Source organism: Streptomyces atroolivaceus (genome assembly GCF_000717025.1).
Lineage (GTDB): Bacteria > Actinomycetota > Actinomycetes > Streptomycetales > Streptomycetaceae > Streptomyces > Streptomyces atroolivaceus.
The window spans coordinates 56,716-114,386 of sequence record NZ_JNXG01000019.1 but is presented as its reverse complement, the minus strand read 5'-3'; the positions used below and the strand labels follow the sequence as shown (position 1 = coordinate 114,386).

Genomic DNA, 57,671 nt, shown 5'->3' with positions numbered 1-57,671 from the left:
CGAGACCGTACCGATGATGCCGAGCACGAGGGCGGAGATGCCGAGCCCGTTACGGGCGGGGCGGGTGCCCGGCGTCTGCGCGGGGACGTACGGCTGCTGGGGCTGGTGCGGCTGCGTGTACTGGGACATGGCTGTGCCCTTCGATGAGGAACGGGGACTGTGAGCGGAGCGATGTGTTGCACCGGTGTGCGGCGGGTCAATAAGACCATCCGCTGTGAACCGAGTCAACACGATAATGGGTGTGAACCGCTTGTGCTGGCCTGTCGGTATGCTCACCCACACACAGCAGGTGACACCGACGTGCGCGGAACGGGAGACAGCCCAGTGCCGGATGACTCGACAGAGGTGACCGCGGCCGGAATCGCCAGGCTCGCGGGCGTGGGCCGCGCAGCCGTCAGCAACTGGCGCCGCCGGCACGCCGACTTCCCGAAACCTGTCGGAGGCACCGAAGCCAGCCCGTCCTTCGCGCTCCCCGAGGTCGAGCAGTGGCTGCGCCACCAGGGCAAACTCGCCGAGGTACCGCTGCGTGAACGGGTCTGGCAGCAGGTGGCGGGCCACCCCGACGGCGCCGTGACGGCACTGGTCCACGCGGGGTGCGCCCTCCTGCTCGTCCGGGACAGGCCCACCGCCTGGCTGGAGATCACCGCCGTCTCGGATGCCCGCATGGCAGGGGTGCTGCCCGGAGCCCTGGACCACGTACTCGCGGACCGCTTCGGACCGGAGCGGTCGGTTCACACCCCCACGGCGTCAGCCCTGCTGCCGTCCGTCCCGCTGCTGCGCGCCGCGGCCGAGCTCGCCGCGGAGACCGGTGCCCGGCAGGCCTTCGACTTCCTCTTCGGCCGCCAGCTGGACGCCAACCCGCGCCAGTACACGCTCACGCCCCCCGGGCTCGCCGAGCTGATGGCCGACCTCGCGCAACCGGCCGGGGACGCCACCCGGCGGAGTGGCAGGCAGGGCTCGCTGACGGTCCTCGACCCCGCCGCCGGAACCGGCGCCCTGCTGTGCGCCGTCGCCCGGCCCACGGCGCTCCACGCGCAGGAGACCGACCCCGACCTCGCGGCGCTCACCGCGCTCCGGCTCGCCCTGCAGTCCACCGGAAGCGGAGCCGCCGGGCCCCCGCTGGCGGTGCGGACCGGTGACACCCTGCGGGACGACGCGTTCCCCCGGCTCACCGTGGACGCCGTGCTCTGCCACCCGCCGTTCAACGAGCGCAACTGGGGGCACGCCGAACTGGCCTACGATCCACGCTGGGAGTACGGCTTCCCCGCCCGCACCGAGTCCGAGCTCGCCTGGGTCCAGCACGCCCTCGCCCACCTCCGCGAGGGCGGCACCGCCGTGCTGCTCATGCCCCCGGCCGCCGCCTCCCGCCGGTCGGGACGCCGGATCCGTGCCGATCTGCTCCGACGCGGCGCCCTCCGCGCCGTCATCGCGCTCCCGGCGGGCGCCGCGCCCCCGTACGGCATCCCGCTCCACATCTGGGTCCTCCGCAAGCCGGGTGCCGAGCAGTCCCCGGCGCCCGAACTGCTCGTCGTCGACGCGGCGGAGCCCGAGACCGCCGGCGCCCCCTCCGGCCGCGACCGGCTGGACTGGCCGGCGGTGCGCGGCGCGGTGCTCGACGCGTGGACCACCTTCGACGTGCCGGGCCGCCGGGAGCCCCTCGAAGAGCGCCCGGGGACGAGCCGAGCCGTCCCCGTCATCGAACTCCTCGACGACGACGTGGACCTGGCCCCCGCCCGCCACCTGCCGCCCCGGGCGGCCGGCGGCGGGGCGGCCGAGCTGGTCCGCGTACGGGGGCGGCTGGAGGAGACCCTGAAACTGACGGCCCGGCTCACACCGCGGCCGGCCGTCCCCTGCGAACCGGCCAGGCGGCCCTTCACCACGGTCGGCGAACTGGCCCGCGCGGGCGCCCTGCACCTGCGGACCGGGACCGGCGCCGGCAGCGGCACGGCGCCGGTCCTCACCGAGCACGACGTCCTCGCCGGCACGGCCCCCAGCGGTACGCCCCCCGTGCCGTCCGGGCCCCCCGGGGGCGAACCGCTCCTGCTGGAACCGGGGGACGTCATCGTGCCGGTACTCGGCGGCGGCTCGGTCGCCAGGGTCGTCGACGACGCCACCGCCGGCGCCGCGCTCGGCCGTAACCTCCAGCTGCTGCGCCCCGATCCGGCCGCCCTGGACCCCTGGTTCCTCGCCGGATTCCTGCGCGGCACCGCCAACAGCCGGCAGGCGAGCAGTTACGCCTCCACCGCCACGCGCCTCGACGCCCGCCGACTCCAGGTGCCGCGCCTGCCACTGGCCGAACAGCAGAGGTACGGTGCACAGTTCAGCGCCCTCGCCGCGTTCGAGGACGCGCTGCGCACGGCGGGGCGGCTCGGCGGGCAGCTGGTGCAGGGGATGTACGACGGACTCACGGACGGTTCGGTCGCCCCGGAGTGACGTGAAGCACAACGGTTGTGCACAACCCGGGACCCGTTGTCCTTGTCGGTGTATACGCTCACTGCCACACGTCCGATCATCACGCCCTCCGGGAGCAGCACATGCACGGCTACGGCTATCCGCCGGAGCAGCAGCCGAAGCGCAGTCCCACCTCGGCCACGCTGGTCACACTGCGCGTGGTGTTCGTGGCGCTCGCCCTGCTGAGCTGTGGAGTCCTCGCCTGGGCGGCCATGCTCCGGCTGGCCGTCGTCACCCGGAAGCAGCGCGACTGGTGGCTGTTCGGCCTGGTACTGGCCCTGAACGTCGGACTCGTCGCGTACCTCGGGTCGTTGCCGGAAGAGGAGGAGGTGATGACCGACGGGCAGGCGGTCATCACCCTGACCTGGATCCTGGTCGTCTTCGTCGGCACGGTCACCTACTACCTGTGGGCGGAGATACGGCACTTCGACCCGTACCGCGGTCCACAGGGAGGCCGCCACCCGGGGGCGCACCCCGGCCCGTACGGCGCCCGGCACCCGGGCGCGTCCTCGTTCCCGTCCGGCGGCTACGCGTCGCGGCAGACCGCGCCCGCGCGGCCCACCCCGTCGTCCTACGGATACCCGCCCGCCCCGCAGCGGAGCCCGGTCCCCGCACCCACTCCCGCACCGACCGCTCCCACCCCGCCGCCGGAAGTGCCGAGGGCCACGGCCCCGCAGCGCATCGACCAGGTGCGCGCCGAGCTCGACGAGCTGAGCGACTACCTCCGCAAGGAGGGTGACGCCCGGTGAACGGGCGTGTCATCGCAGGGCGTTACGAGCTGGCGACCATTCTCGGCCAGGGCGGTATGGGGCAGGTCTGGACGGCGTACGACCAGCGCCTCGACCGCAGGGTCGCGGTCAAGCTCCTGCGCCCCGACCGGGTGGCGGGCCCTACCGGCAGTCAGGCCGCCGACGACCTGCGCCGCCGGTTCGTCCGCGAGTGCCGGGTCACCGCGCAGGTCGACCACCCCGGTCTCGTCACCGTCCACGACGCGGGGAGTGACGGCGACGACCTCTATCTCGTCATGCAGTACGTCGAGGGCGCCGACCTCGCGGACCACCTCGCCGAGCACGACCCCTATCCGTGGCCCTGGGCCGTGGCGATCGCCGCACAGCTGTGCGCGGTGCTCTCCGCGGTGCACGCCGTGCCGATCGTCCACCGCGACCTCAAGCCGCGCAACGCGATGGTGAAGCCCGACGGCACCCTCACGGTGCTCGACCTGGGCATCGCCTCCGTCATGGACACGGACACCACCCGCCTGACGCACACGGGATCACCGATCGGCTCCCCGGCCTACATGGCCCCCGAACAGGCGATGGGCGGCGCGGTGGGCCCGTACACCGACCTCTACGCCCTCGGTGTGGTCCTGCACGAACTCCTCAGCGGCGACGTGCCGTTCGCCGGGTCCACCGCCCTGGGGGTCCTGCACCGCCATCTCTACGAGCCGCCCCTCCCGGTCCGTCATCTCAGGCCGGAGGTCCCCGAGGCACTCGAAGCACTCGTCCTGCGGCTGCTCTCCAAGGACCCTCAGCACCGCCCCGGCTCCGCCCAGGAGGTCTACGAGTCCCTGCGGCCCCTGCTGCCCGTCGGAGGAGCGCCGGCGGGACCCCTCGACCCGACCCGGCCCTTCCTCCGGCCGCACGCACCCTGGCCCGACCGGGCGGCCGTCCCGGCACCGGTGCCCGTCCCCGCCCAGCAGGCACCCGCAGCGCCTCAGGAGCCGCCCGCCCGGCCGAACGTGGCGCGGGCGGTCGACGACGTGAAGCGGCTGCTCGGTGAGGGCCGCATCACCCAGGCCGTCGACATCCTCGGGGGCATCCTGCCGGCCGCCGCCGCGGAGCACGGCGAGCACTCACCGGTCGTACGGATCCTGCGCAAGCAGTACGCGGCGACGCTGATGGACGACGGCCAGTACCGCCGCGCTCTGCCGGAGCTCCGCAGGCTCGCCGACGACCGCGCGGCGGAGGCCGGGCCCGCCGACTCCCAGACCCTGCAGTTCCGTTACGACGCCGCGCAGTGCCTGGAGCAGCTCGGCGAGGCGGCCGCCGCCCTCGTCGAGTACCGCGCCGTCCTCCCCTACTACGAGAACGGCTACGCGACCTCCGCCGGACCCGGCCGGGCCTTCGACATCCGCCACCGGATCGGCCATCTCCTGCTCGGTGTGGGCGACCACGCGGCGGGCCGCGCCCAGCTGCAGGCCCTTCTCTACGACACGGAGCGCGCCTACGGCCCTCACCACCACCTCCCCACGGAGCTCCGCCGGCAACTGACCCACCACCAGGACGTACGCGGTTCCGCGTAGGCCGGACCACGGCCGAAAAGACGAGCCGCGGGGGATTTCGTCCGCGACCCCACACAGACCGGTCCGGAAATCGTTGGTCGAAGCAGTGGCCCGAATCACGTCCACTGCCTAACATCGATCACCGCAAGGCTTTGTGCACTGATGCACAAACTCTCCCCGGGAGGCTCCTTTGCACCGCCGACGTCGCACCGCGCTCGCCCTTTCCGCCGCAACGCTCGTCGCTGCGCCGCTCCTGACCGCCTGCGGCAGCGAGGCCCACCCCGGTGCCGCGGCCGTGGTCGGCGGCGACCGGATCGACGTGGCCACGGTCCAGGCGCAGGCGGCCGACGTGCGCACCGCGCAGCAGGATTCGGAGCAGCCCGAGAAGCTGGTGACGGAGTCGGGCCAGCTGATCCGGGCCAAGCTGTCCGGACTGATCCTCGGAAAGGTCCTGGACCGGGCCGCCGAGGACGCGGGGGTGAGCGTCAGCCGCAAGGAGATCCAGCAGGTCCGCGGCGTCGTCGCCGAGCAGTCCGGCGGGGACGAGGGAGCGCGGACGCGGATGCTGGAGCAGAGCTGGGTGGCGCCCGGCCAGATCGAGCAGACCCTCCGCCAGGAGGTACAGATCCGGAAACTGGCCTCGGCGCTCGGCGTCGACCTGCAGAGCCCCGAGGGGATGCAGGCCGTCCAGGAGGCCCTCACCAAGGCGTCGAAGGCGCTGCACATCGACGTCAACCCGCGCTACGGCAGCTGGGACAACCAGAAGGTCCAGCTGAGCACCTACAAGGCGCCGTGGATCACGCAGGTCACCCCCGCGCAGGGGCAGGAGCCCGAGGCAGGGGCCTGACCCCGCCCGGCCGGGGGTAAATTCGACAGCGTGAACGCTGAAGATCCCGGCCGCATCGTCCTGCTCACCGCCAGCCACCGGGTCGCCCCCGGTCTGCTGTCCTGGCCCGCCTGGCAGACGCTTCACGCCGCCGACCGGGTGCTGTGCGCCGGGCGGGACCACCCGCAGCTGCCGTATCTGCGGGAGGCGGGTGTCGCCGTGGAGCACACCGCGCCCTCGGCCGAGGAACTCGTGGACGACTGCGCGGGCGGCAGGACCGTGGTGGTGCTCGTGGGAGGCGAGGGCGACCAGCGGCTCACCGACGGCCTGGCCCGGCTCGGCGGTTCGGGCCGGGTGCGGATGCCGGACCTGGAGCTGCTGCCCGGTTCGTACGACCTGCCCGGGGCGCGGCTCCTGGATCTGGTCCAGGTCATGGACCGGATCCGGCTCGAATGCCCGTGGACCTCGCAGAAGACGCACGAGGGCCTCGCGAAGTACGCCATCGAGGAGGCGTACGAACTGGTCGAGGCGATCGAGGACGGCGACCGCGAGGAACTGCGCGAGGAGCTCGGCGACGTACTGCTCCAGGTCGTCTTCCACGCGCGCATCGCGCAGGAGGACCAGGAGGAGCCGTTCGGTATCGACGACGTCGCCGCCACGATCGTCGACAAGCTGGTCCACCGGCACCCGCATGTCTTCGGCGACGAGACCGCCGAGACCCCGGAGGACGTCCACGCGCACTGGCTGCGGACGAAGGCGATCGAGAAGCAGCGCGCCTCGGTCACCGACGGGGTGCCGCTCGGCCAGCCCGGTCTGGCGCTGGCGGCCAAGCTCGGCAGCAGGGTCCGTGCCGAGGGCCTCGACGTCGCGCTCCCCGACGGCGACGGGGTCGGGGACCGGCTGCTCGCCCTCGCCGTACGGGCCGAGCAGGACGGCACCGACCCGGAGGCCGCCCTGCGGGCCGCCGCCCGCGCCTACCGGGACGCGATCCGGGCGGCGGAGGGCCTCGGCACCCCTCCCGATAGCGTCGAGGAGTGAACGACAGCCCCGAGAGCGCCCCCGCGCCCGACGCAGCGCCCGAACTCTTCACCTGGGAGTTCGCCACCGACCCGTACCCGGCCTATGCCTGGCTCCGCGAGCACAGCCCCGTGCACCGCACGGCGCTGCCCAGCGGTGTCGAGGCCTGGCTGGTGACCCGGTACGCCGACGCCAGGCAGGCCCTCGCCGACACCCGGCTCTCCAAGAACCCGGCCCACCATGCGGGGTCCGCCAACGCCAAGGGCAAGACGGGCATCCCGGGGGAGCGCAAGGCGGAGCTGATGACGCATCTGCTGAACATCGACCCCCCGGACCACACCCGGCTGCGCCGGCTCGTGTCCAAGGCGTTCACCCCGCGCCGGGTCGCGGAGTTCGCGCCGCGCGTGCAGGAACTGACGGACCGCCTCATCGACAGCTTCATCGAGGAGGGGAAGGCGGACCTCATCCATGACTTCGCCTTCCCCCTCCCCATCTACGCGATCTGCGACCTGCTCGGTGTGCCGCGCGAGGACCAGGACGACTTCCGCGACTGGGCGGGCATGATGATCCGGCACGGCGGGGGGCCGCGCGGCGGGGTGGCCAGATCGGTCAAGAAGATGCGCGGCTACCTCGCCGAACTCATCCACCGCAAGAGGGAGAATCCCGGCGACGACCTGATCTCCGGGCTGATCCGGGCGAGCGACCACGGTGAGCACCTCAGTGAGAACGAGGCCGCCGCCATGGCCTTCATCCTCCTCTTCGCCGGTTTCGAGACGACGGTGAATCTCATCGGCAACGGCACCTACGCGCTGCTGCGCAACCCGGCCCAGCGTGAACGCCTGGAACGCTCGCTGGCCGCCGGGGAGACGGAGCTGCTCGCCACGGGCATCGAGGAGCTGCTGCGCTACGACGGACCGGTGGAGCTCGCGACGTGGCGCTACGCCACCGAACCCGTGAACCTGGGAGGGCAGGACATCGCGGTGGGGGACCCCGTTCTCGTGGTGCTGGCCGCCGCCGACCGGGATCCCGAGCGGTTCCAGGATGCGGACACCCTGGATCTCGCACGGAGTGACAATCAGCACCTCGGCTACGGGCACGGCATCCACTACTGCGTGGGCGCGCCGCTGGCCCGGCTGGAGGGCCGGGTGGCGCTGGCGACGCTGTTGAGACGCCTCCCCGACCTGCGGCTCGCTGCGGAACCTGCCGATTTGCGGTGGCGCGGCGGGCTCATCATGCGTGGACTGCGCACGCTTCCCGTGGAGTTCGATCCGGGGAATCCGGCCGGTAAAGGTGACACGCTGTCAACTCCGTGACTTTCACGTGATCTCCGCTGCATCGACTTGTGACACACGTTCGAGTAGGGCTAGGTTCACCGTTCGACTCACCCGTCACATGTCAGTCACACGGAAGGCAATCCCATGGGCTCCGCGACCGGCAGACACCGTCGCCCTCGCCAGGCACCCGCCATCGTCGTCGCCGCAGGCGTCACAGGGTCGGCCATCGCCATCCCGCTGCTCGGTGCGGGCGGCGCGCAGGCCGCCGAGGCGTCGACCTGGGACCGGGTCGCCGAATGCGAGAGCGGCGGCATGTGGAGCGCCGACCTCGGCAACGGCTACTACGGCGGCCTGCAGTTCTCGCAGGACACCTGGTCCGCGTACGGAGGCACGGCGTACGCGCCCCGTGCGGACCTGGCGAGCCGCTCGCAGCAGATCGCGGTCGCGGAGAAGGTGCTCGACGAGGAGGGCTCCCAGGCGTGGGCCAGCTGCGCGGTGATCTCCGGCCTCGCCCTGGACGGGACGCTGCCCGGCATCGACCCGGGCGGCGAGGCGGCCGCCGAGCCCTCGGACACCGCGACCCCGTCCGAAACCCCCTCACCGGAGGCGTCGGACCCGGCGGACGCCGCCGGCGAGGCGGAGGACTCCGACGACTCCGACCGCTCCGGCGACTCCGGTGCGAAGGACGGGGCGAGCGGAAGCGCGTCCGACGGCCCGGACGAGGGTGACGAGGCCGGCGAGGCGTCTCCGTCCGCCACTCCGTCCCCCGAGGCCTCCGGGACGTCCGGTGCGTCGAGGGGTGACGGGGCGAAGGGTGACGGGGCGAAGGGTGGAAAGCACCGTGGCGTACCGGCTCCCGAGGCGAGCACCGGACCGGAGCTGGGCGACGGGCGCGGCGAGTCCGGCCGTCACGCCTCGCGGGGCGACTCCGACGCGCGTCAGGGCGCGGAGGGGGCGTACACCGTCCGTGAGGGCGACAACCTCTGGGCGATCGCCGACGCGCAGGAGCTTCCCGGCGGCTGGACCGCGCTCTACGAGGCCAACAGGACGGAGCTGGGCTCCGACCCTGACCTGATCCTTCCGGGCCAGAGCCTGGACCTCGGTACCGGCCTCGGTGCGGACGCGCAGGACGCCCGGACGGAGACCACCGGCGCCAACTGATCAAAAGCGGGAAAACGCCCCGAAAGCAGGGGTAGTTCAGAGGCCTATGTCCACTTATGCGTAAGTGAGACATGGGTCTCTTTGCTTCAACTGGCGCGCCCTGTCCGTCCGGTCCGTCCAAATTGGCTCCGACCTGCGGAAACGACTCCCCCTGTCGGACCGGTACGGGCTGATTAGCCGTTATGTCCATCTTTGAATGTCGGGGTTGTCTGTGATTACGGTCGGAGCCGCTCGCACCGCGGGCACCTTCGACCGTCACGCCGAATCCTGCCGTCGGCCGAAGGGGACCGACGCGTAAAGCGCCGTAGGCAGGAGCGGGGGACCCAGGTAAGTGCCGGACCCGGCCGTCGGAAGACGGGCGAGGGTGCGGCTAGGGGTGAAGTCGTCCGCGAGTGCGGGCGACCGGGCAACTCACAGGCCCGAACCCGACAGCTCACCTCGTAGGCGTCGGTGAGGAGAACCATGCTGCTTTCCAGCAAGGGCAAGCACCGTCGCCCGTCCAAGGCCGTCCGTATCGCGACCCTGGCCGGTGTCACCGGTGCCGCTGTCGCCGTACCGCTCATGGGCGCGACCGGCGCCTCCGCCGCCTCCGTCGACACCTGGGACGCCGTCGCCCAGTGCGAGTCCGGTGGCAACTGGTCCATCAACACCGGTAACGGTTACTACGGCGGCCTGCAGTTCTCGCAGTCCAGCTGGGCGGCAGCCGGTGGCACGCAGTACGCCGCCCGCGCCGATCTGGCCACCAAGGGCCAGCAGATAGCCGCCGCCGAGAAGCTCCTCGACCTCCAGGGCCCGGGCGCCTGGGCCTGCGCCGGTGCCGGCGGGCTGACGAACGACGGTGTCGACCCGGGTGTCGACACCGGCTCCGAGAAGAACGGCGACACGGCCCCGCAGGCCGCGCCGGAGCGCAAGGCCGAGCAGCCCACCACGCGCAGCGAGAAGCGCACGGCTCCCGAGGAGACCGTCACCACCCCCACCGGCGAGAAGGTCGAGAAGGGTGACGGCGAGTACAAGGTGAAGGCCGGCGACACCCTCAGCAAGATCGCCGACGCGAAGAAGGTCAAGGGCGGCTGGGAGAAGCTGTTCGACCTCAACGACGACATCGTCGACGAGGCCGACCTGATCTTCCCGGGTCAGCAGCTCCACCTGAAGTAGTCGGAAGCGGTCCGGGGTCCTCCTCCGCCCCGGAGTCCCGGCCCGGCGCGCCGACCCCCCGCGCGCCGGGCCGGAGCCGTGTCCGGCCCCCTTGCGGGGTGCGGTCGCGGGCTCGCCGTAGGGGCGAGCGTTCAATTGTTGTGGTTACTTGCCAGTAGAATTCTGGAGCTTTGCCCGGAATGCAGGCCCTTGGGTCCTTTTTCGTCCCACGGGACGGGCGGGCGGCCGACGAAGCGGGCCGAGCCGGTTAGGCTCGTGGCGCAAGGCCACAGTGACCCTGCACAAACAGTGTCAGATCCCAGAAGGAGATGCCTCGTGCCGTCCATCGACGTCGTCGTAGCCAGGGAAATCCTCGACTCCCGGGGTAACCCCACGGTCGAGGTCGAGGTTGGCCTCGACGACGGCAGCACGGGACGTGCTGCCGTTCCGTCCGGCGCCTCCACCGGTGCGTTCGAGGCCATCGAGCTTCGCGACGGTGACCCCAACCGCTACCACGGCAAGGGCGTCGAGAAGGCCGTCCTCGCCGTGATCGAGCAGATCGGCCCGGAGCTCGTCGGCTACGACGCCACCGAGCAGCGCCTCATCGACCAGGCGATGTTCGACCTGGACGCGACCGAGAACAAGGGCTCCCTCGGCGCCAACGCCATCCTCGGTGTCTCGCTGGCCGTGGCGCACGCCGCGTCCGAGGCCTCCGACCTCCCGCTGTTCCGCTACCTCGGCGGCCCGAACGCGCACCTGCTGCCCGTTCCGATGATGAACATCCTGAACGGCGGCTCGCACGCCGACTCCAACGTGGACATCCAGGAGTTCATGATCGCGCCGATCGGCGCCGAGTCCTTCTCCGAGGCCCTTCGCTGGGGCGCGGAGATCTACCACACGCTGAAGAAGGTCCTGAAGACCAAGGGCCTGTCCACCGGTCTCGGTGACGAGGGCGGCTTCGCCCCCAACCTCGAGTCCAACCGTGCCGCCCTCGACCTCATCCTCGAGGCCGTCAAGGAGGCCGGCTACGTCCCGGGCCGCGACATCGCGCTCGCGCTCGACGTCGCAGCGTCCGAGTTCTACAAGGACGGCGTCTACGAGTTCGAGGGCAAGTCCCGCTCGGCCGCCGAGATGACCGAGTACTACGAGGAGCTCGTCTCCGCGTACCCGCTGGTCTCCATCGAGGACCCGTTGTACGAGGACGACTGGGCGGGCTGGAAGGTCATCACCGACAAGATCGGCTCCAAGGTGCAGATCGTCGGTGACGACCTGTTCGTCACCAACCCCGAGCGTCTCGCCCGCGGCATCGAGGAGGGCTCGGCCAACGCCCTGCTCGTCAAGGTCAACCAGATCGGTTCGCTGACCGAGACCCTGGACGCCGTCGAGCTGGCCCAGCGCAACGGCTTCAAGTGCATGATGTCCCACCGCTCCGGTGAGACCGAGGACGTCACCATCGCCGACCTCGCCGTCGCCGTGAACTGCGGCCAGATCAAGACCGGCGCCCCGGCCCGCTCGGACCGCGTCGCCAAGTACAACCAGCTGCTGCGCATCGAGGAGATCCTCGACGACGCCGCGGTCTACGCCGGGCGTTCGGCGTTCCCGCGGTTCCGCTTCGAGGGCTGACAGCCCGCGTCCGGGGCACCAGCCTCCGTCCGTCCCCGCATCCGGTCCCGTACCGTGTGCGGGGACGGACGTGCGTAACGGGGAGGCGTGAGACATGGCCGGGAAGAACCGCGACCGGTTCTCCACCGCGACCAGGCTGCGGCTGCTCGGTGAGCAGACGGCGGCCCGCGTCTACCGGTCCCAGAACCGCAGGCAGGCCCGCCGCTCCCGGCTCACCGGCCGGGCCGCGTTCCTCGCCCTGATCGTCTGTTCCCTCGTGGTCGCCCTCGCGTATCCCATGCGGCAGTACATCTCCCAGCGCGACCAGATCGCGGAACAGGAGAGGCTCTCGCAGGAGGCCCGCCAGCGCACCGAGGAGCTGCGCGACGAGAAGGCGCGGCTCAAGGACGACGCGTACATCCGTCGTCTCGCACGCCAGCACCTCCACTACGTGATGCCCGGCGAGACCGCCTACACGGTGGTCGACCCGGACGCGGCCGAGGTGCGGCGGGGCGAGCCGGGGGCGACGGGGCGGCCCTGGCACTCCAACCTGTGGGACGGCGTCGACAGCGCGGACCGCGAGTGACCCCGCCCCCGCGCCGGGTCCGGTGACCACGACGGTCCCTCCGCGCCCAGCCCTCCCCCCGCACCGATTCATACAGTCCGACCGATGACATTCAAGGCAGGCATGGACACGCCCCCTCCGCAGACCGAATCCACCACGCCCACCGATGCGGACATCGCCGCGTTCGAGCTCCAGCTCGGCCGGCCGCCGCGTGGGCTGCGCGCCATCGCGCACCGCTGTCCGTGCGGCAACCCGGACGTGGTCGAGACACAGCCCCGTCTGGAGGACGGCACGCCGTTCCCGACGACGTACTACCTGACCTGCCCGCGTGCCGCGTCCGCGATCGGCACGCTGGAGGCCAACGGGGTCATGAAGGAGATGACCGAGCGGCTCACCACGGACCCGGAGCTGGCCGCCGCCTACCGCGCCGCGCACGAGGACTACCTCGCACGGCGCGACGCCATCGAGGTCCTGGAGGGCTTCCCGAGCGCGGGCGGCATGCCGGACCGGGTGAAGTGCCTGCACGTCCTGGTCGGCCACTCGCTGGCGGCGGGCCCCGGCGTGAACCCGCTGGGCGACGAGGCGATCGCGATGCTGCCGGAATGGTGGGCGAAGGGGCCGTGCGTCACGCCGTGCGGTTCCGAGGCCGAACCGGACGCGTCCTGACCTTGCGCGCCGCCCGTACAACCACAGGAGCCCCATGACCCGCGTTGCCGCCATCGACTGCGGTACCAACTCGATCCGCCTGCTCGTCGCGGACGTGGACCCCGCGACCGGGGACTTCAGCGAGCTCGACCGCCGGATGCGGATCGTCCGGCTCGGCCAGGGCGTCGACCGGACCGGCCGGATGGCACCCGAAGCGCTCGAACGCACCTTTGACGCCTGCCGTGAGTACGCGGAGGCGGTCAAGGAGCTGGGCGCCGAGCGGATCCGGTTCGTCGCCACGTCGGCCTCGCGCGACGCGGAGAACAGCGACACGTTCGTCCGGGGCGTCCTGGAGATCCTGGGCGTCGAGCCCGAGGTCATCACGGGCGACCAGGAGGCGCAGCTCTCCTTCGACGGCGCCACCAAGGAACTGGTGGGCAGCGACCACCTGGAGAAGCCGTATCTCGTCGTGGACATCGGTGGCGGCTCCACCGAGTTCGTCGTCGGTGACGACCGTGTCCGCGCCGCCCGGTCCGTGGACATCGGCTGCGTACGCATGACCGAGCGTCACCTCGTCCTGGACGGGGCCGTCGTGGATCCGGCCACGCCGGACCGGGTCGCCGCGATCCGCGCGGACATCGATGCCGCCCTGGATCTCGCCGAGGAGACCGTGCCGCTCTCCTCGGCGGCGACGCTCGTCGGACTGGCCGGGACGGTCACCACCGTCGCCGCCATGGCGCTCGGGCTGGAGGAGTACGACTCCGAGGCGATCCACCACTCCCGGGTCTCCCTCGAGCAGGTACGGGAGATCACCGGCCGGCTGCTCGCCTCGACCCACGCGGAGCGCGCGGCGGTCCCCGCGATGCATCCGGGCCGGGTCGACGTGATCACCTCGGGGGCGCTCGTGCTGCTCGCGGTGATGGAGCGGGCCGGGGCTCGAGAGGTCGTCGTCAGCGAACACGACATTCTCGACGGGATCGCCTGGTCGGCCGCCTGATCACAGCGCGGGGGCAGACGCGGTGAGATGTCGCTCAAACGCATCCCCGCCTGCACTTTTGAGCTGGTGAAGACCTCTCCGGACCTGTTCGGGGAGGTCTTTCGCGTGGGGCGACGAGAAACTTCGTGAACTTCTTCACAAGGAATTCGGCCCCACTGGGCGAAGTTCTGCTCCGAGGGGGCCGTGCAGGCGGCCCGTGGGCCCGCACGGTGGTGATACGGGGGCGTTGCGGGGGTGTGGCCGGAGGGTGTCCGGGGTGGGTCGTTCATCCCGTCCGGCGGCTCAAGGGCCAGCTCACAAGTGGTGAACAACGTTCGCCGGAACGTCGTGGTTCCCGCCCCGTGGCATGACCTGGGTCACGTGGGCGGCGAAGTGTAGCAGAGGGCGGCGCATACCTTGTGAAGGGGCTCACGAGCATGCCCCCCGAGGGGGGTGGATACTCGATGGCATGAGCACCACGGAGCGTCCCAGGATCCTCGTTGTAGGCGGTGGGTACGTAGGCCTGTACGCAGCTCGTCGCATTCTGAAGAAGATGCGGTATGGAGAGGCGACCGTCACGGTCGTCGACCCGCGCTCGTACATGACGTACCAGCCCTTCCTCCCCGAAGCTGCTGCCGGCAGCATCTCGCCTCGGCATGTCGTCGTCCCGCTGCGACGCGTGCTGCCCAAGGCCGAGGTTCTCACCGGCCGTGTCACGACCATCGATCAGGACCGCAAGGTCGCCACGGTCGCGCCGCTCGTCGGCGAGGCCTACGAGCTGCCCTTCGACTACCTGGTCATCGCGATGGGCGCGGTCTCCCGCACCTTCCCGATTCCCGGCCTCGCCGAGCAGGGCATCGGCATGAAGGGCATCGAGGAGTCCATCGGTCTGCGCAACCACGTCCTCGAGCAGCTGGACAAGGCCGACTCGACGACCGATGAGGACGTCCGCCGCAAGGCGCTGACGTTCGTCTTCGTGGGCGGCGGCTTCGCCGGCGCGGAGACCATCGGCGAGGTCGAGGACATGGCCCGCGACGCGGCGAAGTACTACACGAGCGTGAAGCGCGAGGACATGCGTTTCATCCTGGTCGACGCCGCCGACAAGATCCTTCCCGAGGTCGGCCCGAAGCTGGGCGCGTACGGCAAGGAGCACCTGGAGAGCCGTGGTGTCGAGGTCTACCTCTCGACCTCCATGGACTCCTGCGTCGACGGTCACGTGGTGCTGAAGAACGGCCTCGAGGTCGACTCCAGCACGATCGTGTGGACGGCCGGCGTGAAGCCGAACCCGGCGCTGGCGCGCTTCGGTCTGCCGCTCGGCCCCCGTGGTCACGTGGACACCTCCGAGAAGCTCCAGGTCCAGGGCACCGACTACATCTGGGCCGCAGGCGACAACGCCCAGGTGCCGGACATGGTCGGACGCCGCGCGGGCAACCCGAACGCCTGGTGCCCGCCGAACGCCCAGCACGCGCTGCGTCAGGCGAAGGTCCTCGGCGACAACGTCATCTCCGGCATGCGGGGCTTCCCGCAGAAGGAGTACAGCCACGCCAACAAGGGTGCGGTCGCCGGACTCGGCCTCCACAAGGGCGTCGCGATGATCGTCATCGGCAAGGTGAAGATCAAGCTCAAGGGCCGTCTCGCCTGGTACATGCACCGTGGCTACCACGGCATGGCGATGCCGACCTGGAACCGCAAGATCCGGATCTTCGCGGACTGGACACTGGCGATGTTCCTGAAGCGCGAGGTCGTCTCGCTCGGCGCCATGGAGACTCCGCGTGAGGAGTTCTACGAGGCGGCCAAGCCGAGCCCGGCGCCCGTCGCGGCCAAGGCCGACGGCGACAAGAGCAAGACCGGCGAGAAGGCCAAGGCCTCCTAGCGCCCGCACGTCACCGAAGGGGTCGTCCGCCATCCGTGGTGCGGACGGCCCCTTCGGCGTTCCAGGACGCCCTGGTGCGCACGGAACTAGATGGCAAGTGCAAGTATTTTGCCGTTCCGTTGCCCCGGACGGGGATGGCATGGGTGCCGGGCGGCGTTGACGCCGGTGTACCTCGCCGTGGCCCCGAGGTGTCGCGGCCCGGTTCGGGTGCGTATATGCGAATTTAGGCACGTTCGGAAACACCACCACGGAGGTGTGCACCATGGCCGACGCCGCATCGCGGCTGACCGCTCTTGCCGAAGAGTTGCTGGGAGAACCCCTGCCGGTCCGGATCCGGGCCTGGGACGGCAGCGAATCCGGGCCGCCGGGTGCCCCCACCCTCGTCCTGCGCCACCGCCGCGCCCTGCGCCGACTGCTCTGGAAGCCGGGCGAACTGGGCCTGGCCCGCGCCTGGGTGGCGGGGGAGATCGACGTCGACGGGGATCTGTACGCCGCCCTGAACGCCGTGGCGTCGCTGCTCTGGGAGCGCGGCGCCGACGCGAAGGACACCGTCCATCCCGTCCGTGACCCGAGGGTGCGGGCGTTCGCCCGGGGTCTCGTCCAGCTGGCCGGTCCCTGGCCGCTGCCCCGGCCGCCCGCCGAGGAGGTCCGCCGCCGCACCGGCCCGCTGCACACCAAGCGCCGCGACAGGGAAGCCATCAGCCACCACTACGACGTGGGCAACGACTTCTACGCCATGGTCCTCGGCCCCTCCATGGTCTACTCCTGCGCGTACTGGCAGGACGGTGCCACACTCGAGGACGCCCAGCGCGACAAGCTCGACCTCGTCTGCCGCAAGCTCGCCCTCCAGGAGGGGGACCGCCTCCTCGACGTCGGCTGCGGATGGGGTTCCATGGCCATCCACGCCGCCCGGGAGTACGGTGCCCGGGTCACCGGAGTGACCCTCTCCACCGAACAGGCGGCCTTCGCCCGCAAGCGCATCGCCGAGGAGGGCCTCACCGACCGCATCGAGATCCGCGTCCAGGACTACCGGGACGTCAGGGACGGCCCGTACGACGCGATCTCCTCGATCGGCATGGCCGAGCACGTGGGTTCGGTCCGATTCCGTGAGTACGCCGACGACCTCTACGCCCTGCTCGCACCCGGCGGCCGGCTGCTCAACCACCAGATCGCCCGCCGCCCCGAGAAGGACGAGTCGGCGTACCACGTCGACGCGTTCATCGACGCCTACGTCTTCCCCGACGGCGAACTGGCCCCGGTGGGCCGCACCGTCGCCACCCTGGAGGAGGCCGGTTTCGAGGCCCGGGACGTCGAGGCGATCCGCGAACACTACGCACTGACCCTGCGTCAGTGGGTGGCCAACCTGGAGAAGCACTGGAAGGAGGCCGTCCGGGCCACCTCTCCCGGCCGGGCGAGGGTGTGGCGGCTCTACATGGCCGCCTCCGCGCTCTCCTTCGAGCACAACAAGATCGGCGTCAACCAGATCCTCGCGGTGCGTCCGCGGGAGGGCGGCGCCGTGGGCATGCCGCTGCGCGCCCGTGAGTGGACGGCGTGAACGGCTGATCCAGGAACGACGGTGGGGCGGTACCCGCACTGCGGGTACCGCCCCTCCGTGCCCCTCGCCTACTCCGTCTTGATCGCGGTCAGCATGTTCAGCTTCGCGCCGCTGCGGGCCGGCCAGAGGGAGGCCAGGACGCCCACGAGGCCCGCGAGGACCAGGAAGAGCGCGAGCCGGTCCCAGGGGATGACCAGGGCGTAGCCCGGGATGGAGGCCGAAAGGCTCTTCCCGATGGCCCAGCCGAGGAACGTGCCCAGGCCCACGCCGACCACCGCTCCGAAGAGCGAGATGACGACGGCCTCCAGCCGGATCATGCGCTTGACCCTGCGCCGGTCCAGGCCGATCGCCCGCAGCATGCCGATCTCCTGCTGACGTTCGAAGACGGACATGGCCAGCGTGTTGACGACCCCAAGGACCGCGATGACCAGGGCCATCGCCAGCAGCGCGTACATGATGTTCAGCGCCGTGTTGATGAACCCGCCGAACATGTCCCTGATGCCCTGGCGGTCCATGACGCTCATCGCCGGGTTGTCGCCGAGCGCGTCGATCACGGCCTTCTCGTTGGCGGCGCTCTGTCCGCCGTCCATGGTCAGCCAGACCTCACGGATGTCGGCGACGCTCTCGTGCGGGTCGACGACGTCCTCGGGGATCAGGACCGGGGAGAGGAACTCGTTGCCCTCGTAGAGGGCGCCGACCTTCAGGGTCTCCTTCTTCTCGTCGTCGAACGTCACGGGCACACTGTCGCCGGTCTTCCAGCCGTGCGACTTCGCGGTCTTGCGGTCGACGGCGATCTCGCCGTCCTTCAGCGAGGAGAGTGATCCGGAGACCACCTTCAGGTTGAAGACCTTCTCGACGTCGCCCGGGGTGACCCCGGAGGCGGAGACACCTCCCTTGCCGGCGGTGAGCCAGACGGCCCGCTGGGGAGTGGCCGCGGCGACACCGTCGGCCTTGCGCAGGGCGGCGAGCGCCGACTCGTCGAGCGAGTCCCCGCTGGCCATCGAGACCATGTAGTCGGCCCGGATGTTGTCCGTCGTCATCTTGTCGATGGCCTGGCCGAGCGTGACGCCGAGCACGGAGATGCCGGTGACCAGGGTGAGTCCGATCGCCAGGGCGGAGGCGGTGGCTCCGGTCCGGCGCGGATTGCGGACCGCGTTCTGGGCGGCCAGCTTGCCGGACACCCCGAAGAGCCTCCGCAGCAGCGGACGTGCCAGGGCGATCACCGGCCGCGAGAGCAGCGGGATGAGCACGATGACACCGATCAGGGCGAGGAACGCCCCGCCACCGAGCAGCCACCGGCCGTTCTCGTCGCCCTGAGCGGCACCGGCGACGATCAGGGCGGACCCGATGAGGGTGATCACCGCGCCGAACGAGTTCCGCACGACCAGCGACTTGGTGGTAGCCACCGCGTGCACGCTGCTCATGGCCGCCACCGGCGGGATCTTGGCGGCGCGACGGGCGGGCAGCCAGGCGGCGAACACGGTGATCAGCACGCCGACGGCGAACGCGGAGGCGACCGCTGTGGGGGAGACGACCAGCGGGCCGGCAGGGATCTTCCCGCCGAACATGCCCATCGCGGAGCGCAGCCCCGTGGCGAGGCCGACGCCGAGCAGGAAGCCGGTCACCGAGGCGATCAGACCGACCACACCGGCCTCGAGCAGGATGGCCCTCTTGACCTGCCGGCGGGAGGCGCCGACGGCGCGCATCAGGGCGAGTTCCTTGGTGCGCTGGGCGATGAGCATGGTGAAGGTGTTGGCGATCAGGAACACGCCGACGAAGAGCGCGATGGCCGCGAAGGCCAGCAGCATCGAGTTGAGGCTCTTGAGGCCGGACTCGGTCATCTCGGCCTCCTCGTCCGCGAGGGCGGCGCCCGTCTTGGCCTCCGCGTTCTCGGGGAGCAGGGGCTTCACGGCGTCCAGAAGCCGCTGGTCGGACGCCCCGGCATCGGCGGTCACGGTGACGTCGCTGAACTGTCCGGGCCGCAGGTAGAGCTGCTGGGCGACCTCGGTCTCGAAGAGGACCAGGCTGCCGCCCGCGTTCACGGCGCCGTCCTCGGTGGTGAAGACTCCGGAGAGGGTGTACTCCTTCACCGGCCCGTTGGTGGCGACCCGTACCGGGGCGCCCACGCGGTACTCGCCCTTGTTCGCGGTCTCCTTGTCGAGGGCGATCTGGCCGGCCTTCACCGGCCCCGTTCCCTCGGTGAACGTGTACTGCGCGTCCTTGCCGTCGGTACCCGGGGAGTAGTTGGAACCGGTGTTGGACCAGCCGTTGCCGATGAGCTTGCCGTCCGGGTCGGCGACGCCCGCGAATCCGGAGACCCGGCCGGTGGCCTCCGCCACGCCGTCGAGGTCCTCGATCTTCTCGAGGGTGGCCTCGTCGACGGCGGGGGTCTCCTCGTCGCCGCGCTCGGCCCAGGTGGTGACGGCGACGGCCACCTTGTCGTAGTTCTTGGCGGACTGGTTGCGGAAGGCGTTGCCGAGGGTGTCGGTGAAGACCAGGGTGCCGGAGACGAAGGCGACGCCGAGCATCACGGCGAGCACGGTCATCAGCAGTCTGGCCTTGTGCGCAAGCACATTGCGCACGGCGGTACGGAACATGTGTGGATTCCTGGGGAGTTCGGGATGCGGAGGGGAAGGGGCGGACAGCCGTCGTGTCAGCTGGTGCGGCCCTTCGCGTCGAACGCCTTCATCCGGTCGAGGACCCCGTCGGCGGTGGGGCTGATCATCTGGTCGACGACCGCCCCGTCGGCCAGGAAGATCACCCGGTCCGCGTAGGAGGCGGCCACCGGGTCGTGGGTCACCATCACCACGGTCTGGCCGAGCTCGCGCACCGAGTTGCGCAGGAAGCCGAGGACCTCGGCGCCCGAGCGGGAGTCGAGGTTGCCGGTCGGCTCGTCACCGAAGATGATCTCCGGCTGCGAGGCCAGGGCGCGGGCCACCGCGACGCGCTGCTGCTGCCCGCCGGAGAGCTCCGTGGGGCGGTGCTTCAGCCGCTCGGAGAGGCCTACCATGTCGATGACCTTCTGCAGCCAGGCGGCATCGGGCTTACGGCCGGCGATGTCCATCGGCAGGGTGATGTTCTCCAGGGCGGTCAGCGTGGGCAGCAGGTTGAAGGCCTGGAAGATGAAGCCGATCTTGTCCCGTCGCAGCTGGGTGAGCTGCTTGTCCTTCAGCGTCCCCAGCTCGGTCTCGCCGATGCGCACGGAACCGCTGCTGAAGCTGTCCAGACCGGCCACGCAGTGCATCAGCGTGGACTTGCCGGAACCCGACGGGCCCATGATCGCGGTGAACTCCCCCTGCGGGAAGTCCACGGTCACCCGGTCGAGGGCGACCACCTGGGTCTCACCCTGGCCGTAGACCTTCGACAGCTCCGCGGCGCGGGCGGCGACCGCGGTGGTGCGGTGAACGGTGGTGGTGGTCACAGGGGGACTCCAGGTTCGTACGGCAGGTTCGCGGGGACCCCTCCATCGTCTCCGCCGTACCGTGCCGGGTCGTCAGCCCTCGTGCCCGTTCCCGGGGCCCTCTTGAGTCGCACCCTCCGGGCGGTCGCGTAGTCCTGAGGTAGGAGGGCGACCCGTAGTCCGCCGGTCCCTCAGCGGGGAGGGGCGGTGGAACCGCGGGGCACCAGACGGGCCGCCGCGTCCTCGAATCCGGGCGCCGAGCCGTCGGCCACCATCGCCAGCAGGGTACGGGCCGCGTGGGTTCCGTAGGCGGAGATGTCCCTGCTCAGAGCGGTCAGCGGAGGGCGCACGACGCGGGAGAGCTGGGAGTCGTCCCAGGCGACGAGAGAGAGGTCGGCGGGCACGTCGAGCCCCATCTCCTGGGCGACGGAGAGCCCGGCGACGGCCATGATGTCGTTGTCGTAGATGACGGCGGTCGGCCGCGCGGCCGAGCTGATCAGGCGCCGGGTCGCGTGCGCGCCCTCCTCGCCGGAGTAGTCGGTGTGCACCACCACCGGCTCCTCGAGCCCGAGTTCGGCGCTGATCTCGCGCTGGGCGCGGTCGCGCAGCTGGGTGTGGGTCAGCTCGGGCAGCCCGGCGACCCGGGCGACGGAGCGGTGGCCGAGCGCGGCCAGGTACGTCAGGGTGTCCCGCAGGGCCGCCGAGTCGTCCGACCACACCGGGGTGAGGGAACCCGCCGCCGAGGGATGGCCGATCACGACGGCGGGCATGCCCAGCTCGGCGATGCCCTCGATGCGCGGATCCGGCGAGCGCACATCGGCGAGGAACACCCCGTCCACCCGGCCCTCGCCCCACCAGCGGCGGTACATCTCCAGTTCCTGCACCGGGTCGGTGACGACCTGGAGGAGCAGGGCGCAGCCGCGGGCGGACAGTTCGGTCTCGATGCCGCTGATCAGCTCCATGAAGAACGGCTCGACGCCGAGCATCCTGGCGGGCCGGGACAGCGCGAGCCCCACGGTGTCGGCCCGGGCACGGGTGAGGGCGCGGGCCGCGCTGTTGGGCCGCCAGCCGATCTCCTGCGCGATGGCCTTGATGGAGGCGCGGGTCGCGGGGGAGACCCCGGGGCGGTCGTTCAGGGCGTACGACACCGCGACCTTCGACACCCCGGCGCGGCGCGCGATGTCGGCGATCGTGGGGCGGTGCTTGGACATGCGACCTCGCTTAACCGGTTCGTGTTCAAGGAGCATCCTAGCCGCAGGTCGCTGACCTCCGTCTTCCCCGGCGCGGTCCAGACCTCTTGGAAATGCTGCGGAGAAACTGGAATGGGAGCGCTCCCTCGCTCTTGACACCGTCTCGGCCTCCCCATACCTTCACGGCACTTACCCGGTTCAGTAACTCCGCTCGGCAGGGACGGCGCGGGGGAAAAGGAGGGGCTATGGGTACGCGTACCCGGCTGCGGGTCACCACCGCACTCGCCGTGTTCACACTCGCCGCGACCGCCTGTACGGGAGGCGGCTCGGGGGCGGGCGGCACCGGCGGCCCGGTCGGCAAGGGCGGCTCGCTGCCGCGTGGTGAGACGCTCTACACGACCGGCACCCAGTGGGGGCCTCCGGCCAACTACAACCCGCTGCGCAACTGGGACCACGCGACCGGCACCAAGGGCCTGGTCTACGAGACGCTGTTCCACTTCGACCCGAACGAGGGCAAGCTGACGCCCTGGCTCGCGGAGTCGGGCAGCTGGACCGACGACAAGACGTACGAGGTGAAGCTGCGGCAGGGCGTCACCTGGGCGGACGGCAAACCGCTGACCGCCAAGGACGTGGCGTACTCCTACGGCCTCGGCAAGATCGAGGCGTCGGCCTTCCACTCGCTGTGGAGCTGGCTGTCCGACGCGAAGGCGGTGGACGAGACCACGGTCCGCTTCACCTTCAAGGAGGCCCGCTACCAGGAGTGGGACTACACCCTCTACGGCCAGCCGGTCGTCCCCGAGCACGTCTGGAGCCCGCGCACCGACGAGGACATCCTGAACGGCGTCAACGACAAGCCGGTCGGCACCGGGGCGTACAAGCTCAGGAGCAAGTCCCAGGACAGGGTCGTGTGGGAGCGGCGCGACGACTGGTGGGGCACCAAGGCCCTCGGCATGACGCCGGCCCCCCGCTACATCGTCGACGTCTCCAACCCGAGCAACGAAGTGGTCATCGGCCAGCTGGGTCAGGGCCAGCTGGACCTCAGCAACAACTTCCTGCCCGGCGCCTCCTCGCTGATCAAGAGCAAGAAGGCCGTGTCGTACTACGACGAGGCCCCCTACATGCTCTCGGCCAACACCGCCTGGCTGGTGCCCAACACCACCAGGAAGCCGATGGACGACGCCGCCTTCCGCCGGGCGCTCGCCGCCTCCGTCGACACCGGGAAGATCGTCAAGGGTGTGTACGGCGACCTGGTCAAGCTGGCCTCCCCGACCGGTCTGCTGCCGCAGTGGGAGCAGTTCGACGACAAGGCGCTCATCGCGGAGAAGGGCTTCACGCACGACGTGGCGGCGGCGAAGAAGGAGCTCGCGGACGCCGGTTACAAGGACACGGACGGCGACGGCTTCGTCGAGAACAAGGACGGCTCCGCCCTCAGCCTGAAGCTGGCCGTGCCCTCCGGCTGGACCGACTGGATGGAGGCGGCCAAGGTCATCGCCGCCGGGGCCAAGGACGCGGGCATCAAGATCAGCACGGAGTTCCCGGACCAGAACGCCCTCGGTGAGCAGCGCGGCAAGGGTGAGTTCGACCTCGTCATCAACAACGAGCGCCAGCTGTCCAACACCCCGTGGACGTACTACGACTACATGTTCCAGCTGCCGGTCCAGAAGCAGCAGAACACCGTCAACTTCGGGCGCTACGAGAACGAAGAGGCCTGGAAGCTGGTGCAGGCGCTGGGCGGGGTCAAGACCGACGACACGGCCGGCATGAAGGCCGCCGTCTCGAAGATCCAGGACATCCAGCTGACCGAGATGCCCATCATCCCGCTCTGGTACAACGGCCTCTGGTCGCAGTCCACCACCGGGACCTGGAAGAACTGGCCGTCGGACGCCGCCGGAGCTCCGAAGACGGCGCCGGCCCTGTGGCGCAACTGGCTGGAGATGGGCGGCTTCGAGACGCTCACGCAGCTGAAGCCCGCCAAGTGACGCGGCAGTTCTGATTCCATGACCGCCCCGTCGTGTGCGCACACCTGACCGTGCGCGCACGGCGGGGCTCTCCACCAGGGGAGCACTCTTGCGCCGCTACTTCGCCCGCAAACTTCTCATCTACGCGCTGACCTTCGTGGCCGCCGTCACCGTCAACTGGATGATCCCGCGCTTCATGCCCGGGGACCCGGTGGCGGCGATGGTGGCCAGGGCCCGGGTGTCCCAGCCCGAGGCCGCCGAGGCCATGCGCTCCTACTACAACAACCTGTTCGGATTCGACGAGCCCCTCTGGCAGCAGTACCTCCACTTCTGGGGCGCGCTCCTCCAGGGCGACTTCGGGATCTCCATCTTCGTCTTCCCCACACCCGTCGGTGACGTCCTGCTCGACGCGCTCCCGTACACCCTCGGCCTGATGATCCCGTCGGTCCTGCTCAGCTGGTTCGTCGGCAACTGGATCGGCGCACTGTCGGCACGCCGCAAGGTGCTGGACAACACCGTGCTGCCGGTCGGCTACCTGCTGACCGCGATGCCGTACATGTGGATCGCCGTCATCCTCGCCTGGGCGTTCGGCGCCAACGCCGGCTGGTTCCCCATATCGGGCGGGTACAGCCTGGACATCACCCCCGGCTGGAGCACCGCCTTCGTGCTGGACGCGCTGCACCACTGGGTGCTGCCGTTCCTCTCGCTCTTCCTCGTGGCGCTGGGCGGCTGGGCCATCGGCATGCGCAACATGATCATCTACGAGCTGGAGTCCGACTACTCCTCCTATCTGGCGGCCCTCGGCGCACCCCAGCGCCTGATCCGCCGCTACGCGTTCCGCAACGCGGTCCTGCCCCAGGTCACCGGCCTGGCGCTGCAGTTGGGCGTGCTGGTCGCCGGAGCACTCGTCACCGAGATCGTCTTTGCCTATCCGGGGCTCGGCTCCCTGATCCTGGCCTCGATCCAGAACCAGGACTTCTTCCTGCTCCAGGGGGCGTTCCTCTTCATCGTCATCGGCGTACTGATCGCCAACTTCCTCATCGACATCGTGTACGTCGTCGTCGACCCCCGCACCCGCACGGGCATGGCAGGAGGCACGTCATGAGCACACTGCCCGACCCGGCACCCGAGACCGCCGCCGCACCGGCGGCACCGTCCGCACCGGCGGCGAAGCCCGGCAGCGAGTGGCTGCACTACGCGGTGCGCAACCCCAAGCTGATCATCGGCGCCGTCCTCGTCGTCATCCTGCTCGCCGTCGGCGTCGTCGGCCCGATGCTGCTCGACAACGACAACCCGAACGAGTACGTCGGCCCCCAGGCCGCCGCGCCCGACGGCACCTACTGGATGGGCACCACCACCTTCGGCCAGGACGTGTACGCGCAGTTCGTGCACGGACTGCGCGCCACCTTCCTGGTGGGCGTCGTCGGCGGCGCGATCGCCGCGGTCATCGCCATGGTCGTCGGCTTCCTCGCCGGCTACCGGGGCGGACTCGTCGACGAGATCCTCAACATGCTCACCAACATCGTCCTGGTGCTCCCCGCCCTCGCGGTCCTGCTGATCATCAACGCCTACATGGGCGTGCGCAGCGTCGCCGTGCAGGGCCTGTTCATCGGGCTCACCTCGTGGCCCTGGGCGGCGCGCGCCATCAGGGCGCAGACGTTCTCGCTGCGGACCCGGGAGTTCGTGGACCTGGCCCGGCTCAGCGGGAGCGGCACCTGGCGGATCGTCTTCCGTGAGATCGCGCCCAACATGAGTTCGTACCTCTTCATGATGTTCATCCTGCTCTTCGGCGGGTCCATCCTCATCGCCTCCTCGCTCGACTTCATCGGGCTCGGCCCGACCGAAGGCGTCTCGCTCGGCCTGATGCTGCAGAGCGCCCAGCAGTGGAGCGCGCTGCAACTCGGCATGTGGTGGTGGTTCATCCCACCGGGCGCCGGGATCACCGCGATCGTCGGCGCGCTCTACGTCGCCAACGTCGGCCTCGACGAGGTCTTCAACCCGAAGCTGAGGGAGTCCTGAGCACATGACCCTGACCGTCAACGATCTGCGGGTCCACTACCGCACGCTGCGCGGCGAGGTCCGGGCCCTGGACGGCGTCGGCTTCGACCTGGCGGACGGCGAGATCCTGGGCCTGGCGGGCGAGTCCGGCTGCGGCAAGACCACACTCGGCAAGTCCCTGATCCGGCTGGACGGCCGGATGCGGCACGCGGGCGGCACCGTCACCCTGGACGGCGACGAACTGCCGCTGTCGGACGACCGCGCGATGAACGCCTACCGCTTCCACAAGATCTCGCTCGTCCCGCAGTACTCGATGAGCGCCCTGAATCCGACCCGCCGCATCGGCCGCATGATCCGCGAACTCCTCGCCTCACGCGGTGTGAGTGTGGACACCGGCGAACTCCACCGCAGGCTCGCACTGGTCGGCCTGGACCCCGATGTCCTGGAGCGCTACCCGATCGAGCTGTCCGGAGGCATGAAGCAGCGTGCCGTCATGGTGATCTCCACGCTGCTCGACCCCTCCGTCCTCATCGCCGACGAGGTCACCTCGGCCCTCGACGTCTCCAACCAGCAGGCCGTCGTCGGCGCTCTCAGAGGCCTCCGAGACAAGGGCCTGGTCACCAGCATGATCTTCGTGACCCACGACCTCGGCCTGACCTCGCACATCGCCGACTCGATCATGGTGATGTACGCGGGCAAGCTCGCCGAGAAGGCCCCCACGAAGGTGCTGACGACCGAGCCCCGGCACCCGTACACCAAGATGCTGATCGGCTCGCTGCCCCAGGTGGGCGCCCGTTACAAGGACAAGCCGCTCAGCGGCATCGAGGGATCCCCGCCCTCCCTGCTGAACCCGCCGGCCGGCTGCCGCTTCCGCGACCGCTGCCCGCTCGCCGACAGCCGGTGCGCCGAGGAGCCGCCGGTCGTCGAGGTAGCCCCCCGTCACTCCGTCGCATGCTGGAAGGCGGCCTGATGCTGACCCTCGACCGTGTCACCAAGACCTTCAGGGCCGGTGCCTTCGGCGGCGGCTCCGTCACCGCGGTGGACCGGGTGTCCTTCGAGGCGGCGCCCGGCGAACTGGTCTCCCTCATCGGCGAGAGCGGCAGCGGGAAGTCCACCATCGGCCGCATGGTCCTGGGGCTCACCGGGGTCAGTGCGGGCAGCCTCACCCTGGACGGCGAACAGGTCCGGCCGGGCAAGGACTTCTACCGCCGTGTCCAGGGCGTCTTCCAGGACCCCTTCAGCTGCTACAACCCCGTCTTCAAGGCCGACCGCGTCTTCGCCCTCGTCCGCCGCGCCTACCACCCGGGCGTCTCCGACAAGGAGTGGGCCGACCGGGTGGAGAAGGCGGTACGGGACGTACGCCTGGATCCGGGGCAGGTGCTCGGCCGCTACCCGCACCAGCTGAGCGGCGGCCAGCTGCAGCGCCTGCTCATCGCCCGCGCCCTCCTGCTCGACCTGCGTTTCCTGGTCGCCGACGAGATCACCAGCATGCTCGACGCCTCCACCCGCATCGACGTGCTCAACCTCCTCGCCGGCCTCAAGGAACGCGGCCTCGGCGTCCTCTACATCACCCACGACCTCTCGCTCGGCACCTACCTGGCCGAGAAGACGGTGGTGCTGCGGAAGGGCCGCGTCGTCGAACGCGGCGACACGCAGAAGGTCTTCGGCAACCCCCTCCACCCCTACACCCGCACCCTCCTGGCCGCGGTGCCCCGGCTGAACCAGCCCTGGACGTCCGCAGAACCCGTGGAGGCCTGCGCCTACCACGAGGGGGGCGCGCGGGACACCGACCTCCACGAGACCGAGCCCGGCCACTTCGTCGCCTGCGCCGGTCTCCCCGACTGCGGAAGGACCTCCGCGTGACTCCTCGCCACCTGCCCCTGCACGACGGCTGGACGCTCCATGCCGGCACCCCGGTTCCGGTGGGGCTCCCCACAGGCGGCGTCCCGGCGGCCGTCCCCGGCTGCGTCCACACCGACCTGCTGTCCGCCGGGCTGATCGACGACCCGTACCTGGACGACAACGAGAAACGGCTCGGCTGGATCGGCCGCACCGACTGGACGTACCGCAACGAATTCACCTGGTCGGCCGACGAGCACGCCTCCACCGACCTGTGCTTCGACGGCCTCGACACCGTCGCCACGATCCTGCTCAACGGCACGGAGATCGGCTCCACCGCCAACCAGCACCGCAGCTACCGCTTCCCCGTCCGGCCGCTGCTGCGTGAGGGCCTCAACACCCTCGTCGTACGCTTCACCGCCCCGTACACCTACGCCGAGGCGCTGCGCGACAAGCTCGGCGACCGGCCGGGCGCGTACACCGAGCCGTACCCCTTCATCCGCAAGATGGCCTGCAACTTCGGCTGGGACTGGGGCCCGACCCTGGTCACCTCCGGCATCTGGCGGCCGGTCGGGCTGGAGTCCTGGACCGGCCCGCGCATCGCCGAGGTGAAGGTCATCGGTGACCTCGACGGGGACGGGGTGCCGCGCCTGGCGCTCACCCTCGACGTCGAGCGGGCCGGGGACGGTCCCCTGGAGGCGTCGGTCGAGGTGGCGGGTGAACGCGCCGTGTTCACCGTCCCCGCCGGGGAGAACCGCGCCGCCGTCACCCTCGCCGTCCCCGGGGCGGAACGCTGGTGGCCGCACAGCCACGGCGAGCAGCCGCTGTACGACGTCACCGTCCGCCTCGGCGACAAGGCGTGGAGCGGCAGGACCGGGTTCCGGAGGGCCGGCCTGGAGCACGAGGCGTTCCGCATCTCCGTGAACGACGAGCCCGTCTTCGTACGCGGCGTGAACTGGATCCCCGACGACTGCTTCCCGGCCCGTGTCACCCGGCAGCGGATCTCCGACCGCTTCGACCAGGCGATCGCCATGGGCGTCAACCTGATCCGCGTCTGGGGCGGCGGCCTCTACGAGAGCGACGACTTCTACGAGCTGGCCGACGAGAAGGGGCTGCTGGTCTGGCAGGACTTCCCGTTCGCCTGTGCGGCCTACCCGGAGGAGCAGCCGCTGTACGACGAGGTGGCGGCGGAGGTCCGCGAGAACCTCGTCCGGCTCGCCCCGCACCCCTCGCTGGTGCTGTGGTGCGGCAACAACGAGAACCTGGAGGGCCACGCGGACTGGGGCTGGCAGGAGAAGCTGGAGGGCCGCTCCTGGGGCCACGCCTACTACCACGAGCTGCTGCCCGCCCTGTGCGCGGAGACCGACCCCTCCCGCCCGTACTGGCCGGGGTCGCCGTACTCCGGCTCCCCGGAGCTGCCCCCCAACGACCCGGCCCGGGGCACGGTCCACCTGTGGGAGGTGTGGAACCGGGTGGACTACCGCGCCTACGCCGACACGGCTCACCGCTTCGTCGCCGAGTTCGGCTTCCAGGGCCCGCCCGCGTACGCCACCCTCCGCCGTGCGATCAGCGGCCCGCTGGGCCTGGGCGCCCCGCTGATCGCCCACCACCAGAAGGCGGAGGACGGGGACGCGAAGCTGCTGCGAGGCCTCGGGGACCATCTTCCGCAGCCCACGTCCTTCGACGACTGGCACTGGCTCACCCAGCTGAACCAGGCCCGTGCGGTCGCCTTCGGCATCCGCCACTTCCGCTCCAACAGCCCGTACTGCATGGGTGCGATCGTGTGGCAGCTCAACGACTGCTGGCCGGTCGTGTCCTGGGCGGCCGTGGACGGCGACGGCCGCCGCAAGCCCCTCTGGTACGCCCTGCGCTCGGTGTACGCGGACCGGCTGATGGCCGTACGGGACGGATCCCTGCACCTGGTCAACGACTCGGCGCGGCTGTGGGAGGGAACGCTGCGGCTGACCCGCCGCTCCCTGGACGGTGCCGTCCTGGCCGAGGAGACGGTCGTGGTGGGCACGGCGGCCCGGGGGGTCACCCGGGTGCCGCTGCCGCCCTCGGTCGCCGAGCCGGCGGACAGCACGCGTGAGGTGCTGGTGGCGGAGCTGGGTGAGCTGCGGGCGGTCGAGTTCTACGAGGAGGACACCCGTCTCGCGCTGCCGCCGGCGCGGTACCACGCCACGGTCACCCAGGGTGACGAGTCGGGCATCGGCTACCGGGTCACGGTGACGGCGCGGACCCTGCTGCGCGATCTCGCACTGTTCCCCGACCGGCTGGACCCTGCCGCCGAGGTGGACGACATGCTGGTCACCCTGCTGCCCGGCGAGAGCGCGGTGTTCCACGTCACGGGCGCGGTGCTGAAGGACCCCGAGGCACTGCTGGCGCGGCCGGTTCTCCGGTGTGTCAACGACACCGTCGACGTGTGAGGTGGCGGGACCCTGGCGAACGGTGGCGCGGCCCATGGCGTGTGGGCCGTACGGGTGCGGCGAGTTTCCGTCAATCCCGTTTGCCGGGGTTCGTGCCCCTCGACCGGGCCGGGCGTGTGCTGATGCGGTGCGGGATGTCTGACGGACCCTCACACGGTCAATAAAATAAGACAACATCGAGTGGATGTTCCGCTGTTCGAGGGATGTCCCCGGATAGGGTCATGTGCCAGACGCGGAGCCGCGCGCCCACGCCCGGGTGGTGGAATGCAGACACGGCGAGCTTAAACCTCGCTGCCTCCTCGGGGGCGTGCCGGTTCGAGTCCGGCTCCGGGCACCACCCGCGCCGCCGGTGGGCCCGACCGGTCCCACGCCGTTCCGTCTCTCAGCCGCTTTACGACCGCCTTCACCGTGGGCGCGTCCCGGGGCCGAGTGATCACTGTGTGTGCAGGCGGCCGGCCTCCGCTCCCGCCGCCCTTTTGCGTTTTCACCTGGTGGGTACGAGTGTTTCCGTACCACGCCGGAGAGATCAGGGCCGCCGGCTCCGCGAAGATCCTCCTCCGGTACTAGGGTGATTGTTTTGCCTACCCATTACTCTTGTGGCAAGGCCACGCACGGTGGCCATGGAGGAGTGAAATGAGGAGCAGCAACCCGGTCTTCTCGCGACGGGGGTTCAGCCGCGACAACGGCCACGCGGGCTTCAACGCGGTGCCGCAGGCCGGGGCCCCCGCAGCGGGTGCCAACCCGTACGCGCAGGGCACCGCCGCCAACCCGTACGCGACGAACCCCTACGCCCAGCAGGACATCCAGTACGGCGCCCCGCAGGCGCCCGCGCGCTCCGGCGCGATGACGATCGACGACGTCGTCACGCGTACGGCGATGACGCTGGGCACCGTAGTGCTCACCGCCGCGCTCTCCTGGGCCCTGCTGCCGGTCGACGAGGCCAATCTCGGCAAGTCCTACGGCATCGCGATCGGCGCCGCCCTGGTGGCGTTCGTCTTCGCGATCATCCAGTCCTTCAAGCGCAAGCCCGCGCCCGCGCTGATCCTTGCCTACGCGGCCTTCGAGGGTGTCTTCCTCGGAGTGATCTCCAGCACGGTCAGCACCTACATCAGCCCTGGCACGGTGATGCAGGCGGTGATGGGCACGATGTGTGTCTTCGCCGGTGTCCTCATCGCGTACAAGATGCGCTGGATCCGCGTCACCCGCCGCTTCTACGGCTTCGTGATGGCCGCGGCCGTGGGCTTCGTGCTCCTGATGATGGTCAACCTGCTGTTCAGCGTGTTCGGCGGCGGTGACGGCCTCGGCTTCCGCAGCGGTGGCCTCGGCATCCTCTTCGGCGTCATCGGCATCATCCTCGGTGCGTGCTTCCTGGCCCTGGACTTCAAGCAGGTCGAGGACGGCATCAACTACGGCGCACCGCGCGAGGAGTCCTGGCTGGCGGCCTTCGGCCTCACCCTGACCCTGGTGTGGATCTACCTGGAGATGCTGCGTCTGCTCTCCATCATCAACGGGAACGACTGACCCCCGTACGCACGACGACGGAACGGCCCGCAGGCAGCGCCTGCGGGCCGTTCCGTCGTTGAGGGGCGCGGTCGAAAGGAGCTTCCGCGCGGCCCGTCTCAGGTCGTACTCGTGAATGATCGCCTTGGCGTGGCCGTAGGCGAGGTCGTGTTCGCCCCGCAGCCGGCTGCCCTTCTCCTCGAAGCGGAGGAGGGAGGGGCCTTCGTCGACGGTGCGGAGCCAGTCCGCGATGTCGCGGCCGGTGCGACCGGGGATCCGGGAGAGCAGGTTGTGACGGGTTTCTTCGCAGAAGACCTGAGGCCCGTCTCCGACGCGGTACGCGGTGCTGGTCCTTACCGACACCGTGCCCGAGCACGTGTTGGCAACCATGCGGTGGGGGCGCGTAGGGTCACGGCGTGCTCGATACGACGCCCCTGATCACCGCCGTGGACCGATTCGCCGACCGCCTGCGGAGCACCCCGCAGAGCCGGCTGCAGCGTGGCGTGGCCGCCGAGGCCCTGGAGACGGCGAGGGAGCTGTCCGCCAGGGCCCAGCGCGCCGAAGCGCCGGACCGGGAGCCGAGGACCATGCCGGACGTCGGGATATTCGCGGTGGGTGACCAGCTCGCCGTCGCGGGACGCGACCTGGCCGTCGCACTGGAAACGGCCTCGTCCCAGGAGCTGGACGAGGCCGTGCGTCGTGTCGAGGAGGCGGCGGCGCGGGCCTTCGCACCCGGGCCGCGCTAGAACGAGGCGATGACGCGGTCGGCGAGGATGTAGACGTTCTCCTTGCCGCACGAGAACGTCAGCGCGTAGGCGCCAGAGACCCCGGAACCGCCCAGCAGCACCGGCTGCTCACCGGAGCGCAGCGAGTCGGCGAGCCGCTCGGCGGTCTCCCGGTGGCCCGGGGTCATACAGAGCGTGGTGCCGTCGGCGAAGACGTAGACATCGAGGGTCCCGAGGGGGCCGGGGCGCACGTCGGTGAGCTCCGTGGCCGTATCGGCGAGCCGCTCCAGGCGGTTCACGGTACGCTCATGGTCGGTGACCACGGGTGTCTGGACCGGCACGAAGTCCGGGTGCGAGGGGTGACGGCGACGGGCCGCGGCCAGCTCGGCGGAGTCCTCGGCGTACTCCGCGTACCCGGTGACCTCGGGCATGTCGGTGAGCTCTGCCAGCTCCGCGAGCTCGTCCAGGGCGTCACCCGCTTCGAGGTCCATCGCCTCCAGGCCCGCGAAGTCGCTCTGCCGGGGCATGAAGAACGGGGCGTCCTCGCCGAGCCCGCCCAGCAGCGACGGGGCGTCGGAGGCGTCGCGTGCCTCCTGGGCCGCCCAGAAGGCGCGGGCCTCCGCGAGCTCGCGCTCCCGTTCCTCGGCGAGGGCGTCGGCGACGGCCGCGCGTATCTCCTCGGCGGGGGAGCCGGTGCTCCGGTTCAGCTGCTCGGGCACGGACGCGTGAAGACTTCGTCCTTCCGCCAGCTCCGTGCGCAGGGCTGTGACCTGCTTGCGCAGCCCGTGAGCAGCGTGCAGAGCGGCGGCGCCGACGGCCGTGGCAGCGGCGGTGGTCAGCAACAGGGCAAACGGCATGGCGCTCACTGACATACTCCCGGTTTCAATCGACACCCCCGACTTCCTACATCAGCTTGTCTTGTACCGGTACCTGCTGTCAGTGCATTACGTCACGAATTGGACAGGTCTTTGGGCCCGCTGTTCAGCCCTGGGGCGGGTGTGACCTGCGAGAACGACTCTCCCCCGGGACGCAGATCACATCCTGGGGGAGATTCAGTCACGATCGGAGCTCGGCCGGTTCAACACGGCCCTCGCGCGGGAGGGGCGGGGCCGTTCGCCGACGCCACCGCGCGTCTCTGCGGCTCGCTTCGCCTGCGCTGCGGGCAGGTGCCGCCCTCGTTCCTCGGGCGGCCCCTACCCTCCGCTGCGGCTCAGCTCAGCCGCTCGATGACCATGGCCATGCCCTGGCCGCCGCCCACGCACATCGTCTCCAGGCCGAACTGCTTGTCGTGGAACTGCAGGCTGTTGATCAGGGTGCCGGTGATGCGTGCACCCGTCATGCCGAAGGGGTGGCCGACGGCGATCGCGCCACCGTTGACGTTGACCTTGTCCAGCGGCAGACCGAGGTCCCTGTAGGACGGGATGACCTGGGCGGCGAACGCCTCGTTGATCTCGGCCAGGTCGATGTCGTCGACGGTCAGACCGGCGCGCTTGAGCGCCTGCTTGCTGGCCTCGACCGGTCCGTAGCCCATGATCTCGGGGGAGAGGCCGGAGACGCCGGTGGACACGATGCGGGCCAGCGGGGTGAGGCCCAGCTCGCGCGCCTTGGTGTCGGACATGATCACGAGTGCGGCGGCGCCGTCGTTGAGCGGGCAGCAGTTGGCCGCGGTGACGAGTCCGTCGGGGCGGAACACCGGCTTCAGGCCCTGGACGCCCTCCAGGGTGACGCCCGCGCGGGGGCCGTCGTCCTTCGAGACGACCGTGCCGTCCGGCGTGGTCACGGGGGTGATCTCGCGCTCCCAGAAGCCGTTCTTGATGGCTTCCTCGGCGAGGTTCTGCGACCGGACGCCGAACTCGTCCATGTCCTGGCGGGTGACGCCCTTGATCCGGGCCAGGTTCTCGGCGGTCTGCCCCATCGCGATGTACGCGTCCGGGACGAGGCCCTCCTCGCGCGGGTCGGTCCAGCTCGTGCCCTCCTGCTCCGCCCGGGCGGCGGTGCGGGCCTCGGCGTCGGCGAAGAGCGGGTTGTGCGTGTCCGGCAGGCTGTCGGAGTTGCCCTTCGCGAAGCGGGACACCATCTCGACACCGGCGGAGATGAAGACGTCGCCCTCGCCGGCCTTGATGGCGTGCAGCGCCATGCGGCTGGTCTGCAGGGAGGACGAGCAGTAACGGGTGACCGTACAGCCGGGGAGGTGGTCCATCCCCATCTGTACGGCGATGATGCGGCCCAGGTTGTTGCCCTGCTCGCCGCCGGGAAGGCCGCAGCCGAGCATCAGGTCGTCGATGTCCTTCGGGTCCAGCTCGGGGACCTTGGCCAGCGCCGTCTGGATGATCGTCGCGGTCAGGTCGTCGGCGCGCAGATCCTTGAGGGACCCCTTGAAGGCCCGGCCGATGGGCGAACGGGCAGCAGAGACGATCACGGCTTCGGGCATCACGCGGCTCCATGAGGGCTGGAAGGCAGGAAGGCTGGGCTGCCTTGGAAGTTACCCGGACGTACAGCTGAGGTCACCCGACAGGCGATGTGATGCGGACCTCTTTTCTAAGCAACCGCTCAGTCGCCCGCATTGTTCCCCCGCAGGGGTGGCGCGGTCAGGCCCGCCGCCACGTCGCCCCCGACCCGTGCCCGGGCCCGCGGCCGCTGTCCGTTCCCGTGTCCGTGTCCTCGTGCGGCACCGGTTCGGTGTGCGCGGGCAGGCGCCGGCGCCTGCGGTGCTTGAGCAGGGCCCACGGCGCCCGTGCCGCCGTCACCTCGGTGCCCGCCTCCCGCGCGGCCCTGGAGGCGGCCTTGGCCACCGGCAGCATGCCCTCGCGCCGCGAGCCGTCCAGGCGGTCGGACTCCGGCCACAGGCCGAGGGCCGCGCACACGGTCGGCAGCATCGCCATGGCGGCGGTCGCGTACCCCTCGGCCGAGGGGTGGTAGTTGTCGGGGCCGAAGAGCTCGCGGGGGTTCGCCTCGAACTCCGGGCCGAGCAGGTCACCCAGCGAGACCGTCCGTCCGCCCTGTTCCACCGCGCCGATCGTCTGGGCCGCCGCCAGCTGCCGGCTCACCCGCCGGGCCAGCCACCGCAACGGCTGGTAGACCGGCTCGATGGTGCCCAGGTCCGGACAGGTGCCCACGACCACCTCCGCGCCGGCCGTGCGCAGGCGCCGTACGGCCGTGCTGAGGCAGCGCACCGACTGCGTCGCCGGCATCCGGTGGGTCACGTCGTTCGCACCGATCATGATCACGCAGACGTCGGGCACTCCTGCCCGATCCGCCAGCACCAGGGAGACCTGCCGCTCCAGATCGTCCGACCGGGCGCCCGGCAGGGCCACGTTGCGGAAATCCACCGGGCGCTCGGCCACCGCCGCCAGCCCGGAGGCCAGCAGCGCCCCCGGGGTCTGTCCGGCCCTGCGCACGCCCTGGCCGGCGGCGGTCGAGTCGCCGAGCAGGACGAAGCGCAACGGGTCGGCGGGACCGGCGAAGGCCACCCCGTACCGGCCGTCCGCACTCGGTGGGACCGGTGCCTTCCCCCCGCCCACCAGCCGCTTGGCCAGCTGCACCTCGGCCAGCACCAGGCCCACCGTCGCCGCGCCGATCAGCCCGACGCTGCCGCCCCCGTACGCCGCACCCGCAGCGATCCGCCGTGCCACCCTCGCTCTCGACACAGTCCGGTCCACCTCCTCCGTGCCGCACAGCCGTTCACAGCACTACCTGCCCCGTGGAGGGCGTAGCTCAATCGCTTCGTCCAATCTCGTGCCCGTACGCATACTCTTGCCTGACACCCACGGAGACCCCGGAGTACACGGTGCAATTCCACGATTCGATGATCAGTCTTGTCGGCAACACCCCGCTCGTCAGGCTGCGCAATGTGTCGGCAGGCATTCAGGCGACGGTCCTGGCCAAGGTCGAGTACTTCAACCCCGGCGGTTCGGTGAAGGACCGCATCGCGCTGCGCATGATCGAGGCCGCCGAGCAGAGCGGTGAGCTGAAGCCCGGCGGCACGATCGTCGAGCCCACCAGTGGCAACACCGGTGTGGGCCTCGCGATCGTCGCCCAGCAGAAGGGCTACAAGTGCGTCTTCGTCTGCCCGGACAAGGTGTCCACGGACAAGATCAACGTCCTGCGCGCATACGGTGCGGAGGTCGTCGTCTGCCCGACGGCCGTAGACCCCGAGCACCCGGACTCGTACTACAACGTCTCCGACCGCCTGGTCCGTGAGACGCCGGGAGCCTGGAAGCCCGACCAGTACTCCAACCCCAACAACCCGCGGTCGCACTACGAGACCACGGGTCCCGAGCTCTGGGAGCAGACGGACGGGCGGATCACCCACTTCGTCGCGGGCGTCGGCACCGGCGGGACCATCACCGGTACGGGCCGCTATCTCAAGGAGATCAGCGAGAACCGCGTGCGGGTCGTCGGCGCGGACCCGGAGGGGTCCGTCTACTCCGGCGGCTCCGGCCGTCCCTACCTCGTGGAGGGGGTCGGCGAGGACTTCTGGCCGAGCGCCTACGACCGCACGGTCACGGACGAGATCGTCGCGGTCTCGGACAAGGACTCCTTCCAGATGACCCGCCGCCTCGCCAAGGAGGAGGGCCTGCTCGTCGGAGGTTCCTGCGGTATGGCGGTCGTCGCGGCCCTGGAGGTCGCCGAGCGCCTCGGCCCCGAGGACGTGGTGGTCGTCCTGCTGCCGGACAGCGGCCGCGGCTACATGAGCAAGATCTTCAACGACGAGTGGATGGCCGACTACGGCTTCCTCGAGGACGCCGGTCCCTCGGCCCGGGTCGGCGCGGTGCTCGACTTCAAGGACGGCCCGCTCCCCTCACTCGTCCACATGCACCCCGAGGAGACGGTCGGCGAGGCCATCGACGTGCTGCGCGAGTACGGCGTCTCCCAGATGCCGATCGTGAAGCCGGGCGCGGGGCACCCCGACGTGATGGCCGCCGAGGTCATCGGATCCGTCGTGGAGCGTCAGCTCCTCGACGCGCTGTTCACCCAGCGGGCCACGCTGTCCGACCCGCTGGAGAAGCACATGTCGGCCCCGCTGCCGCAGGTCGGCTCGGGGGAGCCGGTCGAGGACCTGATGGCCGTGCTCGGTGGCACGGACGGCGCCGACGCGGCGATCGTCCTCGTCGAGGGCAAGCCGACGGGCGTCGTGAGCAGGCAGGACCTGCTGGCCTTCCTGGCGAAGGGCGCGGCTCCCAAGCAGTAACGCCGTTTTCCGGGCTTCGCACAAACGGTACGAGCGCGACACGTCGACGCAGCACCGGCTTAACACGGCTCCGGCACAGTAAGGGGTGTCGGCGGGGGAACCCGCCGGCACCACGAACGGCGACACGGACTACGGAGCGGCTCCCGGACCTCCACCGTCGCCTGGACGCGGCACCCGGCCCTGACCCGGGACCGCGTCCCTCGCGGGGACCGCCGTCGTCCCGCCCCCTGGGCAACCGGGGGTGCGGCGGTCCCCGCGATTATTCATGCGCGGAAACCAGCCCGTCCCGGTCACCCCGGCAGGCTCAGCCGTCCCAGTCGGACGAGGCCCGCCGCCTGCTCGTGGACCACGGCCACCCGCGGGCGGCGTGCACGGCGTTCACGCCGACGATCCCCAGCCAGGCCACGACGAGCCCCTTGATCCCCGCGTTCGCGACGCCGATCGCGGACAGGGGGACGGCCAGGACCAGCGAGGCGACCCCGAAGCCGAACCGCTCCCCGAAGTTCCCGGCCGGCGGGGCGGGCCGCACGCCGCGGGCGGCGGCCATCTGCTGCTCGGCGAGCTGTCGCCTCGTCCGTTGGTCGTTCGTGCCGGCGAGCCTCTGCTCGACCTTCTCCAGGAACGAGTCGATGAGTGCGGACTCGTACTCCGGCCCCAGTTCGCTGCGGGCCTTCAGGGTGGCGTCGAGCTCTCGCCTGAGCTCAGGGTCACGGGCTTCCATACGCCTCACGGTACGAAGGCCGGGCGCCCCGGTCATTGGGGTTAGCCCCCCTGTTTCGGCGGCCCGCAGGGCAGGGCGGGGCGCCGCCCGGCGGCGTAGCGTGGGCTACGGGAGACGGGAGGCGCGCCCATGGCCACCACGACATCGTCCGCCCGGGACATCCCCCGCACGTCCCGAACGCGGGCCCGACTGCTCAACGAGGCCGAGCTGCGGGCGACGCTCTCCTCGTTCCGTGAGGTGCCCGACGGGGACTGGCGGCGCCCGACCGTCTGTACCGGCTGGACCGTCCGGGACATGCTGTCCCACACCGTCGGCCAGTACGAGGAACTGCCCCGTCCCTGGGTCGCCGTGCGCCGGATCCGGCAGGCCGCGCGGACCCATCCGGAGCTCGGCCGGCTGGACGGGCACAACGAGGTCCAGATCGACGACCGGAAGGCCGTACCGGGGCGTGAACTCATCGGCGCCCTCGCGCACTTCGCCCCCCAGGGCCTCATCGCCCTGCGCCGCACCCCGACCGCCGTCAGCCGCAGGATCCGGCCGAGCTGGCTCTATCCGGAGGCGAAGGCTCTGCCCGACGACTCGATGGACTACCTGGGGAACGTCATCGTCGCCCGCGACACCTGGATGCACCGGGTGGACCTCAGCGACGCCACCGGTGCCGAGCTGGTCCTCGACGGGCACGACCGGGAGATCATGGACCAGGTGGTGCTGGATCTGGCCCTCGCCTGGACGGGCCCCGCAGCGGAGATCGACCTCCACGGCCCCGCGGGAGGGCGCCGTCTACTGGGCATCGGCACCCCGACGGTCACCCTCCACGCCGACGCGGTCGACTTCGCCCGGCACCTGTCGGGGCGACCGGCGCGCGGCCGTCCGGAGCTGGAGGGCGAGCCCGGGGCGCGGGCCGCGCTGATGGCGGCACGTGTCGTGTTCTGATCCCCGCGGGTGGGAGCCCGGAACGGTCCGGGCTCCCCTCGTGGGCGTAACGGGCCTATGTAGGCTGCGTGCTGACCGTGCGCCAGGCCGACGCCTCCAGGAGGAGCAGTGCCCGAGCAGGCGGACCGGATCAACACGTCGCAGCCCCACACCGCCCGGATCTGGAACTACTGGCTGGGCGGCAAGGACAACTACCCCGTCGACCAGGCGGCCGGTGATCACATCCGCACGCTGCACCCCGGCATCGGTGACTACGCCCGGGAGGACCGGCTGTTCCTCGGGCGGGCGGTGAGCCATCTGGTGGCCGACCGCGGGATCCGGCAGTTCCTCGACATAGGCACCGGCCTGCCGACGGCCGACAACACCCATGAGGTCGCTCAGCGGCTGGCGCCGGAATCGCGCATCGTCTACGTCGACAACGACCCGCTGGTGCTGGCCCACGCGCGCGCCCTGCTCACCAGCACCCCCGAAGGCAGGACCGACTACCTCGACGAGGACCTGCGCAACGTCGACGTGATCCTGGAGCACGCGGCGAAGACGCTGGACCTCACCGAACCGGTCGCGCTCGTCCTGCTGGGAGTGGTCATCTTCATCGAGGACGACGCCGAGGCGTACGGGCTGGTCCGCCGTTTGACGGACGCCCTGCCGTCCGGGAGCCATCTCGTCCTCTCCCACACGGTCACCGATCCGTCGATGCCCGACGTGGACGCGGCCGTGGCCTTCTGGAACGAGAACGGCACGCCGAAGCTGACGCAGCGGACGCCCCGCGACGTCACCCGGTTCTTCGACGGTCTGGAGCTCCTCGATCCCGGTGTGGTGTCGTGCAGCCGGTGGCGGCCCGGGCCGGGCCGCGACGGCCTGCCCGACGAGGTGGCCATGTTCGGCGGGGTCGCGCGCAAGCCCTGACGGCACGCGGCCCCGAGTGCGCGCACGGCCGCGAGGACTCGCACGGTCCTGGCGGCACCTGCGGTCCGGGCGGGCCGGCTTTTCACGGGGGAGTCACCTCGGCGAGGAAGGCCTCCGGGGTGACCGCGTATCCCATGGCGTTGATGACGGGGACCGGGGTGCGGTCGATCAGCACCGTCGGGGTCGACCGGACGCCGCTCGTCCCGAAGGCCGCCGACACCTGCGCCGCCCAGGGAAGGTAGGTGCGCTCCATGACCTTCTGCCGGAAGGTGTCGCCGTGCAGCGCCTCGATCCCGCCGGCCAGCCGCAGCAAGTTGTCCCGGTCGGCGAAGGCGTCCACGTCCTCGCTGGGCTGATCGGCGTACAAGGCCCGCAGGTAGTGCATGAACGGTTTCTGTCCCTCGTCGGCGGCGGCTCCCAGTGCGGCCAGCGCTTCCAGGGATCCGCTGCCGCCCGCGGCGTCGTCGATGAACGTGCCGAAGTGGTGGTCCACCGCGAATCCGCCCTCGTCCGCGGCCCGCTCCATCACGGCTCCGAGGGCGAGCTCCATGCGCTTGCAGTAAGGGCAGCGCAGATCGGCGTAGACGCTCAGCACGTGCGCGGCATCGGTGTCGCCGTAGCGGACGATGACGCCGCCCGGCCCTCTCGTATTGGCTGGGATCATGACCCCAGGGTCGGCAGGGGAGGGCGGTCCCGCAATGCGAGCGGGCGGCGCGGGCCCACGCGTGGCGTCGCTGCCGTGTCCGGACCGTCCAGAGGCCCCGGACCGGTCAGGAGGTCCCGGTCCGGAGGTCCCCGGACCGGTCAGGAGGCCCGGGGCGAGGGAAGGGGCGGCGGTCGTACCGGCCGGCCTCGTCCGTCAGAAGTTGCCGTTGGACAGGATCTCGCCCTTCTCGTCGTAGATGGTGACCAGGCCGTTTTCCGAGTCCTTCCAGTCGGCGAACGCGGAGGCGAGCAACTTGCCCTCACCCTGGTGCGGGCCCATCAGGCCGCCCGTGAAGTCTGTGTAGACGTCGGCGGAGTCCAGGATCCCGTTGGACTCGTCCGCACCCTGGACCTTGGTGATGTGCCCGGCCGCGGCCTTCTCCGCGGCGGTCCCGTTCTCCTCGATGAAGGCCTTGAACCGGTCGGCCTGAGAGAGCTCCTTCTCAAGGGCGGCCTTGTCGTCGGCCTTCTCGGCGGGTTCGGCGGCAGCCTGTTTCTGCGGGGCGGTGGCTGCCGTGTCGGAGCCCTTGCCCGGGTCGTCCCCGCCGCTCGCGGCGATTCCGACGACGACCATGAAGGCGAACACGCCGCCGACCACCGTGAGCACCTTGTGCCGGGCGAACCAGGACTTCTCAGGCTGAGGCTGGTGCGGCGGAACCGGTCCGCCCGGATAGCCGGCAGGGCCGCCCTGGTAGGGCTGCTGAGGGTTCTGCGGATACTGCTGGGACATGGAGGACGGCTTCCTGACGGGGCGGATGGAACGGGGTGGGGATGAGGCCACCGGCGAGGGCACGGATTCTTCACATCCTGCTGCGCTGCTGTGGATCAGACGGCTCTCCAGAAGGAATTCACCGATGAGAGCGACAGCCCGTGGCGCGGCGTTGACGCCTGGGCCGATCAGGGGGTGTGGATGGGCTGGTCCTGGCGGCATGAGGTCCCGGCCGTGTCCGGACCGTGGGCTGTATATGGACATGCAGAGCACTTGCTGACTGAATGGATTCCTCGGCGCCGGACCGGTGCGCCGGAACTCCGAAGGGGACAGCATGAGCGGGAGCAGCCCGGCTGCACGGTTGCAGCGGCTCTTCGAGGGGCAGCGGCTCACGCCCACCCAGCGGCGTATCGCGCACTCGATGGTGCGGCGGGCCGCCGATGCTCCCTTCCTGTCGAGTGTGGAGCTCGCGGAGCTGGCCGGTGTCAGTCAGCCGTCCGTCACCCGCTTCGCCGTGGCGCTGGGCTTCGACGGGTACCCGGCGCTGCGCAAGCACCTGAGGGAGGTCACCCCGGACGGAGCGGCCGACGGCCGTGGCGTGGAGGAGAGCCTCAACGAGTACCAGCAGGCGGTGCTGGCGGAGATCGAGAATCTGCGGCAGCTGTCCGAACTGCTCGCCGACCCGGCCCCGGTGGAGCGGGCGGGGCGGTTGCTCGCCGCCTCCAGGCCCCTGCTCGTGCTCGGGCTGCGGGCCGCCTCCTCGCAGGCCAGGGGGTTCGGGTACTTCGCCGCCAAGGTGCACCCGGAGGTACGGGTGCTCGACGAAGGCGGCAGCATGCTGCACGACCGCATCGACGCCGCCAGGCGGGCGGGTGCGAGCGCGCTGATGTGCTTCGCGCTGCCGCGCCACCCGCGCGAGGCCGTGGACGCGCTGGCCTACGCGCGGGAGCAGGGGCTGACCGTGGTGACCGTGGCCGACTCGGCGTTCGCCCCGGTGGCGGCCCACAGCGATCTGCTGATCCCGGCCGCGGTGGGGACGGGGCTGGCCTTCGACACCGCGTGTGCTCCGATGCTGCTCGGGCGGGCCTTGCTGGAGGCCATGTGCGACGGGCTGCCGGAGGCGCAGGCCCGGCTGGAGGACTTCGACGCGAGGGCCGCCGCGCGGGGCCTCTTCGTCGAGTAGCCGGAGCTTCCGGGCGCGCGGCCGGATCTCCGGGCGGCCGGTTCCGCCGATTCTCAGACGTCGCTCATCTGTGCCTATTAATCTCCGCGCCCAGAAGGTCCACAGAGGCACGTGGGAGAGGGGTACGGACGTGGGGCGCGGAGCGCAGTCGTTGGCGAGGGTGGCCGTGATCGTACGGGCGGGGGCCGCGCCCTTGTGGTGGCCGGGGCTGCTGGCGGCGGCCGTCGGGGCGTTCGTACCGGGCCTCACCGGCCGGCGGATCGGACTGCTGGCAGGGGGCGCGCTGTTCCTGGTGACCCTGGCCGCCGTCGCGTTCGTACGGACGGGGCGGTACGCGGAGCTCGCGAAGGGTGCCACGCGGGCCGGACGCGGCGACTTCCTCCAGGACCGGGACGTGACCGTGCGGAACTGGCGGCGCGGCCACCGCTGGTGGCTGGCCGGTGCGTTCCTCGTGGCGGTCGCGAGTGCGTACGTGCTGCCGGGGGCCGGCGGGCTCGTGCTGGCCGGTGCCGGGGCCGGGCTGTGGCTGAAGGCCGTACGGCTGGGGCAGCGGGAGCGGCGGGACGACGTCCTGTACTGGGTGCGGACCGACTGGGTGGAGCGGGGCCGCCCGGCGGGGAAGCATGTGAGGGCCTACCGGACGACCGGGCCCGTGGCGGGGGACGCCGCACCCGGAGGGGCGCGGCGTCGCCGCCGGTGAGAACGCCGGGTCAGACCTCCAGGTCCGCTTCGATCTTCCGCAGCTGGTGGCGGGCCATCGCGAGGTTGGCCCGGCCGCCGTCCAGCACGAGGTAGAGGAACAGGCCGTTGCTGCCACGGGTCTTGAGCAGCCGGATCAGGTGGTACTGGGTGCCGAGGGTGATCAGGATGTCCTCGATCTCGTCCTTGATGCCCAGGTGCTCCATGGTCCGGAGCTTCGCCCGGACCACGTCGGTGTTGCCGGCCGCCGCGACCTCCAGGTTGAAGTCCTTGCCACCGCCCAGGGTGCCCAGGGCCATGCCGCTGGTGTAGTCGACGAGTGCGACACCGAGGGTCCCCTCGATCGACGCCATCGCATCCTTCAGTGACGCTTCGGTGTTGGCCATAGTGCTCGTTTCCTTTCCCTGGCCGGCCCGGTGGCCGGTCCGTTGCTGGCTGGTGCGTTGTCCGCCGGTGACGGGTGCGTTTCCGGCTGGTGCGGGTGTCACGTGGCATCCGGTGTGGTGGTGCGGCGGGGCAGGGCCCGGGACTGCTGGGGGCGCGGAGGGGGCGCGGTGCGTTCGGCGCGGTCCTGCGTGGCGTCGACCAGTTCGCCGATGCGCGCGCCGGCGCGGCGTCCTTCCAGATGGAGGCGGCCGACGTTGATGCGGTCCTCGGCCAGCAGGGTGAGTACGGCGGAGGAGCCCGCCGCGTACGTGGCGATGTAGCCGTTCTCGCCGCGGATCAGGAGCTCGCGGAAGCCGCCGCGTCCGGTGGCGTCGGCCATCCGGATCGAGACGCCGAGCGCGGCGGCGGTCAGTGCGGCGACGCCCTCGGCCTCGATGCCCGGGGTGTCGCGGGCGACGATCAGCCCGTCGGTGCTGGCGGCCAGCGCGCCGGTCAGGAGCGGCACCCGGGCGCGTAATCGCTGGAGCTCGTCGAGAACGTCCTGCGCTTCTGCCTCGGGCACCATCAGCTGTCTCCTCCCGGCACGCTGCCTGAGCGCGCGTATCACAAGGCCTCCAATGCGTCTCTGAGCCGGCGCAGCAGGGCGACGTCCGGGTCGGCCGTGACCTCGGGCAGCGTGACGCGGCTGTGCGCGGACACCGACGCCGGCCCGGCCGTGGCCGGGCGGGCCGCCTCGACCAGTCCGGCGGCCGCCAGCCGGCGCAGGTCGACCAGGATGTGGAAGGCCGAACGCCCCAGCTCCTGCGCGATGTCCGTGGCCGTGCGCTCGCCGTTCACCAGGGTCAGGACGCGGCGCTGGCGTGGAGGGACCGGGGCGTCGACCGGGTGGGACGTGGGAGAGAGCGGCGCGCTGTCGGTGAGTGCGTCCGGCCAGATCCGGTTCAGCAGTTCCCGGCGCCTGAGCGTCTCGCGCTGCACGGCGTGCACGGGAACGGGGCGGACCGGGCCGATCCAGTGGGAGACGCCGTAACGGAAGCGGGCCGGTGTGTGCGTGGGGGCCAGGGCGAAGAAGGCCGCGTCGTACAAGGCCCCCAGGTGGCAGAGCTCCAGCGCGCCGCCGGGGACCCGTCCGCTGTCCACGAGGTAGCGGCCGACCCGCTGTCCGGCACCCGCCTGGGCGACCGCGTCCCACCAGCCCTCGGAGCGCAGGGCGCCGCCCGTGGTGAGCAGGACGTCGATCCCGGGGGTCGCGGGGCTCTCCGCGTGGACGACCTGGCCGTCGGCGAGGTACAGGGTGCCTCGGTCGCGCATCAGCGCGCCGGTCGCCCGCTCCGCCGCGAGCCGCTGCAGCATCGGGGAGGGCGCTGCTCCTTCGGGTAAGTCCGGCCGGGTGGTGGCGGTGGGACTCATGCCAGGACCAGCCGCTCCGCTATCTCGCCGAGCCGGATGCGTGCCAGGGCGAGGTTGCCTTCCGCGCGGTCCAGCCAGAGGTGGAGGAAGACGCTGCTGTCGAAGGCCGTCTCGACGAAACGGAGGATGTGGTAGCCGGGGGCCGTGGTGACGATGACGTCCTCGACGGCTGGGGCGGGCGGGCCCGGGGGGCCGCCGGGCGCGTCCGCCTGCGCGAAGACCGGTTGTTCGGCGGCCATCCTCGCCACCTCCGCCGTCTCGGCGGCCGTGGCCTCGTGGTCGCCGTTGGGCGACTCACCGATGGTGCCGAGGGCGAGGCCACTCGTCCAGTCGACCACCGCGGCACCGCGGGCACCGGGCAGTCTCATGACCTCGATCAGGCACTCGTCGATTCCGGGCAACGCGAACTCCCCTCCCGACGTGGTGTACGGGTGTAATGGAGAGGCTACGCAACGTGTGTGCGCCTGGTGGGGGTTCTGGCATTTTCCACAGGTACATGCGGCGGGCCGTGCGGAGGACGGCAGGTGGACGCGCGACAGCCGGTCGGAACGTGTCCGGCCGGCTGTCGTTCCGCGGCGGATCCGGTCCGCCGGTGCTCGTCCTCACGCCTTCTCGCGGGCGGACATCACCGCCCTGTTGACCGCCCAGAGACCGATTCCGATCAGTACGAGGATCCCCGCCCGGATGTAGACGTCCGCGGCCCGGTCGGCCAGCGGGCTGGCCAGGATCAGGGAGGTGATCGCCCCCAGTACGGGCAGCACCGTCGGCGTGCGGAAGTGCGGGTGGTCCACCGGGTCCTTGCGCAGCACCAGCACGGCGACGTTGACGACGGCGAAGACGCAGAGGAGGAGGAACGAGGTGGTGTCGCCGAGGCCCTCGATCTCGCCGGTGGACACCAGTCCGATGGCGAGCACGGTCACGAAGACGATGCCGACCCACGGGGTGCGGCGCTTGGCGAGGACGCGGCCCATCGTGGGAGGCAGGATGCGTTCGTTGGCCATGCCGTAGCAGAGGCGCGAGGCCATCATGATGTTGATCAGCGCGGAGTTGGTGACCGCGAACAGGGCGATCAGCGCGAAGAGTTTGGGCGGGAAGTCGAGGCCGCCCGCCTTCACCACCTCGAGCAGCGGTCCGCTGGACCCCTCCAGGGTGCGGGAGTCGACCAGCAGGGACGAGACCAGGGCGACCAGGACGTAGATCGTGCCCGTCACCGCGACGCCGATGAAGATGGCGCGCGGGAACGTCCGGGCGGGGTTCTGGGTCTCCTCGGCCATGTTCACCGAGTCCTCGAAGCCGACGAAGGCGAAGAACCCGAGCGCGGTCGCGCCGAGGACGCCGGTGATCAGGGCGTATCCCGTGCCGCCCGTCTCCAGGTCGGTGAGCCGGGAGGGCTCGCCGTCGCCCGTGAGGACGGCGTAGGCACCGATCGAGAGGATCACCAGGAGGCCGCTGAGCTCGACGAGGGTCAGGACGACGTTGGCCTTCACCGATTCGGCGACGCCCCGCAGGTTGATCGCCGCGAGGGCGAGGATGAAGAGGATCGCGATGAGCGTGGGCGGCAGGGCGTCGGTGAACTCGCCGAGGTAGTCGCCGCTGAAGGCGCGGGCCGCGGCGCTGGCGGAGGCCAGGCCCGAGCACATGACCATGAAGGCGACGACGAAGGTCAGGAACGGGACCTTGAAGGCCTTCTGGGTGTAGAGCGCGGCGCCGGCCGCCTTGGGGTACTTGCCGACGAGCTCGACGTAGGAGGCCGCCGTCAGGATCGCCACCACGAACCCGATCAGGAACGGCAGCCAGAGCGCCCCGCCCACCTTGCCGGCGACCTTGCCGGTCGTGGCGTAGATGCCGGTGCCGAGGATGTCGCCGATGACGAACAGGATGAGGAGTTTCGGGCCGATGGCCCGCTTCAGCGCGGGTTCACCGGCCGGGGTCGTTGGCTGCGATGCGGGCACGTGGCCTCCCCGGGAGTGTGATGACACAAGGCCTGCCCCCGCGTGGCGCGACCCTCACCTGTTGACTAGGAGTATTCAGACGGAGAGGATGTGAATAGGAGAGTCACAGTCGCGAGGAGGCAGCCCCATGTCAGGACCCCGCCCCGTACGGGCACCGCGCGGTACGGAACTGAGCGCCCTGGGGTGGCAGCAGGAAGCCGCCCTGCGCATGCTGCAGAACAACCTCGACCCCGAGGTCGCCGAACACCCCGACAAGCTCGTCGTCTACGGCGGCACGGGCAAGGCGGCCCGCGACTGGCGGTCCTTCGACGCGATGGTCCGTACGCTGCGGACGCTCAGGCAGGACGAGACGATGCTCGTCCAGTCCGGCCGTCCGGTCGGCGTCATGCAGACCCACGAATGGGCGCCGCGCGTCCTGATCGCCAACTCCAACCTGGTGGGCGACTGGGCCAACTGGGAGGAGTTCCGCCGTCTGGAGGCACTCGGGCTCACCATGTACGGGCAGATGACCGCCGGGTCCTGGATCTACATCGGGACCCAGGGGATCCTCCAGGGCACCTACGAGACCTTCGCAGCCGTCGCCGCGAAGCGGTTCGGGGGGACGCTGGCCGGGACGATCACGCTGACGGCCGGACTCGGCGGAATGGGCGGGGCCCAGCCGCTGGCCGTCACCATGAACGACGGCGTGGCCCTCTGCGTCGACTGCGACCCCCGGGCCATCGAGCGCCGGATCGAGCACCGCTTCCTGGACGTCCGGGCCGACTCGCTCGAACACGCGCTCCAGCTGGCCGTCGAGGCACGCGACGCGCGGCGCCCGCTCTCCATCGGCCTCCTCGGCAACGCGGCGGAACTGCTGCCCCGCATGCTCGCCGAGGGCGCCCCCGTCGACATCGTCACCGACCAGACCAGCGCGCACGACCCGCTCGCCTACCTTCCCGTCGGCGTCGACTTCGACGACATGGCCTCCTACGCGGCCGAGAAGCCGGCCGACTTCACCCGGCGCGCCCGCGAGTCGATGGCCGCGCACGTCGAGGCGATGGTCGGCTTCATGGACGCGGGTGCCGAGGTCTTCGACTACGGCAACTCGATCCGGGGAGAGGCCCAGCTCGCCGGATACGCGCGCGCGTTCGACTTCCCGGGCTTCGTGCCCGCGTACATCCGGCCCCTCTTCTGCGAGGGCAAGGGGCCCTTCCGGTGGGCGGCGCTGTCGGGCGAGGCGTCGGACATCCACAAGACGGACAAGGCCCTGCTCGACCTCTTCCCGGAGAACGAGTCGCTGCATCGCTGGATCCGGATGGCCGGTGAGCGGGTCCGCTTCCAGGGGCTGCCGGCCCGGATCTGCTGGCTCGGCCAGGGCGAGCGCGACAAGGCGGGCGACATGTTCAACGACATGGTCGGCAACGGCACCCTCGCCGCCCCGCTCGCGATCGGACGAGACCACCTGGACTGTGGTTCGGTGGCTTCCCCCTACCGCGAGACGGAAGCCATGCTCGACGGCTCCGACGCGATCGCCGACTGGCCGCTCCTGAACGCCATGGTGAACGTCGCCTCGGGCGCCTCCTGGGTCTCCATCCACCACGGCGGCGGCGTGGGCATGGGCCGCTCCCTCCACGCGGGCCAGGTCTCGGTCGCCGACGGCACGAAGCTCGCCGGCGAGAAGATCCGCCGCGTCCTCACCAACGACCCCGGCATGGGCGTCATCCGGCACGTGGACGCGGGCTACGACATCGCGGAGTCGGTGGCGGAGGAGCGCGGCGTGCGCATCCCGATGCGGGAGGAAGGCACCGCGTGAGCGACACCTTCCACGCCATGTGGCGCTCGCTGCGGCCCCTCGGCCGCAGCGACGCCTCCGGCGGCTACCGCCGCTACGCCTGGACCGGAGCCGACGCCGACTGCCGCCTCTGGTTCCAGGCGCAGGCCGAGGCGCGCGGTCTCGACCACGAGGTCGACCGCAACGGCAACCAGTGGGCCTGGCTCGGCGATCCGCTCGCGGGGGACGCCGTGGTCACCGGGTCCCATCTCGACTCCGTGCCCGACGGCGGCGCCTTCGACGGCCCTCTCGGCGTGGTGTCCGCCTTCGCGGCTCTGGACGAACTCCGCCGCAGGGGAGCGGTGTTCGCCAGGCCCTTCGCCGTCGTCAACTTCGGTGACGAGGAAGGGGCCCGTTTCGGGCTCGCCTGCGTCGGTTCCCGGCTCGCCGCCGGACAGCTGACCGCCGAGGACGCGCACCGGCTCCGCGACGGGGACGGCGTCTCGCTGCCCCAGGCCATGGAGGCCGCGGGGTACGACCCCGACGCCATCGGGCCCGATCCCGGACGCCTCGCCCGGATCGGCGCGTTCGTCGAACTCCACGTGGAGCAGGGGCGCGCCCTCGACCTGACCGGGGACCCGGTCGGGGTCGCCTCGGCCATCTGGCCGCACGGCCGCTGGCGGTTCGACTTCCGCGGCGAGGCCAACCACGCGGGGACCACACGGCTCGCCGACCGGCGGGACCCGATGCTCACCTACGCCGAGACCGTGCTCGCGGCCCGGCGCGAGGCGGAGCTCGCCGGAGGTCTCGCGACCTTCGGCAAGATCGCCGTCGAACCGAACGGGGTCAACGCCATCCCCTCCCTCGTGCGGGGGTGGCTCGACTCACGGGCCGCCGACCAGGCCACTCTCGACGCCGTCGTCAGCGGTGTCGAGCGGGCCGCACGGGAGCACGCCGAGCGGGCCGGGATCGATCTCGACGTCGTACGCGAGTCGTTCACGCCGGTGGTGGACTTCCAGCACGCGCTGCGGGACGAGATCCGCCGGGTGCTGGAGAAGCATGGTCCCGACGGTGCGGGGCGCCCCGTGCCCGTGCTCGGCACGGGGGCGGGACACGACGCGGGTATTTTGTCCGCTTCCGTGCCGACCGCCATGCTGTTCGTACGGAACCCCACCGGAATCTCGCACTCGCCCGCCGAGCACGCCGCGGAGGACGACTGCGTGGCCGGGGTGAGGGCACTCGCCGACGTACTGGAAGGTCTCGCGTGCAGCTGACTACGCAACCTACGGGAACACCGGTCACCGCGACGTACTGGATGTCGCACGCCTGGCTCGGCACCCACGTGGAACCGGGCGTCCTCCTGGACGTGGCCGGCGGGCGCATCGCCGGTGTCCGGACGGGCATCGACACCCCGCCGCCCGGCGCCACCCCGCTGCACGGGCTGACCGTCCCCGGGCTGGCCAACACCCACTCGCACGCCTTCCACCGCGCGCTGCGCTCCACCGTCCAGGTGGGCTCCGGCACCTTCTGGACGTGGCGCGAACTGATGTACCGGACGGCCTCCCGCCTCACCCCCGACACCTACTACGACCTGGCCAGGGCGACGTACGCCGAGATGGCGCTGGCCGGCATCACCGCGGTGGGCGAATTCCACTATCTGCACCACGCGCCCGGCGGGACGCCCTACGACGACCCGAACGCCATGGGCGAGGCGCTCATCGCGGCGGCGGCGGAGGCGGGCATCCGCATCACCCTCCTCGACACCGCCTATCTCGCCGCCGGATTCGGGGAGAAGCCGAGCAGGCACCAGCTGCGCTTCTCCGACACCACGGCCGACGCCTGGGCCGAACGCGCCTCCCTCCTCAAGGGCGACGACGACCTCGTGGTGATCGGCGCCGCGATCCACTCCGTACGAGCCGTGCCGGCGGGGCAGCTGGCCACCGTCGCCCGGTGGGCCCAGGAACGCGCGGTCCCGCTGCACGTCCACCTCTCCGAACAGACCGCGGAGAACGACGCCTGCCTCGCCGCCCACGGCCGCACCCCCGCCCGGCTCCTCGCCGACCACGGGGTCCTCGGCCCGCACACCACCGGCATCCACAACACGCACCTCACGGCCGAGGACATCGAGCTGCTGGGAACCTCCCGGACGGGCACCTGCATGTGCCCCACGACCGAACGTGACCTCGCCGACGGCATCGGTCCCGCCACCGCCCTCCAGGGCGCGGGATCCCCCCTCTCGCTGGGCAGCGACAGCCACGCCGTGATCGACCTCTTCGAGGAGGCCAGGGCGATGGAACTCAACGAACGCCTCCGCACCCATGTGCGCGGCCACTGGACGGCGGCAGCCCTGCTCAGGGCGGCTTCCGCCGAGGGGCACGCCGCGCTCGGCCGCCCGGACGCGGGCGTACTCGAACCGGGGGCGCCGGCCGATCTCGCCACCGTCGCCCTGGACTCCGTCAGAACAGCGGGGCCGGTGCCCCGGCTGGCAGCCGAAGCGGCCGTATTCGCCGCGACCGCCGCCGATGTACGGCACACCGTGGTGGCGGGCCGGCACATCGTCCGGGACGGCAGGCACACACGGATCGAGGACGTCCCGGGAGCGCTCGCCTCGGCCGTCGCCGCCCTGTACGCCTGAGTGCCCGGCCCGGGCCCGGGCCAGGAGAGCGAGCCGGACCCGAGCCCGCGCCGGAACGACGCCTCCGGCCCGCGCCGAAGGCGCGACGGCCGACGAACCCGGCGGTCCAGCCGGGCGAACCCGACGAAAGCAGTGCCCGGATGACGACCACCACGACGACCGCCATCACCCACATCGCGAACCTGGTCACCAACGACCCCTCCCTCGGAGACGGGACCCCCCTGGGCCTGATCCGGGACGCGGCCGTCGTCATCGACGGCGACCGCGTCGTATGGACCGGTGAGACAAGCAAAGCACCCGCCACCGACAACGCCGTCGACGCGGGCGGCCGGGCCGTGATCCCCGGCTTCGTGGACTCCCACTCCCACCTGGTGTTCGCGGGCGACCGCACCGCCGAGTTCAACGCCCGCATGTCCGGCCGCCCGTACTCGGCGGGCGGCATCCGCACGACCGTGGCCGCCACCCGTGCCGCCTCCGACGACGAGCTGTCCGCCAACGTCGCGCGCTATCTGACCGAGGCGCTCCGGCAGGGCACCACCACGTTCGAGACCAAGTCCGGCTACGGCCTCACCGTCGAGGACGAGGCGCGAGCCCTGCGCGTCGCCGCCCGCCACACCGACGAGGTCACCTTCCTCGGCGCCCACATCGTGTCCCCCGACTACGCCGACGACCCCGCCGGTTACGTGGACCTCGTCACCGGGCCGATGCTGGACGCCTGCGCCCCGTACGCCCGTTGGATCGACGTCTTCTGCGAGCGGGGCGCCTTCGACGAGGACCAGGCGCGCACGGTCCTCACCGCGGGGAAGGCCAGGGGCCTGCACCCCCGCGTCCACGCCAACCAGCTGGGCCACGGCCCCGGCGTCCGGCTCGCCGTCGAACTCGACGCGGCGTCCGCCGACCACTGCACGCACCTCGACGACGCCGACCTCGACGCGCTCGGCCAGGGCTCCACCGTCGCCACCCTGCTCCCCGGCGCGGAGTTCTCCACCCGCGCGGCCTGGCCCGACGCCCGGCGCATCCTCGGCGCGGGTGCCACCGTCGCCCTGTCCACGGACTGCAACCCGGGCTCCTCCTTCACCTCCTCCATGCCGTTCTGCATCGCCCTCGCCGTACGGGACATGGGCATGACCCCCGACGAGGCGGTCTGGTCCGCCACCGCCGGAGGCGCCGCCGCACTGCGCCGCTCCGACATCGGCCGCATCACGCCCGGTGCCCGCGCCGACCTCGTGATCCTCGACGCCCCCAGTCACGTCCATCTCGCCTACCGGCCGGGAGTCCCGCTGGTCGGCGCCGTGTGGCAGAGGGGCGAGCGGGTCCTGTGACACCCCCGGCCGGGCCGGGCGCCCACCGGCCGGTCACGGGGTGTCGCGGCCGTCTACCGCTGAGTGACGCGGCCCGGTACCGTTCCGGGCAGTGTGGCTCAGGGGGCAGGACCGGGGGGTCTGGTGAGCAGCAGGCGCATACGTGTGGTCAGGCCCGGAGATCTGGGCGCGGGGGACATCGAGACCTGGCGGGAGCTGCGGGCGGAGTCCGGCGCCCCGGCGCAGCCGTTCATGGAGCCGGAGTTCGCCCTGGCCGTCGGCCGCGTCCGGCCGCACGCGCGGGTGGCGGTGATCGGCGAGGGCGCCGGGGGGACGGCGGGCTTCTTCCCGTTCGAACGGGGCCGGCTCGGCCACGGCCGGGCGGTCGGCCTCGGGGTCTCCGACGTACAGGGCGCGGTACTGCGTCCGCAGCTTCCACTGGGCGCGAAGGAGCTGCTCCGGGCCTGCTCCCTCTCCACCTGGGAGTTCGACAACCTGGAGGAGCGCCAGGGCCTCTTCGAGCCGGACGCGGCCCGCTCGCACGCCTCGTACGTCATCGACGTCGGTCACGGTTACGAGGCCTACGAGAAGGCGCTGCGCGCGCGGTCGCCGAAGTTCCTCAGGACCACCCTGGCGAAGGAGCGCAAGCTCGGCCGGGAGGCCGGGGAGGTGCGGTTCGTCCTCGACGAGCGGGATCCGGCGGTGCTGCGGACCCTGATGGAGTGGAAGTCCGCCCAGTACCGCAGGACCGGCCGCCGTGACCGCTTCGCGAAGAGGTGGATCCGCGGTCTGGGGGAGTTCCTCTTCCACACCCGGGCGCCCGGGTGCTCCGGTCTGCTCTCCGTCCTGTACGCGGACGACCGGCCCGTGGCCGCCCACTTCGGGCTGCGCTCGCGGACGGTGCTCTCGTGCTGGTTCCCGGCCTACGACCCCTCGTTCGCGAAGTTCTCGCCGGGCCTGGTCCTGCACCTGCGGATGGCGCGGGCGGCGGCGGACGACGGAGTCGGGATGCTCGACATGGGGCGCGGGGCGGCCGTGTACAAGGACGCCCTGAAGACGGGCGAGCTCAGGGTGTACGAGGGCACCTCGGCCAGGCCGGGGGCGGGCGCCGCCCTGCACTGGCTGGGCCGCGAACCCTCCCGCCGCGCGCACGACTTCGTACGGACACGGCCCCGGCTGGCGGGCCTGGCGCAGCGCGGTCTCGAACGGGCCGGCCGGCTGCGCGAACCGAAACGTCCATAGCGTCTCGACCGGGGGGACCGGAATGCCGTACGGGAACGGACGGACAAGGCACACGCCGAGGTTGCCGGACATGGGCCGGCTCGCCGGCCTCGCCGTCGCCGAGCTGGAGCTCGACGCGGCCGACGGCACGGGGGCACGGGTATGGCCCGCCCCCGGCGGGCCGCCCCTGGACACCGCCGCGCGGGACGGGGCCGGCCGGCGGATTTTCGCCCTCGTACGGCTGCGCGGGCGCCCGGTCGGTACGGTCGTCGGGCGTGTCAGGGCGGGTGACGACCCGGCCTCCGTCCTCGCGAAGCAGGCGGCGGACGAGATCGTCGTCCCGGAGGCCCCGGAGCGTCCACCGACCGGGGAGGTGCCCAGGGCCACGGTGGTCGTCGCGACCCGGGAGCGCCCCGCGCAGCTCGCCCGCGCCCTCGACTCGCTGCTCGCCCAGGACCACCCGGACTTCGAGATCGTGGTCGTCGACAACGCCCCGGCCACCGGAGCCACCCGCGAGCTGGTCACCTCCGCCTACGCGGGCCGGGGCGTGCGCTACGCGCTGGAGCCGGTGCCCGGTCTGGCCGCCGCGCACAACAGGGGTGTCGCCGTCGCCGGGGCCGACGTCCTCGCCTTCACCGACGACGACGTCATCGCCGACCCGCACTGGCTCACCGCGCTCACCCGGCCCTTCGGCGAGGACCTCCGCCTGGCCTGTGTCACCGGCCTGATCCTCCCGGCCAGGCTGACCACTCCGGCGCAGGTCCTGCTGGAGAGCCACGGCGGATTCGCCAAGGGGTTCTCCGCGCGGTGCTACGACCCCGCGCACCCGCCCGCCGACGAGCCGCTCTTCCCGTTCACGGCCGGGCGGTTCGGCTCCGGCGCGAACATGGCCTTCCGCGCCGGGCCGTTGCGGTCGGTCGGCGGTTTCGACCCGGCCACCGGCACCGGCACCCCGGCCAAGGGGGGCGACGACCTCTACGCCTTCGTACGGCTCCTCGCCGAGGGGCACCCGCTGTACTACACGCCCGACGCGATCGTCTGGCACCACCACAGGGAGCGCTGGGAGGACCTGTGCGGCCAGGCGTACGGCTACGGCGCCGGGCTGACGGCCTGCCTCACCGCGCTCCTCGTCAGCAGGCCCGCCCTGCTGCCGCCCCTGCTGGCCCGGCTGCCGCGCGGTCTCGCCCATGCCCGCACGATGACGGCGCCTCGTGCCACCGGCGCGGCAGGGCGCCCCGGCGTTCCCGGCGAGCACGGTGCGTACACCTACCCGTGGCCCCGGCATCTTTCCCGGCTGGAGCGGCGTGGTCTGCTCTACGGGCCCCTCGGATACGTACGCGCCCGGCTCGCCCTCCGTGGTGCCGCGCGCCCCTGGGAGGGGAGATGAACGCGCGCGGGCCCGGGGTGCCCGGCGGACCGGGAGGACAGGGGGTGGCCGCCCGGATACCCGTGCTGCTGTACCACGCGGTGATGGACGACCCACCGGAGTGGATCGCCGAATTCACCGTCACACCCAGGGATTTCTCGGCCCAGCTGGACGCGCTCGCCCACTGGGGCCGCACACCGGTCCCGGTCGGTGCCCTCGTCGCTCACCTCGCGGGACGTGCGCCGCTGCCGGACCGCCCGGTCGTCCTGACCTTCGACGACGGTTTCGCGGACCTGCCGGGGCCGACCGCCGAGGCGCTCGCCGGACGGTCGGTGCCGGCCACCGCCTATCTCACGACCGGAGCGCTGACCCGGTCCGGAGGGGGCAGCCTGCTGCCGCCCGCGCCGATGATGGGCCTGGGGCAGGTGCCGCTGCTGGAGCAGTACGGCATGGAGGTGGGCGGGCACACGGTCACCCACGCACAGCTGGACACGCTGTCCGGTGCGGCCCTGCGGTCCGAACTCGTCGACTCGAAGAGGGCCTTGGAGGATGTCCTGGGCCACCGGGTGGACCACCTCGCGTACCCGCACGGATACAACAGCGCGCGGGTGCGCCGTGCCGCCCGCGCCGCCGGTTACGAGAGCGCGGCGGCCGTCCGGCACGCGCTGAGTTCCGGCCGGGACGAGCCGTACCGGATCGCGCGGCTGATCCTGCGCCGGAGCCACACGGTGCGGGACCTCGAGCGCTGGATGGCGGGCGAGGGCGCACGCGTGGCGCCGTTCCCGGACTCGCTGCGGACCGTGGGGTGGCGGTGGTACCGGCGGGCGCGGGCCGCCGCGCGGGGGCCGGTGTTCGCCGGATGAGGCGGCGGGCCACGGAGAAGCGGGCCACGGCCGACGGGGGCACGGCCGACGGGCCACGGCCGACCGGGCCACGGAGGCGCGCCACGGCCGACCGGACCACGGAGAAGCGCGCTACGGACGAGTGGGCCATGGAGGAATGGGCGAGAGCACCACAAAGACACCACAAAGACGCAGCACGTTCCTATACTTCGCTTAAGGGGACAGCGGCGTGACGGCCGTGACCACATCCGTGGGGGGAGTCGCACCGTGCCACAGCATGTGCCCGCGCCGGTCGGGGAAAGCACCGCGGGGAGTGCCCAGCCGGCGCCTCCCACCGGGCAGCCCGACGCCGTCCCCCCGGAGCCGGCCCGCCGCCTCCCCGGCGCGCCGAGACCCCGGACGCTCCTCACCTGGCTGCCGTTACTCCTGGCGGCCGCTCTCTGGATCTCCTCGCTGCCGCACATCGGGTTCCGCTCGATGGGCGAGTACGGACTCCTGGACCGGCTGCCCGTCACCTACTACCTCTCCCTGCTCCTCCTGACCGCCGGCTTCCTGGTCAGCCTCCGCCGCGCGGGCACGGCCCCGTGGTGGCCCGCGTCGTACTGCGCCGGGCTGCTGATGGCGCTCAAGGGTGTACCCGCCGTCCTGTACGACTCGGAGCGCTACCCCTGGGCCTCCAAGCACGACGCGGTCATCGACCACCTGCTGGCCAACGGTGAACTGCGTCCGGACGAGGGCCTGTCCGGCAACATGTCCGCCTACGACCAGTGGCCCGGCTTCTTCACGCTCAACGGCGGGCTCGTCCGCGCCTTCGGGGCCGACAGCGCCGCCGCCTACCTGAACTGGGCGCCCGTCGTCCTCGGCCTGCTGATGATGCCGGTCCTGCTCCTGATCTACCGCACCTTCAGCGAGGACCGGCGCCTCGTGTGGACCGCGGTCTGGATCTTCCAGCTCGCCAACTGGGTGGGCCAGGACTACCTCGCCCCGCAGGGTCTCGGCTTCCTCCTCCACCTCGCCGTACTGGCCGTCGTCGTACGGCATTTCGTACGGCCGGGCTCGGCCGGGCAGCTCCGCTCGCGCGCCTGCCTCGACCCGGCCGCCGCCGCCGTCCCGCCGCCCACCGGCGTCCGGCAGCGGGCGGTCTGTGCGGTGGTCCTCGTGCCCGTGATCGTGGCCGTCAACGCCGTGCACCAGCTGACCCCCGTGATGCTCTGCGTCACCCTGCTCGCGCTCTGCCTCACCCGCCGCTACCGCAACCTCGGGCTTCTCGCCGTCGCCGGGGCGATCATGCTGGCCTGGGACCTCACCATGGGCCGCCCGCTGTTCATGGAGACCCTGGGCACCCTGCGCGACTCCCTGGGCGA

At 71.3% G+C, this 57,671-nt stretch carries 50 protein-coding genes, 1 tRNA gene, 1 pseudogene and 1 riboswitch (2 of these 53 only partly in view); of the genes and pseudogenes, 36 read left to right on the top strand and 16 right to left on the bottom strand.

Going from position 1 to position 57,671, the window contains the following annotated elements; translation table 11 throughout:
- On the bottom strand, positions 1 to 129 hold the beginning of the coding sequence (locus OO67_RS31070) for a DUF4352 domain-containing protein (protein WP_033305128.1). 702 nt of this gene lie to the left of the window's left edge; the window shows 129 of its 831 coding nt (coding positions 1–129); its start codon is at positions 127 to 129; the stop codon falls past the left edge of the window.
- A 195-nt stretch (positions 130 to 324) separates the two neighbouring features.
- Between OO67_RS31070 and OO67_RS31065 the strand changes: the two genes are divergently transcribed.
- The 14 genes from OO67_RS31065 (at position 325) to OO67_RS31000 (ending at position 17,360) form a co-directional block, all read left to right on the top strand.
- Positions 325 to 2,433, top strand: coding sequence for an N-6 DNA methylase (locus tag OO67_RS31065; protein WP_208861105.1), 2,109 nt, complete (start codon positions 325 to 327; stop codon positions 2,431 to 2,433).
- Between the two features lie 101 nt (positions 2,434 to 2,534).
- Positions 2,535 to 3,200 (top strand): hypothetical protein, encoded by a 666-nt coding sequence (locus OO67_RS31060; protein WP_033305127.1) that lies wholly within the window; start codon positions 2,535 to 2,537, stop codon positions 3,198 to 3,200.
- The gene (locus OO67_RS31055) at positions 3,197 to 4,753 is read left to right on the top strand and encodes a serine/threonine-protein kinase (RefSeq protein ID WP_033305126.1); all 1,557 of its coding nucleotides are present in this window, start codon (positions 3,197 to 3,199) and stop codon (positions 4,751 to 4,753) included. The genes OO67_RS31060 and OO67_RS31055 overlap by 4 nt, the downstream gene beginning before the upstream one ends.
- Before the next feature lie 169 nt (positions 4,754 to 4,922).
- Entirely contained in the window at positions 4,923 to 5,579 is a 657-nt protein-coding gene (locus OO67_RS31050) for a SurA N-terminal domain-containing protein (protein WP_033305125.1), read from the top strand.
- A gap of 30 nt (positions 5,580 to 5,609) precedes the next feature.
- On the top strand, positions 5,610 to 6,596 hold the full coding sequence (locus tag OO67_RS31045; protein WP_033305124.1) for a nucleoside triphosphate pyrophosphohydrolase: 987 nt from the start codon (positions 5,610 to 5,612) through the stop codon (positions 6,594 to 6,596).
- Positions 6,593 to 7,888 (top strand): cytochrome P450 family protein, encoded by a 1,296-nt coding sequence (locus tag OO67_RS31040; protein WP_033305123.1) that lies wholly within the window; start codon positions 6,593 to 6,595, stop codon positions 7,886 to 7,888. Before OO67_RS31045 ends, OO67_RS31040 begins: the two co-directional genes overlap by 4 nt.
- A 105-nt stretch (positions 7,889 to 7,993) precedes the next feature.
- Positions 7,994 to 9,010 (top strand): LysM peptidoglycan-binding domain-containing protein, encoded by a 1,017-nt coding sequence (locus OO67_RS31035; protein ID WP_033305122.1) that lies wholly within the window; start codon positions 7,994 to 7,996, stop codon positions 9,008 to 9,010.
- 290 nt (positions 9,011 to 9,300) lie between these two features.
- Positions 9,301 to 9,472, top strand: a riboswitch (cyclic di-AMP (ydaO/yuaA leader).
- Entirely contained in the window at positions 9,473 to 10,165 is a 693-nt protein-coding gene (locus OO67_RS31030; protein ID WP_033305121.1) for a LysM peptidoglycan-binding domain-containing protein, read from the top strand.
- 315 nt (positions 10,166 to 10,480) lie between these two features.
- Positions 10,481 to 11,767, top strand: coding sequence for a phosphopyruvate hydratase (gene eno, locus OO67_RS31025; protein WP_033305120.1), 1,287 nt, complete (start codon positions 10,481 to 10,483; stop codon positions 11,765 to 11,767).
- 94 nt (positions 11,768 to 11,861) lie between these two features.
- The gene (locus OO67_RS31020) at positions 11,862 to 12,332 is read left to right on the top strand and encodes an FtsB family cell division protein (RefSeq protein ID WP_033305119.1); all 471 of its coding nucleotides are present in this window, start codon (positions 11,862 to 11,864) and stop codon (positions 12,330 to 12,332) included.
- A gap of 102 nt (positions 12,333 to 12,434) precedes the next feature.
- A complete protein-coding gene (locus tag OO67_RS31015) occupies positions 12,435 to 12,977 on the top strand; it encodes a DUF501 domain-containing protein (protein ID WP_033305118.1) in 543 nt (180 codons plus the stop codon).
- A gap of 34 nt (positions 12,978 to 13,011) precedes the next feature.
- Positions 13,012 to 13,953 (top strand): Ppx/GppA phosphatase family protein, encoded by a 942-nt coding sequence (locus OO67_RS31010; RefSeq protein ID WP_033305117.1) that lies wholly within the window; start codon positions 13,012 to 13,014, stop codon positions 13,951 to 13,953.
- 448 nt (positions 13,954 to 14,401) lie between these two features.
- Positions 14,402 to 15,805 carry an NAD(P)/FAD-dependent oxidoreductase gene (locus OO67_RS31005; RefSeq protein ID WP_078598378.1) on the top strand — a complete coding sequence of 468 codons (1,404 nt, stop codon included), beginning with the start codon at positions 14,402 to 14,404 and terminating at the stop codon, positions 15,803 to 15,805.
- Between the two features lie 262 nt (positions 15,806 to 16,067).
- Entirely contained in the window at positions 16,068 to 17,360 is a 1,293-nt protein-coding gene (locus OO67_RS31000) for an SAM-dependent methyltransferase (protein ID WP_033305115.1), read from the top strand.
- 68 nt (positions 17,361 to 17,428) lie between these two features.
- On the opposite strand, the gene OO67_RS30995 is transcribed toward OO67_RS31000, so the two are convergent.
- The 3 genes from OO67_RS30995 to OO67_RS30985 form a co-directional block, all read right to left on the bottom strand.
- On the bottom strand, positions 17,429 to 19,957 hold the full coding sequence (locus tag OO67_RS30995; protein WP_033305114.1) for an ABC transporter permease: 2,529 nt from the start codon (positions 19,955 to 19,957) through the stop codon (positions 17,429 to 17,431).
- 56 nt (positions 19,958 to 20,013) lie between these two features.
- On the bottom strand, positions 20,014 to 20,781 hold the full coding sequence (locus OO67_RS30990) for an ABC transporter ATP-binding protein (protein WP_033305113.1): 768 nt from the start codon (positions 20,779 to 20,781) through the stop codon (positions 20,014 to 20,016).
- A gap of 170 nt (positions 20,782 to 20,951) precedes the next feature.
- A complete protein-coding gene (locus tag OO67_RS30985; RefSeq protein ID WP_033305112.1) occupies positions 20,952 to 21,971 on the bottom strand; it encodes a LacI family DNA-binding transcriptional regulator in 1,020 nt (339 codons plus the stop codon).
- A 224-nt stretch (positions 21,972 to 22,195) separates the two neighbouring features.
- Between OO67_RS30985 and OO67_RS30980 the strand changes: the two genes are divergently transcribed.
- The 8 genes from OO67_RS30980 to OO67_RS30945 all read left to right on the top strand — a co-directional run bounded on the left by OO67_RS30980 (position 22,196) and on the right by OO67_RS30945 (position 31,692).
- Positions 22,196 to 23,929: an ABC transporter substrate-binding protein gene (locus OO67_RS30980; protein ID WP_033305111.1), complete on the top strand. Its 1,734-nt coding sequence runs from the start codon at positions 22,196 to 22,198 to the stop codon at positions 23,927 to 23,929.
- An 88-nt stretch (positions 23,930 to 24,017) separates the two neighbouring features.
- Positions 24,018 to 25,013 carry an ABC transporter permease gene (locus OO67_RS30975; protein ID WP_033305110.1) on the top strand — a complete coding sequence of 332 codons (996 nt, stop codon included), beginning with the start codon at positions 24,018 to 24,020 and terminating at the stop codon, positions 25,011 to 25,013.
- Complete coding sequence (locus OO67_RS30970) at positions 25,010 to 25,927, top strand: ABC transporter permease (RefSeq protein ID WP_033305109.1); 918 nt, start codon at positions 25,010 to 25,012, stop codon at positions 25,925 to 25,927. The genes OO67_RS30975 and OO67_RS30970 overlap by 4 nt, the downstream gene beginning before the upstream one ends.
- A gap of 4 nt (positions 25,928 to 25,931) precedes the next feature.
- The gene (locus tag OO67_RS30965) at positions 25,932 to 26,876 is read left to right on the top strand and encodes an ABC transporter ATP-binding protein (RefSeq protein ID WP_033305108.1); all 945 of its coding nucleotides are present in this window, start codon (positions 25,932 to 25,934) and stop codon (positions 26,874 to 26,876) included.
- Positions 26,858 to 27,769, top strand: a complete 912-nt coding sequence (locus tag OO67_RS30960) for an ATP-binding cassette domain-containing protein (protein WP_244300360.1) — start codon at positions 26,858 to 26,860, stop codon at positions 27,767 to 27,769. The genes OO67_RS30965 and OO67_RS30960 overlap by 19 nt, the downstream gene beginning before the upstream one ends.
- Positions 27,766 to 30,171 carry a glycoside hydrolase family 2 protein gene (locus OO67_RS30955; RefSeq protein WP_033305107.1) on the top strand — a complete coding sequence of 802 codons (2,406 nt, stop codon included), beginning with the start codon at positions 27,766 to 27,768 and terminating at the stop codon, positions 30,169 to 30,171. The genes OO67_RS30960 and OO67_RS30955 overlap by 4 nt, the downstream gene beginning before the upstream one ends.
- Before the next feature lie 250 nt (positions 30,172 to 30,421).
- Positions 30,422 to 30,508: transfer RNA gene (locus tag OO67_RS30950), tRNA-Leu, on the top strand.
- A 296-nt stretch (positions 30,509 to 30,804) separates the two neighbouring features.
- Positions 30,805 to 31,692 carry a Bax inhibitor-1/YccA family protein gene (locus tag OO67_RS30945; protein ID WP_033305106.1) on the top strand — a complete coding sequence of 296 codons (888 nt, stop codon included), beginning with the start codon at positions 30,805 to 30,807 and terminating at the stop codon, positions 31,690 to 31,692.
- Positions 31,693 to 31,767: 75 nt separating this feature from the next.
- On the opposite strand, the pseudogene OO67_RS37335 reads toward OO67_RS30945, so the two are convergent.
- Positions 31,768 to 32,034: pseudogene (locus OO67_RS37335) on the bottom strand (DUF4287 domain-containing protein); the annotation flags it as partial.
- Between the two features lie 53 nt (positions 32,035 to 32,087).
- Here OO67_RS37335 and OO67_RS30940 point away from each other — a divergent pair.
- Positions 32,088 to 32,417 (top strand): hypothetical protein, encoded by a 330-nt coding sequence (locus OO67_RS30940; protein WP_033305105.1) that lies wholly within the window; start codon positions 32,088 to 32,090, stop codon positions 32,415 to 32,417.
- On the opposite strand, the gene OO67_RS30935 is transcribed toward OO67_RS30940, so the two are convergent.
- The 3 genes from OO67_RS30935 to OO67_RS30925 all read right to left on the bottom strand — a co-directional run bounded on the left by OO67_RS30935 (position 32,414) and on the right by OO67_RS30925 (position 36,028).
- Complete coding sequence (locus OO67_RS30935; protein ID WP_244300359.1) at positions 32,414 to 33,253, bottom strand: hypothetical protein; 840 nt, start codon at positions 33,251 to 33,253, stop codon at positions 32,414 to 32,416. The two genes, OO67_RS30940 and OO67_RS30935, sit on opposite strands and share 4 nt — an antisense overlap.
- Before the next feature lie 353 nt (positions 33,254 to 33,606).
- On the bottom strand, positions 33,607 to 34,827 hold the full coding sequence (locus tag OO67_RS30930; protein ID WP_033305103.1) for an acetyl-CoA C-acetyltransferase: 1,221 nt from the start codon (positions 34,825 to 34,827) through the stop codon (positions 33,607 to 33,609).
- A 157-nt stretch (positions 34,828 to 34,984) separates the two neighbouring features.
- Positions 34,985 to 36,028 (bottom strand): SGNH/GDSL hydrolase family protein, encoded by a 1,044-nt coding sequence (locus OO67_RS30925; protein WP_033305102.1) that lies wholly within the window; start codon positions 36,026 to 36,028, stop codon positions 34,985 to 34,987.
- Between the two features lie 155 nt (positions 36,029 to 36,183).
- Between OO67_RS30925 and OO67_RS30920 the strand changes: the two genes are divergently transcribed.
- Positions 36,184 to 37,587 (top strand): cystathionine beta-synthase, encoded by a 1,404-nt coding sequence (locus OO67_RS30920; RefSeq protein WP_033305101.1) that lies wholly within the window; start codon positions 36,184 to 36,186, stop codon positions 37,585 to 37,587.
- A gap of 304 nt (positions 37,588 to 37,891) precedes the next feature.
- Here the strand turns inward: OO67_RS30920 and OO67_RS30915 are convergent, their stop codons facing one another.
- On the bottom strand, positions 37,892 to 38,308 hold the full coding sequence (locus OO67_RS30915; protein WP_033305100.1) for a hypothetical protein: 417 nt from the start codon (positions 38,306 to 38,308) through the stop codon (positions 37,892 to 37,894).
- A gap of 129 nt (positions 38,309 to 38,437) precedes the next feature.
- Between OO67_RS30915 and OO67_RS30910 the strand changes: the two genes are divergently transcribed.
- Both OO67_RS30910 and OO67_RS30905 read left to right on the top strand, forming a co-directional pair.
- On the top strand, positions 38,438 to 39,241 hold the full coding sequence (locus OO67_RS30910) for a maleylpyruvate isomerase family mycothiol-dependent enzyme (protein ID WP_033305099.1): 804 nt from the start codon (positions 38,438 to 38,440) through the stop codon (positions 39,239 to 39,241).
- A 108-nt stretch (positions 39,242 to 39,349) separates the two neighbouring features.
- Positions 39,350 to 40,147 carry an SAM-dependent methyltransferase gene (locus OO67_RS30905; RefSeq protein WP_033305098.1) on the top strand — a complete coding sequence of 266 codons (798 nt, stop codon included), beginning with the start codon at positions 39,350 to 39,352 and terminating at the stop codon, positions 40,145 to 40,147.
- A gap of 82 nt (positions 40,148 to 40,229) precedes the next feature.
- Here OO67_RS30905 and OO67_RS30900 read toward each other — a convergent pair whose 3' ends face one another.
- Entirely contained in the window at positions 40,230 to 40,811 is a 582-nt protein-coding gene (locus OO67_RS30900) for a thioredoxin domain-containing protein (protein WP_033305097.1), read from the bottom strand.
- A gap of 195 nt (positions 40,812 to 41,006) precedes the next feature.
- Complete coding sequence (locus OO67_RS30895) at positions 41,007 to 41,582, bottom strand: hypothetical protein (RefSeq protein WP_244300358.1); 576 nt, start codon at positions 41,580 to 41,582, stop codon at positions 41,007 to 41,009.
- A gap of 313 nt (positions 41,583 to 41,895) precedes the next feature.
- Between OO67_RS30895 and OO67_RS30890 the strand changes: the two genes are divergently transcribed.
- Positions 41,896 to 42,744, top strand: coding sequence for a MurR/RpiR family transcriptional regulator (locus OO67_RS30890; RefSeq protein ID WP_033305096.1), 849 nt, complete (start codon positions 41,896 to 41,898; stop codon positions 42,742 to 42,744).
- A 160-nt stretch (positions 42,745 to 42,904) separates the two neighbouring features.
- A complete protein-coding gene (locus OO67_RS30885; protein ID WP_033305095.1) occupies positions 42,905 to 43,444 on the top strand; it encodes a hypothetical protein in 540 nt (179 codons plus the stop codon).
- A 10-nt stretch (positions 43,445 to 43,454) separates the two neighbouring features.
- Here the strand turns inward: OO67_RS30885 and OO67_RS30880 are convergent, their stop codons facing one another.
- The 5 genes from OO67_RS30880 to OO67_RS30860 all read right to left on the bottom strand — a co-directional run bounded on the left by OO67_RS30880 (position 43,455) and on the right by OO67_RS30860 (position 47,192).
- The gene (locus OO67_RS30880; protein ID WP_033305094.1) at positions 43,455 to 43,829 is read right to left on the bottom strand and encodes a hypothetical protein; all 375 of its coding nucleotides are present in this window, start codon (positions 43,827 to 43,829) and stop codon (positions 43,455 to 43,457) included.
- Positions 43,830 to 43,927: 98 nt separating this feature from the next.
- Entirely contained in the window at positions 43,928 to 44,395 is a 468-nt protein-coding gene (locus tag OO67_RS30875) for a roadblock/LC7 domain-containing protein (RefSeq protein ID WP_033305093.1), read from the bottom strand.
- Positions 44,396 to 44,433: 38 nt separating this feature from the next.
- On the bottom strand, positions 44,434 to 45,240 hold the full coding sequence (locus OO67_RS30870; RefSeq protein WP_033305092.1) for a helix-turn-helix domain-containing protein: 807 nt from the start codon (positions 45,238 to 45,240) through the stop codon (positions 44,434 to 44,436).
- Positions 45,237 to 45,641, bottom strand: a complete 405-nt coding sequence (locus OO67_RS30865) for a hypothetical protein (protein ID WP_033305091.1) — start codon at positions 45,639 to 45,641, stop codon at positions 45,237 to 45,239. Before OO67_RS30865 ends, OO67_RS30870 begins: the two co-directional genes overlap by 4 nt.
- 201 nt (positions 45,642 to 45,842) lie before the next feature.
- Positions 45,843 to 47,192 (bottom strand): APC family permease, encoded by a 1,350-nt coding sequence (locus tag OO67_RS30860; RefSeq protein ID WP_106972850.1) that lies wholly within the window; start codon positions 47,190 to 47,192, stop codon positions 45,843 to 45,845.
- Between the two features lie 127 nt (positions 47,193 to 47,319).
- On the opposite strand from OO67_RS30860, the gene hutU reads away from it, so the two are divergent.
- The 8 genes from hutU to OO67_RS30820 all read left to right on the top strand — a co-directional run.
- The gene (gene hutU / locus OO67_RS30855) at positions 47,320 to 48,984 is read left to right on the top strand and encodes a urocanate hydratase (RefSeq protein ID WP_033305089.1); all 1,665 of its coding nucleotides are present in this window, start codon (positions 47,320 to 47,322) and stop codon (positions 48,982 to 48,984) included.
- Between the two features lie 17 nt (positions 48,985 to 49,001).
- Complete coding sequence (locus tag OO67_RS30850; RefSeq protein ID WP_244300361.1) at positions 49,002 to 50,216, top strand: allantoate amidohydrolase; 1,215 nt, start codon at positions 49,002 to 49,004, stop codon at positions 50,214 to 50,216.
- A complete protein-coding gene (locus tag OO67_RS30845; protein WP_033305087.1) occupies positions 50,207 to 51,577 on the top strand; it encodes a formimidoylglutamate deiminase in 1,371 nt (456 codons plus the stop codon). Before OO67_RS30850 ends, OO67_RS30845 begins: the two co-directional genes overlap by 10 nt.
- 140 nt (positions 51,578 to 51,717) lie before the next feature.
- A complete protein-coding gene (hutI, locus tag OO67_RS30840) occupies positions 51,718 to 52,899 on the top strand; it encodes an imidazolonepropionase (RefSeq protein ID WP_033305086.1) in 1,182 nt (393 codons plus the stop codon).
- A gap of 123 nt (positions 52,900 to 53,022) precedes the next feature.
- The gene (locus OO67_RS30835) at positions 53,023 to 54,120 is read left to right on the top strand and encodes a GNAT family N-acetyltransferase (protein WP_033305085.1); all 1,098 of its coding nucleotides are present in this window, start codon (positions 53,023 to 53,025) and stop codon (positions 54,118 to 54,120) included.
- Positions 54,121 to 54,190: 70 nt separating this feature from the next.
- A complete protein-coding gene (locus OO67_RS30830) occupies positions 54,191 to 55,486 on the top strand; it encodes a glycosyltransferase (RefSeq protein ID WP_033305084.1) in 1,296 nt (431 codons plus the stop codon).
- Between the two features lie 62 nt (positions 55,487 to 55,548).
- The gene (locus OO67_RS30825) at positions 55,549 to 56,328 is read left to right on the top strand and encodes a polysaccharide deacetylase family protein (protein WP_033305144.1); all 780 of its coding nucleotides are present in this window, start codon (positions 55,549 to 55,551) and stop codon (positions 56,326 to 56,328) included.
- 246 nt (positions 56,329 to 56,574) lie between these two features.
- A protein-coding gene (locus OO67_RS30820; protein WP_244300357.1) for a hypothetical protein crosses the window boundary here: on the top strand, positions 56,575 to 57,671 show its 5' portion. 802 nt of this gene lie beyond the right edge of the window; only the first 1,097 of its 1,899 coding nucleotides appear in the window; it begins with the start codon at positions 56,575 to 56,577; the stop codon falls past the right edge of the window.

What these genes read in the sequence shown, in the direction of transcription:
- OO67_RS31030 (WP_033305121.1), top strand. Translation starts at nt 9,473, where the DNA reads ATGCTGCTTTCCAGCAAGGGCAAGCACCGTCGCCCGTCCAAGGCCGTC.
- hutU (WP_033305089.1), top strand. Translation starts at nt 47,320, where the DNA reads ATGTCAGGACCCCGCCCCGTACGGGCACCGCGCGGTACGGAACTGAGC.
- OO67_RS30895 (WP_244300358.1), bottom strand. Translation starts at nt 41,582, where the DNA reads ATGTCCCAGCAGTATCCGCAGAACCCTCAGCAGCCCTACCAGGGCGGC.
- OO67_RS30995 (WP_033305114.1), bottom strand. Translation starts at nt 19,957, where the DNA reads ATGTTCCGTACCGCCGTGCGCAATGTGCTTGCGCACAAGGCCAGACTG.
- OO67_RS31005 (WP_078598378.1), top strand. Translation starts at nt 14,402, where the DNA reads ATGAGCACCACGGAGCGTCCCAGGATCCTCGTTGTAGGCGGTGGGTAC.
- OO67_RS30945 (WP_033305106.1), top strand. Translation starts at nt 30,805, where the DNA reads ATGAGGAGCAGCAACCCGGTCTTCTCGCGACGGGGGTTCAGCCGCGAC.
- OO67_RS30930 (WP_033305103.1), bottom strand. Translation starts at nt 34,827, where the DNA reads ATGCCCGAAGCCGTGATCGTCTCTGCTGCCCGTTCGCCCATCGGCCGG.
- OO67_RS30875 (WP_033305093.1), bottom strand. Translation starts at nt 44,395, where the DNA reads ATGGTGCCCGAGGCAGAAGCGCAGGACGTTCTCGACGAGCTCCAGCGA.
- OO67_RS31035 (WP_033305122.1), top strand. Translation starts at nt 7,994, where the DNA reads ATGGGCTCCGCGACCGGCAGACACCGTCGCCCTCGCCAGGCACCCGCC.
- OO67_RS31010 (WP_033305117.1), top strand. Translation starts at nt 13,012, where the DNA reads ATGACCCGCGTTGCCGCCATCGACTGCGGTACCAACTCGATCCGCCTG.
- OO67_RS31060 (WP_033305127.1), top strand. Translation starts at nt 2,535, where the DNA reads ATGCACGGCTACGGCTATCCGCCGGAGCAGCAGCCGAAGCGCAGTCCC.
- OO67_RS30985 (WP_033305112.1), bottom strand. Translation starts at nt 21,971, where the DNA reads ATGTCCAAGCACCGCCCCACGATCGCCGACATCGCGCGCCGCGCCGGG.
- OO67_RS30965 (WP_033305108.1), top strand. Translation starts at nt 25,932, where the DNA reads ATGACCCTGACCGTCAACGATCTGCGGGTCCACTACCGCACGCTGCGC.
- OO67_RS30960 (WP_244300360.1), top strand. Translation starts at nt 26,858, where the DNA reads ATGCTGGAAGGCGGCCTGATGCTGACCCTCGACCGTGTCACCAAGACC.
- OO67_RS30850 (WP_244300361.1), top strand. Translation starts at nt 49,002, where the DNA reads ATGTGGCGCTCGCTGCGGCCCCTCGGCCGCAGCGACGCCTCCGGCGGC.
- OO67_RS30915 (WP_033305100.1), bottom strand. Translation starts at nt 38,308, where the DNA reads ATGGAAGCCCGTGACCCTGAGCTCAGGCGAGAGCTCGACGCCACCCTG.
- OO67_RS30870 (WP_033305092.1), bottom strand. Translation starts at nt 45,240, where the DNA reads ATGAGTCCCACCGCCACCACCCGGCCGGACTTACCCGAAGGAGCAGCG.
- hutI (WP_033305086.1), top strand. Translation starts at nt 51,718, where the DNA reads ATGACGACCACCACGACGACCGCCATCACCCACATCGCGAACCTGGTC.
- OO67_RS31000 (WP_033305115.1), top strand. Translation starts at nt 16,068, where the DNA reads ATGGCCGACGCCGCATCGCGGCTGACCGCTCTTGCCGAAGAGTTGCTG.
- OO67_RS30910 (WP_033305099.1), top strand. Translation starts at nt 38,438, where the DNA reads ATGGCCACCACGACATCGTCCGCCCGGGACATCCCCCGCACGTCCCGA.
- OO67_RS30880 (WP_033305094.1), bottom strand. Translation starts at nt 43,829, where the DNA reads ATGGCCAACACCGAAGCGTCACTGAAGGATGCGATGGCGTCGATCGAG.
- OO67_RS30970 (WP_033305109.1), top strand. Translation starts at nt 25,010, where the DNA reads ATGAGCACACTGCCCGACCCGGCACCCGAGACCGCCGCCGCACCGGCG.
- OO67_RS30980 (WP_033305111.1), top strand. Translation starts at nt 22,196, where the DNA reads ATGGGTACGCGTACCCGGCTGCGGGTCACCACCGCACTCGCCGTGTTC.
- OO67_RS30890 (WP_033305096.1), top strand. Translation starts at nt 41,896, where the DNA reads ATGAGCGGGAGCAGCCCGGCTGCACGGTTGCAGCGGCTCTTCGAGGGG.
- OO67_RS30830 (WP_033305084.1), top strand. Translation starts at nt 54,191, where the DNA reads ATGGGCCGGCTCGCCGGCCTCGCCGTCGCCGAGCTGGAGCTCGACGCG.
- OO67_RS31020 (WP_033305119.1), top strand. Translation starts at nt 11,862, where the DNA reads ATGGCCGGGAAGAACCGCGACCGGTTCTCCACCGCGACCAGGCTGCGG.
- OO67_RS31015 (WP_033305118.1), top strand. Translation starts at nt 12,435, where the DNA reads ATGGACACGCCCCCTCCGCAGACCGAATCCACCACGCCCACCGATGCG.
- OO67_RS30935 (WP_244300359.1), bottom strand. Translation starts at nt 33,253, where the DNA reads ATGCCGTTTGCCCTGTTGCTGACCACCGCCGCTGCCACGGCCGTCGGC.
- OO67_RS30900 (WP_033305097.1), bottom strand. Translation starts at nt 40,811, where the DNA reads ATGATCCCAGCCAATACGAGAGGGCCGGGCGGCGTCATCGTCCGCTAC.